Annotated in this window: 53 protein-coding genes, 1 tRNA gene and 1 other RNA gene (2 of these 55 cut by a window edge); 18 read left to right on the forward strand and 37 right to left on the reverse strand. The window is 66.7% G+C overall.

The features are described 5' to 3' along the window. Both ABZ720_RS10755 and ABZ720_RS10760 read left to right on the forward strand, forming a co-directional pair. Positions 1-383: the end of a PQQ-dependent sugar dehydrogenase gene (locus ABZ720_RS10755; protein WP_366555526.1), read on the forward strand. 790 nt of this gene lie to the left of the window's left edge; only the last 383 of its 1,173 coding nucleotides appear in the window; its start codon lies off the left edge, out of view; it ends in the stop codon at positions 381-383. Positions 384-394: 11 nt separating this feature from the next. Then, positions 395-964: a DUF2076 domain-containing protein gene (locus ABZ720_RS10760; RefSeq protein WP_366555527.1), complete on the forward strand. Its 570-nt coding sequence runs from the start codon at positions 395-397 to the stop codon at positions 962-964. A 54-nt stretch (positions 965-1,018) separates the two neighbouring features. On the opposite strand, the gene ABZ720_RS10765 is transcribed toward ABZ720_RS10760, so the two are convergent. Next, a complete protein-coding gene (locus ABZ720_RS10765) occupies positions 1,019-1,948 on the reverse strand; it encodes a bifunctional 5,10-methylenetetrahydrofolate dehydrogenase/5,10-methenyltetrahydrofolate cyclohydrolase (RefSeq protein ID WP_366555528.1) in 930 nt (309 codons plus the stop codon). A 250-nt stretch (positions 1,949-2,198) separates the two neighbouring features. Here ABZ720_RS10765 and ABZ720_RS10770 point away from each other — a divergent pair, with 250 nt between their 5' ends. Beyond that, positions 2,199-2,798, forward strand: coding sequence for a superoxide dismutase (locus ABZ720_RS10770; RefSeq protein WP_366555529.1), 600 nt, complete (start codon positions 2,199-2,201; stop codon positions 2,796-2,798). 69 nt (positions 2,799-2,867) lie between these two features. On the opposite strand, the gene ABZ720_RS10775 is transcribed toward ABZ720_RS10770, so the two are convergent. Together ABZ720_RS10775 and ABZ720_RS10780 are read right to left on the reverse strand one after the other, a co-directional pair. Next, on the reverse strand, positions 2,868-3,656 hold the full coding sequence (locus ABZ720_RS10775; protein ID WP_366555530.1) for a PhzF family phenazine biosynthesis protein: 789 nt from the start codon (positions 3,654-3,656) through the stop codon (positions 2,868-2,870). Positions 3,657-3,681: 25 nt separating this feature from the next. Next, on the reverse strand, positions 3,682-3,801 hold the full coding sequence (locus ABZ720_RS10780; protein ID WP_366555531.1) for a DUF1127 domain-containing protein: 120 nt from the start codon (positions 3,799-3,801) through the stop codon (positions 3,682-3,684). Between the two features lie 197 nt (positions 3,802-3,998). On the opposite strand from ABZ720_RS10780, the gene ABZ720_RS10785 reads away from it, so the two are divergent. Further along, the gene (locus ABZ720_RS10785; protein ID WP_366555532.1) at positions 3,999-5,405 is read left to right on the forward strand and encodes an aminotransferase-like domain-containing protein; all 1,407 of its coding nucleotides are present in this window, start codon (positions 3,999-4,001) and stop codon (positions 5,403-5,405) included. 38 nt (positions 5,406-5,443) lie between these two features. On the opposite strand, the gene thiD is transcribed toward ABZ720_RS10785, so the two are convergent. The 21 genes from thiD to ABZ720_RS10890 form a co-directional block, all read right to left on the reverse strand. Continuing rightward, on the reverse strand, positions 5,444-6,244 hold the full coding sequence (thiD, locus tag ABZ720_RS10790; RefSeq protein ID WP_366555533.1) for a bifunctional hydroxymethylpyrimidine kinase/phosphomethylpyrimidine kinase: 801 nt from the start codon (positions 6,242-6,244) through the stop codon (positions 5,444-5,446). 32 nt (positions 6,245-6,276) lie between these two features. Continuing rightward, complete coding sequence (glmM, locus tag ABZ720_RS10795; protein WP_366555534.1) at positions 6,277-7,632, reverse strand: phosphoglucosamine mutase; 1,356 nt, start codon at positions 7,630-7,632, stop codon at positions 6,277-6,279. Positions 7,633-7,651: 19 nt separating this feature from the next. Then, on the reverse strand, positions 7,652-8,695 hold the full coding sequence (gene folP, locus ABZ720_RS10800; protein ID WP_366555535.1) for a dihydropteroate synthase: 1,044 nt from the start codon (positions 8,693-8,695) through the stop codon (positions 7,652-7,654). A gap of 173 nt (positions 8,696-8,868) precedes the next feature. Further along, positions 8,869-10,791, reverse strand: a complete 1,923-nt coding sequence (gene ftsH, locus ABZ720_RS10805; RefSeq protein ID WP_366555536.1) for an ATP-dependent zinc metalloprotease FtsH — start codon at positions 10,789-10,791, stop codon at positions 8,869-8,871. Between the two features lie 42 nt (positions 10,792-10,833). Then, positions 10,834-12,216 (reverse strand): tRNA lysidine(34) synthetase TilS, encoded by a 1,383-nt coding sequence (gene tilS / locus ABZ720_RS10810; RefSeq protein WP_366555537.1) that lies wholly within the window; start codon positions 12,214-12,216, stop codon positions 10,834-10,836. Further along, the gene (ybgF, locus tag ABZ720_RS10815) at positions 12,197-13,129 is read right to left on the reverse strand and encodes a tol-pal system protein YbgF (protein WP_366555538.1); all 933 of its coding nucleotides are present in this window, start codon (positions 13,127-13,129) and stop codon (positions 12,197-12,199) included. The genes tilS and ybgF overlap by 20 nt, the downstream gene beginning before the upstream one ends. Positions 13,130-13,276: 147 nt before the next feature. Further along, positions 13,277-13,780, reverse strand: a complete 504-nt coding sequence (gene pal / locus ABZ720_RS10820; protein ID WP_366555539.1) for a peptidoglycan-associated lipoprotein Pal — start codon at positions 13,778-13,780, stop codon at positions 13,277-13,279. Positions 13,781-13,944: 164 nt separating this feature from the next. Then, positions 13,945-15,297: a Tol-Pal system beta propeller repeat protein TolB gene (gene tolB / locus ABZ720_RS10825; protein ID WP_366555540.1), complete on the reverse strand. Its 1,353-nt coding sequence runs from the start codon at positions 15,295-15,297 to the stop codon at positions 13,945-13,947. Then, positions 15,294-16,562 carry a cell envelope integrity protein TolA gene (tolA, locus tag ABZ720_RS10830; RefSeq protein ID WP_366555541.1) on the reverse strand — a complete coding sequence of 423 codons (1,269 nt, stop codon included), beginning with the start codon at positions 16,560-16,562 and terminating at the stop codon, positions 15,294-15,296. Before tolA ends, tolB begins: the two co-directional genes overlap by 4 nt. A 61-nt stretch (positions 16,563-16,623) precedes the next feature. After that, entirely contained in the window at positions 16,624-17,079 is a 456-nt protein-coding gene (gene tolR, locus ABZ720_RS10835; RefSeq protein WP_366555542.1) for a protein TolR, read from the reverse strand. Positions 17,080-17,082: 3 nt separating this feature from the next. Then, the gene (tolQ, locus tag ABZ720_RS10840) at positions 17,083-17,808 is read right to left on the reverse strand and encodes a protein TolQ (protein ID WP_366555543.1); all 726 of its coding nucleotides are present in this window, start codon (positions 17,806-17,808) and stop codon (positions 17,083-17,085) included. Beyond that, positions 17,789-18,283 carry a tol-pal system-associated acyl-CoA thioesterase gene (gene ybgC / locus ABZ720_RS10845; RefSeq protein ID WP_438264093.1) on the reverse strand — a complete coding sequence of 165 codons (495 nt, stop codon included), beginning with the start codon at positions 18,281-18,283 and terminating at the stop codon, positions 17,789-17,791. The genes tolQ and ybgC overlap by 20 nt, the downstream gene beginning before the upstream one ends. Then, positions 18,280-19,344 (reverse strand): Holliday junction branch migration DNA helicase RuvB, encoded by a 1,065-nt coding sequence (gene ruvB / locus ABZ720_RS10850; protein ID WP_366555544.1) that lies wholly within the window; start codon positions 19,342-19,344, stop codon positions 18,280-18,282. The genes ybgC and ruvB overlap by 4 nt, the downstream gene beginning before the upstream one ends. Continuing rightward, the gene (gene ruvA / locus ABZ720_RS10855) at positions 19,341-19,955 is read right to left on the reverse strand and encodes a Holliday junction branch migration protein RuvA (protein ID WP_366555545.1); all 615 of its coding nucleotides are present in this window, start codon (positions 19,953-19,955) and stop codon (positions 19,341-19,343) included. The genes ruvB and ruvA overlap by 4 nt, the downstream gene beginning before the upstream one ends. Beyond that, positions 19,952-20,458, reverse strand: a complete 507-nt coding sequence (gene ruvC / locus ABZ720_RS10860; RefSeq protein ID WP_366555546.1) for a crossover junction endodeoxyribonuclease RuvC — start codon at positions 20,456-20,458, stop codon at positions 19,952-19,954. The genes ruvA and ruvC overlap by 4 nt, the downstream gene beginning before the upstream one ends. A gap of 58 nt (positions 20,459-20,516) precedes the next feature. After that, positions 20,517-21,266, reverse strand: a complete 750-nt coding sequence (locus ABZ720_RS10865; protein WP_366555547.1) for a YebC/PmpR family DNA-binding transcriptional regulator — start codon at positions 21,264-21,266, stop codon at positions 20,517-20,519. A gap of 237 nt (positions 21,267-21,503) precedes the next feature. Next, on the reverse strand, positions 21,504-22,313 hold the full coding sequence (locus ABZ720_RS10870; RefSeq protein ID WP_366555548.1) for a TIGR00282 family metallophosphoesterase: 810 nt from the start codon (positions 22,311-22,313) through the stop codon (positions 21,504-21,506). 36 nt (positions 22,314-22,349) lie between these two features. Continuing rightward, the gene (locus ABZ720_RS10875; protein ID WP_366555549.1) at positions 22,350-22,940 is read right to left on the reverse strand and encodes a 5-formyltetrahydrofolate cyclo-ligase; all 591 of its coding nucleotides are present in this window, start codon (positions 22,938-22,940) and stop codon (positions 22,350-22,352) included. A 43-nt stretch (positions 22,941-22,983) separates the two neighbouring features. Continuing rightward, positions 22,984-23,143: non-coding RNA, 6S RNA (gene ssrS / locus ABZ720_RS10880), on the reverse strand. A gap of 31 nt (positions 23,144-23,174) precedes the next feature. Further along, a complete protein-coding gene (locus ABZ720_RS10885; protein ID WP_366555550.1) occupies positions 23,175-23,474 on the reverse strand; it encodes a cell division protein ZapA in 300 nt (99 codons plus the stop codon). Positions 23,475-23,479: 5 nt separating this feature from the next. After that, entirely contained in the window at positions 23,480-23,740 is a 261-nt protein-coding gene (locus ABZ720_RS10890; protein ID WP_366555551.1) for a hypothetical protein, read from the reverse strand. Positions 23,741-24,043: 303 nt separating this feature from the next. Here ABZ720_RS10890 and tkt point away from each other — a divergent pair, with 303 nt between their 5' ends. Both tkt and gap read left to right on the forward strand, forming a co-directional pair. Further along, on the forward strand, positions 24,044-26,056 hold the full coding sequence (tkt, locus tag ABZ720_RS10895; protein ID WP_366555552.1) for a transketolase: 2,013 nt from the start codon (positions 24,044-24,046) through the stop codon (positions 26,054-26,056). Between the two features lie 35 nt (positions 26,057-26,091). After that, positions 26,092-27,099, forward strand: a complete 1,008-nt coding sequence (gene gap, locus ABZ720_RS10900; RefSeq protein ID WP_366555553.1) for a type I glyceraldehyde-3-phosphate dehydrogenase — start codon at positions 26,092-26,094, stop codon at positions 27,097-27,099. A gap of 120 nt (positions 27,100-27,219) precedes the next feature. Here gap and ABZ720_RS10905 read toward each other — a convergent pair whose 3' ends face one another. From ABZ720_RS10905 to ABZ720_RS10920, 4 genes are read right to left on the reverse strand one after another with little or no spacing between them, the layout of a single operon-like run. Beyond that, on the reverse strand, positions 27,220-29,292 hold the full coding sequence (locus tag ABZ720_RS10905; protein WP_366555554.1) for a hypothetical protein: 2,073 nt from the start codon (positions 29,290-29,292) through the stop codon (positions 27,220-27,222). Between the two features lie 3 nt (positions 29,293-29,295). Continuing rightward, positions 29,296-32,094, reverse strand: a complete 2,799-nt coding sequence (locus ABZ720_RS10910; protein ID WP_366555555.1) for a DUF4159 domain-containing protein — start codon at positions 32,092-32,094, stop codon at positions 29,296-29,298. Further along, the gene (locus ABZ720_RS10915) at positions 32,094-33,032 is read right to left on the reverse strand and encodes a DUF58 domain-containing protein (protein WP_366555556.1); all 939 of its coding nucleotides are present in this window, start codon (positions 33,030-33,032) and stop codon (positions 32,094-32,096) included. Before ABZ720_RS10915 ends, ABZ720_RS10910 begins: the two co-directional genes overlap by 1 nt. A gap of 38 nt (positions 33,033-33,070) precedes the next feature. Then, positions 33,071-34,084, reverse strand: coding sequence for an AAA family ATPase (locus ABZ720_RS10920; RefSeq protein ID WP_366555557.1), 1,014 nt, complete (start codon positions 34,082-34,084; stop codon positions 33,071-33,073). 49 nt (positions 34,085-34,133) lie between these two features. Here ABZ720_RS10920 and ABZ720_RS10925 point away from each other — a divergent pair, with 49 nt between their 5' ends. Genes ABZ720_RS10925 through ABZ720_RS10935 form a run of 3 tightly spaced genes read left to right on the forward strand, consistent with a single transcriptional unit; the run spans position 34,134 to position 35,631 of the window. Continuing rightward, positions 34,134-34,715 carry a DUF1285 domain-containing protein gene (locus tag ABZ720_RS10925; RefSeq protein ID WP_366555558.1) on the forward strand — a complete coding sequence of 194 codons (582 nt, stop codon included), beginning with the start codon at positions 34,134-34,136 and terminating at the stop codon, positions 34,713-34,715. Next, positions 34,652-35,350: a CoA pyrophosphatase gene (locus tag ABZ720_RS10930; protein ID WP_366555559.1), complete on the forward strand. Its 699-nt coding sequence runs from the start codon at positions 34,652-34,654 to the stop codon at positions 35,348-35,350. The genes ABZ720_RS10925 and ABZ720_RS10930 overlap by 64 nt, the downstream gene beginning before the upstream one ends. Continuing rightward, on the forward strand, positions 35,344-35,631 hold the full coding sequence (locus ABZ720_RS10935; protein ID WP_366555560.1) for a hypothetical protein: 288 nt from the start codon (positions 35,344-35,346) through the stop codon (positions 35,629-35,631). The genes ABZ720_RS10930 and ABZ720_RS10935 overlap by 7 nt, the downstream gene beginning before the upstream one ends. 32 nt (positions 35,632-35,663) lie before the next feature. On the opposite strand, the gene pdxR is transcribed toward ABZ720_RS10935, so the two are convergent. Then, positions 35,664-37,196: a MocR-like pyridoxine biosynthesis transcription factor PdxR gene (gene pdxR, locus ABZ720_RS10940; protein WP_366555561.1), complete on the reverse strand. Its 1,533-nt coding sequence runs from the start codon at positions 37,194-37,196 to the stop codon at positions 35,664-35,666. Positions 37,197-37,685: 489 nt separating this feature from the next. Between pdxR and ABZ720_RS10945 the strand changes: the two genes are divergently transcribed. The 7 genes from ABZ720_RS10945 to ABZ720_RS10975 all read left to right on the forward strand — a co-directional run bounded on the left by ABZ720_RS10945 (position 37,686) and on the right by ABZ720_RS10975 (position 45,926). Continuing rightward, a complete protein-coding gene (locus tag ABZ720_RS10945) occupies positions 37,686-38,885 on the forward strand; it encodes a pyridoxal phosphate-dependent aminotransferase (RefSeq protein WP_366555562.1) in 1,200 nt (399 codons plus the stop codon). A 68-nt stretch (positions 38,886-38,953) separates the two neighbouring features. Further along, positions 38,954-40,291 (forward strand): aspartate aminotransferase family protein, encoded by a 1,338-nt coding sequence (locus ABZ720_RS10950; protein WP_366555563.1) that lies wholly within the window; start codon positions 38,954-38,956, stop codon positions 40,289-40,291. Further along, on the forward strand, positions 40,288-41,112 hold the full coding sequence (locus ABZ720_RS10955) for a beta-keto acid cleavage family enzyme (protein ID WP_366555564.1): 825 nt from the start codon (positions 40,288-40,290) through the stop codon (positions 41,110-41,112). Before ABZ720_RS10950 ends, ABZ720_RS10955 begins: the two co-directional genes overlap by 4 nt. A 305-nt stretch (positions 41,113-41,417) precedes the next feature. Then, the gene (locus ABZ720_RS10960; protein ID WP_366555565.1) at positions 41,418-42,395 is read left to right on the forward strand and encodes a TAXI family TRAP transporter solute-binding subunit; all 978 of its coding nucleotides are present in this window, start codon (positions 41,418-41,420) and stop codon (positions 42,393-42,395) included. A 100-nt stretch (positions 42,396-42,495) separates the two neighbouring features. Next, positions 42,496-45,270, forward strand: a complete 2,775-nt coding sequence (locus tag ABZ720_RS10965; RefSeq protein WP_366555566.1) for a TRAP transporter permease — start codon at positions 42,496-42,498, stop codon at positions 45,268-45,270. 18 nt (positions 45,271-45,288) lie between these two features. Continuing rightward, positions 45,289-45,717: a universal stress protein gene (locus ABZ720_RS10970; protein ID WP_366555567.1), complete on the forward strand. Its 429-nt coding sequence runs from the start codon at positions 45,289-45,291 to the stop codon at positions 45,715-45,717. 132 nt (positions 45,718-45,849) lie between these two features. Further along, positions 45,850-45,926: transfer RNA gene (locus ABZ720_RS10975), tRNA-Pro, on the forward strand. A gap of 78 nt (positions 45,927-46,004) precedes the next feature. On the opposite strand, the gene ABZ720_RS10980 is transcribed toward ABZ720_RS10975, so the two are convergent. The 7 genes from ABZ720_RS10980 to ABZ720_RS11010 form a co-directional block, all read right to left on the reverse strand. Then, positions 46,005-46,535, reverse strand: coding sequence for a gamma-glutamylcyclotransferase family protein (locus tag ABZ720_RS10980; RefSeq protein WP_366555568.1), 531 nt, complete (start codon positions 46,533-46,535; stop codon positions 46,005-46,007). Positions 46,536-46,629: 94 nt separating this feature from the next. Beyond that, entirely contained in the window at positions 46,630-48,009 is a 1,380-nt protein-coding gene (gene pgmG, locus ABZ720_RS10985) for a phosphoglucomutase/phosphomannomutase PgmG (RefSeq protein ID WP_366555569.1), read from the reverse strand. A 17-nt stretch (positions 48,010-48,026) separates the two neighbouring features. Beyond that, the gene (gene galU, locus ABZ720_RS10990; RefSeq protein ID WP_366555570.1) at positions 48,027-48,896 is read right to left on the reverse strand and encodes a UTP--glucose-1-phosphate uridylyltransferase GalU; all 870 of its coding nucleotides are present in this window, start codon (positions 48,894-48,896) and stop codon (positions 48,027-48,029) included. A 118-nt stretch (positions 48,897-49,014) separates the two neighbouring features. Beyond that, complete coding sequence (locus ABZ720_RS10995; protein WP_366555571.1) at positions 49,015-49,740, reverse strand: DnaJ domain-containing protein; 726 nt, start codon at positions 49,738-49,740, stop codon at positions 49,015-49,017. 18 nt (positions 49,741-49,758) lie between these two features. Continuing rightward, positions 49,759-50,502, reverse strand: coding sequence for a VWA domain-containing protein (locus ABZ720_RS11000; RefSeq protein WP_366555572.1), 744 nt, complete (start codon positions 50,500-50,502; stop codon positions 49,759-49,761). 86 nt (positions 50,503-50,588) lie between these two features. Continuing rightward, positions 50,589-51,473 carry a division plane positioning ATPase MipZ gene (locus ABZ720_RS11005; RefSeq protein WP_366555573.1) on the reverse strand — a complete coding sequence of 295 codons (885 nt, stop codon included), beginning with the start codon at positions 51,471-51,473 and terminating at the stop codon, positions 50,589-50,591. Positions 51,474-51,564: 91 nt separating this feature from the next. Continuing rightward, positions 51,565-53,523, reverse strand: coding sequence for an acetyl-CoA carboxylase biotin carboxylase subunit (locus ABZ720_RS11010; protein ID WP_366555574.1), 1,959 nt, complete (start codon positions 53,521-53,523; stop codon positions 51,565-51,567). Between the two features lie 383 nt (positions 53,524-53,906). On the opposite strand from ABZ720_RS11010, the gene plsY reads away from it, so the two are divergent. Then, the gene (gene plsY / locus ABZ720_RS11015; RefSeq protein ID WP_366555575.1) at positions 53,907-54,539 is read left to right on the forward strand and encodes a glycerol-3-phosphate 1-O-acyltransferase PlsY; all 633 of its coding nucleotides are present in this window, start codon (positions 53,907-53,909) and stop codon (positions 54,537-54,539) included. A gap of 36 nt (positions 54,540-54,575) precedes the next feature. Here plsY and ABZ720_RS11020 read toward each other — a convergent pair whose 3' ends face one another. Continuing rightward, positions 54,576-54,764, reverse strand: coding sequence for a DUF3008 family protein (locus ABZ720_RS11020; RefSeq protein WP_366555576.1), 189 nt, complete (start codon positions 54,762-54,764; stop codon positions 54,576-54,578). A gap of 90 nt (positions 54,765-54,854) precedes the next feature. Between ABZ720_RS11020 and ABZ720_RS11025 the strand changes: the two genes are divergently transcribed. Continuing rightward, positions 54,855-55,972, forward strand: the 5' portion of a protein-coding gene (locus tag ABZ720_RS11025) for an alkaline phosphatase D family protein (RefSeq protein WP_366555577.1). Its footprint extends 313 nt past the window's final position; 1,118 of the gene's 1,431 nt are visible here — the first part of the coding sequence; the start codon lies at positions 54,855-54,857; its stop codon lies off the right edge, out of view.

A 55,972-nucleotide genomic window follows, 5' to 3' on the forward strand; every position in this document is an offset into this window, starting at 1 on the left:
CGGAAGCCGGCCTGAACTTCGGCTGGCCGGTCACCACCCATGGCACAGCCTACTCGGGCCTGCCCATGGGCGTGGGGCCGGAGGCGCCGGGCATGGAGCCGCCGCTGCTGCACTGGACGCCCTCCATCGCGCCGTCCGGCATGGCCTTCTATACAGGGGAGGATTTCCCGGCCTGGCAGGGCGACATCTTCGTTGGCGCCTTGGCACTGCCGCAGTTGCGGCGTGTCATCATGGACGGAAGCGACATCACCGGCGAGGAGACGCTGCTGGGTGACTGGGGGCAACGGATCCGCGACGTGCGGATGGGCCCCGACGGCTATCTCTACCTTTTGACCGATGCATCACAAGGCGCGCTGCTGCGTCTGGAACCAATCGAAGAGTGAAGGAGACGAGAATGGATCAAACCGAACGTCAGGTTATCGAGGAGCTTTTCGGCAAGCTGGAACTGGCCGAACGCCAGGGCGGCCCCCGCGACGGGCAGGCCGAAGCCCTGATCCGGGAGCGCCTCGACCGCCAGCCGGCTGCGCCCTACTACATGGCCCAGGCCATCGTGTTCCAGGAGGAAGCCCTGAAACAGGCGCAGCAGCGCCTCCAGGACCTGGAGAACGAATTGTCCCAGCGGCCCGCCGGCGGCGGCTTCCTCGCCGGGCTGTTTGGCGGCAACAACGAGAGTGCCGGCCAGCGCAGCCAGGGCGGGCCTAACCGCAGCGCCAGCCCCCTGGCCAACTACCGTGACCGCCCCGGCTTCCTGGGCGGCGCCATGCAAACGGCGATGGGCGTTGCCGGCGGCCTGATGCTGGGCTCCTTCCTCGCCTCCATGGTCACGGGCGGAAGCGAAGCAGCGGCCGCCGATACCGCGCCCGGCGAAACCCAGCCGGAACCCGGTGCCGACCCGGGCGGCGATGCCGGTTTCGACAGTGGCTGGAACGGTGGCTTCGACGACGGCGGCGGCTTCGACTTCTGAGCCAAGAACGACAGGCAAGCGGGCTTCAGTCAGCACAAGCAGCTGGCTGGAGCCTCACACCGAGCTGGCAAAGGCCGATTCGTAGTGGCGCTTTTGCAGCTGCAGCGCCGTCAGGGTGTTGCGCATGAGGATGGAGACGGTGACCGGTCCCACGCCGCCGGGCACCGGGGTAATCCAGCCGGCCACATCGTAGCAGCTCTCGAAATCGGCATCGCCGACCACGCGGGTTTCCCCCTCGGGTGTGGTCTTCTGGTTGATGCCGATGTCGATCAGCGCACAGCCGGGCTTGATCATGTTGCCCGTCACCAGGCCTGCCTTGCCCACCGCGACGAAGACCGCGTCGGCCTTGCGTGAATGCATGGCCAGGTGGCGGGTCATGTGGTGGCAGACCGTGACCGTCGCCCCCTCGCTCATCAGCAGAAAGGCGATGGGCTTGCCGACGATCTCAGAGTGCCCGATCACCACCACCTCAAGCCCCTTCAGGTCGAGCCCCGTCGCCTTCAGCAACTCGACTGAGGCGACGGATGTGCAGGGGCCAAGCGTCAATTCGTTATAGACGATGTTGCCGATGGATGCCGGGTTCATGCCCTCGACGTCCTTCAGGGGATGAACCGCCGACTGCAGCTGCTTGATCGAGAGGTGCGCCGGCACCGGGCGCTGGATGATCACGCCGCTGACCCGCGGATCGGCGTTCAGCGCGTGGATCACCGCCAGCATCTCGGCCTGGGTCACGGAGTCCGGATAGACCCGCTCTTCGAAGGCTATTCCCAGCTTTTCGGCAACCCGCCGTTGATTGCGCACGTAGAGCACCGCGGCCTGAGCGTCGCCCACGCAGATCGACACCAGGCGCGGCTGCCATCCCTGCTCGGCCAGCGTGGCTACCGAGGTGGCGACCTCGGCCCGGATCCGCTCCGCCAAGGGCCGCCCGCGCAGCAGCTTGTGATCGTCGTTCGAAGCGGTCTTGAGCTGGGGCGATGCACTCATCTTCAGGTCGGCCTTTCCAGTTGTGCTGTGAGGTGCATACGCTGTCAGCGCCAGGGGAACCAGCCCGGGACCGGCATGCTTGCTCTCTCAACCGACCTCGGAGTGGCTCGGCCCGTGGAAGGGCTTGCGCAGAACCGGGCGGCCGGTTCACATTCGCTTTCAGTTTCCTATGTGAGTCCCGAACAGATCCTCTCAAAGAGGCACTCCGGCATCAGGCCGGCATCTGCGACAGAAAAGAAGGAGAGACCTCATGGCATTCGAGCTTCCGCAGCTCCCCTACGCCCAGGACGCGTTGGAGCCGCACGTCTCGGCGAAGACACTCAGCTTCCACTATGGCAAGCATCACCAGGCCTACGTCAGCAAGACCAACGAGCTGATCGCCGGCACGGACCTCGAAGGCAAGTCGGTCGAAGACGTGATCGCGGCGGCCCGTCAGGCCGGGAACAAGAGCCTCTTCAACCAGTCGGCCCAGATCTGGAACCACACCTTTTTCTGGAACTCCATGGCTCCCAACGCCGGCGGCCAGCCCAGCGGCGCCGTGACCGACGCCATCAGCCAGGCCTTCGGCTCCTATGACGACTTCGCCGCCAAGTTCAAGGCGTCTGCGGTCGGCAACTTCGGCAGCGGCTGGACCTGGCTGGTCAAGGGCGCCAACGGCCTCGAGATCGTCAACACCGACGACGCCGACACGCCGCTGGTGATTGACGGCAAGACGCCGCTGCTCACCGTCGATGTGTGGGAGCACGCCTACTATCTCGACTACCAGAACCGTCGTCCGGATTTCGTCCAGGCCTTCCTGGATCACCTGGTCAACTGGGACTTCGTGAACAAGAATCTGGCAGGGGCCTGATCGCCCCGACACGGGCTGATCAGAAGCGAAGGGGTCGCAAGCATGCGGCCCCTTCATCTTTTCGAGGGGTCAGATCGTGATGCTGCCTTCCAGGTAAGGCGCGGCCCGGCCCGAAAGGCAGACCCGGTCGCCCGCGACATGGCAGGCAACATCGCCACCGCGCCGCGATACCTGCCGCGCCTGCAGCGGATTGCGGCCCAGGCGTTCGGCCCAGAAGGGCGCCAGCACACAGTGCGCCGATCCGGTCACCGAATCCTCCGGGATCCCGGAAGCCGGCGCGAAGTAGCGCGACACGAAGTCGTGGACATCTCCCCCGGCTGTCACGATCAGGCCGTCGCCGGGCAGGGCCGCCACCAGAGCCAGATCGGGCGCCGCCGCACGCACGGCCGCTTCATCCGGCAGGAGGGCGAGAAACTTCTCGTCGCGCCAGACCTCCAAAGGCTCGCTGCCCAAGGCGGCGGCGACCGCTGCCACCTCCTCGCTTCCGGCCCGGCGCGGCGGCTGGGCGGGGAAGTCCATGGTCAGCACCTCACCTGCCCGCGTTACGGTCAGGGGGCCGCTGCGACTGTGGAAGCGAACGCTGTCTGCCTGTGGGCGCAGGTGGAAGAAGACCGCATAGGCGCTGGCCAGCGTGGCGTGACCGCAGAGATCGACCTCCAGCGTGGGCGTGAACCAACGCAGGTCGTAATCCCCGTCCGCCCGCGCCACCAGGAAGGCCGTCTCCGCCTGGTTGTTCTCGGCGGCGATGGCCTGCAGCGTCTCATCCGCGAGCCAAGTCGACAGCGGACAGACCGCTGCCGGGTTGCCGCCGAAAACCTGATCGGTGAAAGCGTCGATCTGATAGAGTGGCAGTTTCATGGCCATCTCCTCCTCCAAGCGCCGGTTACTCTTGCCAGGGTGCCTTGCGAATCTCCAACAGCACCTCCTCCCGCGAGACCCCGATATCCCGTAGCAGGCGCTCGTCGAGTTCGGACAGGGCACGTCGCTGCCTTGTCCGATCCACCCATTGTATCATTTGAACCACAAACCCCGAGGGCAAACGCACGACACGCTGCGCGATACGCGGCACGACAGAGAGGTTAACCCCGGAGGAGTGCAGGCGAAGTGTCGACATAGCCGGGCTCCATGACAATTGGGTCAATGACCGATCATTCCAGTATTGCTTGACTCAATTTCTCATTCAATGAGATCATTGACACCATGACAATATGGCTACCAGAGCTCGCACCCGAAGGTCCCCGCTACCGCGCCATCGCCGAGGCGATCACGAGCGATATCGCCTCGGGCCGACTTGCACCGGGGATGCGGCTTCCGCCTCAGCGCGAGCTGGCCTGGCGCCTGGGCGTAACGGTGGGCACCGTCAGCCGTGCCTATGCCGAAGTGGAGGCACAGGGCCTCATCGGTGGAGAGGTGGGGCGCGGCACCTATGTGAAAGAGATGCCGCAGCCACGTCGCACGCGACGGCTCGACAGGCCCGGTGAAGGCCCGGAGCGCATCTCCTTCAACCGGGCCCAACCGCCGGAAATGGTGGAGGAAAACGAGTGGAGCCAGGCCTTACGGGCGATGGCGAGCGAACCCGCCTGGCGGCGCCTGCTCGACTATCCGCCCTCGGCGGGCCTGCCGGCGCATCGAGAGGCCGGTGCGGCCTGGCTGTCGCGCTGCGGCCTCGAGATTTCCCCCGAGCGCTTGGTCCTGACGTCAGGGGCGCAGGCGGCGCTCTATGCTGTCTTCGCGACCCTGTCCCGCCCCGGCAGCCTCGTCTTCGCCGGCGAACTGAACTTCCCGGGCATGTACGGCATCGCCCGCGGTTTCGGGCTCACGCTGCAAGGCGTTGCCTGCGACGCTGAAGGGCTGATACCCGAAGCGCTTGAGGAGGCTTGCGGTAAGGCAGGGGCAGGCGAAAGCTCGGGGGGCCTGCTCTATATCGTGCCGAGCCTGCACAACCCCACCAGCATCACCTTGGGCCGCCGCCGCCGGGAGGCCATCGCGGAGATCGCGCGCCGCCACGGCCTGCAGGTCATTGAGGACGACATCTTCGCGCGCCTGGCAACGGACCCGCCGCCACCCATCTCCACCTTCGCCCCGGAGCGCAGCTTCTACATATCGAGCCTCTCCAAGACGACGTCACCAGGCCTCCGCTGCGGTTTCCTGGTCGCGCCCGAGACTGCGACGGCCGCCGTGCTTGCTGCGCTGGACACGGCCGGAAGCAGCCCCTCCCCCATTTCCGCCGAGGTGGCCTGCCGCTGGATCGAGGACGGAAGCGCCGAGCGCGTTCTTTCGGCCGTCCGCCAAGAAATGAGAGAGCGGCGCACGATCGTCGAAGAGACCCTGGGCAGGGATCGCTGTCTCTCGGGGGAGGGAAGCCTCTACACCTGGCTTCAGCTGCCGGATGACTGGTCCTCGGCCGACTTTGCCGCCGCAGCCCTGGAGCGCGGCGTTGCCGTCAACCAGTCCCGCCCCTTCGCACTGGATATGGCCCAGGAGACACGCGCGGTGCGGGTGTGTTTCGGCGCCCCAACCGACAGGGAGAGCCTGCGCCGGGGCCTGGAGGCGCTGGCACAACTGCTCCGGACGCCGGCGGCAGGCCGCTTCGGCCACGTCGTCTGAACGGGATGGATCGAGCCTACGAAATAGCGCAAGCCGGCTCAGCCGTCGAAACGGCCGACCGTATGACCGTGATTGACCGGCCCCTGCCCCCGCCCCAGTCCCGGCGCGGTGCGCAACGCTTCCTGCAGATAGGCCCGCGCGCGGCGGACGGCATCGGCGAGGGACAGGCCTTGTGCAAAACCGGTGGCTATGGCGGAAGCCAGGGTGCAACCGGTGCCGTGCGTCTGCTCGGTGTCGATCCGCGGCCCCTCGAAACGCTCCACACCCCCGGCGGTCACCAGCACGTCGATCAGCCAATCGCCGCTCAAATGACCGCCCTTGAGCAGTACGGCCTCCGGACCCATCGCCAGAATCTCCTGCGCCGCCGCTTCCATACCGGCAGCGCCATCGATGCTGCGCCCGATCAGCTTCTCGGCTTCCGGAAGATTGGGGGTCAGCAGCGTTGCCTGTGGCAGCAGATGCTGCTTCAGCGCCGCGACCGCGGCGTCCTGCAGGAGCGTGGCGCCCGACTGGGCCACCATCACCGGATCGACCACCAGGGGCAGGCCGGTACGCCGCGCCAGAGCGCCCGAAACCGCCTCGATGACCTCAGGTGAATGCAGCATGCCGGTCTTGACGGCGTCGGCGCCGAGGTCGTCCAGCACCACATCCATCTGTTGAACGACGAAATCCGGCTCCACCGGCATGACCCCGAAAACGCCCAGTGTGTTCTGCGCGGTCAAGGCCGTGATTGCGGTCATCCCGAAGCCACCCAACGCCGTGACCGTCTTGAGATCGGCCTGAATCCCTGCACCGCCGCCGGAATCAGAGCCGGCGACGATCAGCACTCGTCCCTGCATCTGCTCACCCCACTCCCACTAAGAAACAGCCTTCAGGCCGGCGCCCCGGCCGCTTCCTCGATGCAGCCGGCCAGTTCCTCGACCACTTTGCGCACGAGTTCGGCATCCTCGCCCTCGCCCATCACGCGGACCAGCGGCTCGGTGCCCGACTTGCGGATCAGCAGCCGCCCGCCCTCGCCGAGCGCCGACTTTGCCGCCTGGATCGCGGCGTCGACGGCCGGCTGCTCCAGCGGCTGGGTGCCGGCACGGAAGCGCACATTGCGCAGCAGTTGGGGAAAGGGCTCGAACACGGCCAGCACTTCGCTGGCCGGTCGGCCGCTGCCCACCAGCACCGCAAGCACCTGCAGCGCCGCGATCAGCCCGTCGCCCGTGGTGCTGTAATCGGAGAAGATCAGGTGACCGGACTGCTCGCCGCCGAGATTGCAGCCCTCGGCGCGCATGCGCTCGACGACGTAGCGGTCACCCACCGGCGTGCGCAGCAATTCAACCCCCAAGCCCTGCAAGTGACGCTCGAGGCCGAGGTTGGACATGACCGTGGCCACCACGCCGGGGCCGTGCAGGCGCTCTGCGCGGTGCCAGTAGCTGCCGATCAGCGCCATAACCTGGTCGCCATCGATGCGCTGGCCGCGCTCGTCGACCAGGATGACCCGGTCGGCATCGCCGTCCAGGGCAATGCCGAGGTCGGCACCCTCCGCCACCACCCGCTCCTGCAGGGCGGTTGTCGCCGTGGCGCCGCAGTCCTGATTGATGTTGAAGCCGTTGGGCTGCACGCCAAGCGCGATCACCTCGGCGCCCAGTTCGAACAACACCGTGGGCGCCACCTTGTAGGCTGCACCATGGGCGCAATCGACGACGATCTTGAGGCCGTCAAGCTGCAGGTTCCGCGGGAAGCTGCTCTTGATGAACTCCAGATAACGGCCATAGGCGTCATCGAGACGCCGGGCGCGGCCCAGGTTTTCTCCCGGCACCCGCAGGTCCGCCACCGTGTCCATCGCCACCTCGATGGCGGTTTCCTCCTCGTCGGACAGCTTGAAGCCGTCCGGGCCGAAGAGCTTGATGCCGTTGTCATCAAAGGGGTTGTGCGAGGCGGAGATCATGACACCGAGGTCGGCGCGCATGCTGCGGGTCAGCATGCCCACCGCAGGGGTCGGCAGCGGGCCGAGCAGCACCACGTCCATGCCAACGGAGAGGAACCCCGCCGTCATGGCCGGCTCCAGCATGTAGCCGGACAGCCGCGTGTCCTTGCCGATCACCGCAAGGCCATGCCGTCCCGGATGGCGGAAGCGCGCGCCGGCCGCCATGGCCAGGGCGAGCGCGGTGGCTGCCGTGATCGGTTCCTCGTTCGCCCTGCCGCGAACCCCGTCGGTGCCGAAGAACTTGCGGGTCATGCCCCTGCCTCACTGTCGGTTAGAATTTGGCTTCCAAGCGTACATCGTTTGCCGTCACCCCACCCACCGCTTGCCAAAGCGCCACGGCCTGCAGCGTTTCGGCGACATCGTGCACCCGGTGAATCTGCGCGCCACGGTCCAGTCCTGCGAGCGTGACCGCCAGAGTGCCCGGCAGCCGTTCCTTGGGCGCCTCGCCGCAGGAGACCTTGCCGATGAAAGACTTGCGGCTCGCGCCCAGAAGAACCGGACAGCCCAGGCCGTGGAAGAGGGCCAGGCGCGCAATGAGTTCCACATTGTGCTGCACTGTCTTGCCGAAGCCGATCCCCGGGTCGACACAGACACGGCTCAGCGGAATGCCCGCATCCAGGCAGGCCTGCACCCGCGACGCCAGATAGTCGTATATGTCGAGCGCGACGTCGTCATAGTGCGGCGCCTGCTGCATGGTGCGCGGCTGCCCCAGCATGTGCATGAGAATCACCGGCAGGCCGCTCTCGGCTGCGACGCGCAGGGCCTCGGGGTCACTGCTCAAGGCCGAGGTGTCGTTGATCACCGCAGCGCCGGCAGCGGCCGCCTCCGCCATCACCGCGGCCCGCCGTGTGTCGATGGACACACGCACGCCCTGATCGACCAGGGCACGCACCACCGGCATCACCCGCGCCAGTTCCTCGTCCAACGTGGGCGGGTCGGAGCCTGGACGGGTGGATTCTCCACCCACATCGACGAAGGCTGCCCCCGCCTCCCACATCGCCAGGCCGTCTGCTATCGCCCGCGCCTGATCGAAGCGGTCGCCACCGTCGGAGAAGGAGTCGGGGGTGACATTGACGATGCCCATCACGCTGGGCCGGTCCATAGACACGCCGGCAAAAGGCGGCCGCTCGGCGCTGAAGGTAGCCAGACGATCAGGCGGGATTTCATCCAGTGCGCAGACCCGGCGCTCGATGCTCCCGGCAGCCCGGTGCGCAAGCTGGGCCGAGGCGAAGCGGAGAGGCCCGCCCGCCAGGCGGACGCCATCGGGGGTCTCGCGCGAGGGGGTGAGGGGTTGGAAGTAAACTTGCTCGCTCATGCTCTGCTTTTAGCCCTGCTGCACGGCGGGGGAAAGCCGTGCTGCAGCTCCGAAGACGAAGGAGCCGTCCCATACCCATTCGGGCGGATTACTGCCTCCACCGGCGCCAGGCTCGACGCAAAACCGCCCGCAGTTGCCTGCGGGCGGTGATGATGCTTGAAGGCGCGTCCTCGTCAGCCTGCGGGTTCCGGCTCCGGGCCGATGCCTCCGCCTTCCTTGGTGGGCTTGCCACTGGTCGGCACGGAGGACTTCTTGCCCTTATTCGACTTCGGCTGCGGCTCGCGCTCCTGCTTGTCGATGGTCTCGCCGCGCAGGACGCGCTTCACCTCGTCAGAGGACAGCGTCTCGTACTCCAGCAGACCCTTCGCCAGACGGTGCAAGTCGTCCAAGTGCTCGGTGAGCACCTCACGCGCCTGCCCCTCGGCCTCATCAATGATCCGGCGCACCTCTTCGTCGATCATGCGTGCGGTGGCTTCCGAAATGCTCTGCTGTCGCGCCACGGAGTGGCCCAGGAAAACCTCATCCTGGTTCTCGTTGTAGCGCAGCGGCCCCAGCTTCTCGGACATGCCCCACTCGGTGACCATGCGGCGCGCCAGGTTGGTGGCCTGCTGGATGTCGTTGCCGGCACCGGTGGTGACGTTCTCGTCACCGTAGATCAACTCTTCCGCAACGCGGCCGCCGAACATCATGGCCAGCTTGCCGTGAATTTCCTTCTTCTTGAAGCCATAGCGGTCGCGCTCGGGCAGCGACATGGTCACACCCAAGGCCCGTCCACGCGGGATGATGGTGACCTTGTGCAACGGGTCGTTGCCCTCGATGAACATCCCGACCAGGGCGTGACCGGCCTCGTGGTAGGCGGTCAGTTCCTTCTCCTCGTCGGTCATGGCCATGGAACGCCGCTCCGCGCCCATCAGGACCTTGTCCTTGGCCATCTCGAAGTCGAGGTGCGTGACCACCCGCTTGCCGCTGCGCGCGGCGAGCAGGGCTGCCTCGTTCACCAGGTTGGCCAGATCGGCGCCCGAGAAGCCCGGAGTTCCGCGAGCGATGACGCGCGGGTCGACGTCGGGACCGAGCGGCACCTTGCGCATGTGCACACGCAGGATCTTCTCACGACCGTTCACGTCCGGGTTCGGCACGACGACCTGACGATCAAAGCGGCCTGGGCGCAGCAGCGCCGGGTCCAGCACGTCCGGCCGGTTGGTGGCAGCGATCAGGATGACGCCTTCGTTGGCCTCGAAGCCATCCATCTCCACCAGCAACTGGTTGAGAGTCTGCTCGCGCTCGTCGTTGCCGCCGCCCAGGCCGGCACCGCGGTGGCGGCCGACAGCGTCGATTTCGTCGATGAAGATGATGCAGGGAGCATGCTTCTTGCCCTGCTCGAACATGTCGCGCACGCGGCTGGCGCCGACGCCCACGAACATCTCCACGAAGTCCGAGCCGGAGATGGTGAAGAAGGGCACGTTGGCCTCGCCCGCGATGGAGCGAGCCAGCAGCGTCTTACCGGTACCCGGCGGCCCCACCAGCAGACAGCCCTTGGGGATCTTGCCGCCCAGGCGCTGGAACTTCTGCGGGTCGCGCAGGAACTCGACGATCTCCTCCAGCTCCTGCTTGGCCTCATCGATGCCCGCAACGTCGTCGAAGGTGACGCGGCCCGTCTTCTCGGTCAGCAGCTTGGCTTTCGACTTGCCAAAGCCCATGGCCTTGCCGCCGCCGCCCTGCATCTGGCGCATGAAGAAGATCCACACGCCGATGAGCAGCAGCATCGGGAACCAGGAGATCAGGATGGAGAGCAGCGGATTGACGCTTTCCTGCGGCTCGGCATTGATCTGCGTGCCGGACTCGCGCAGGCGATCGACCAGCGAGGGATCGTCCGGCGCGTAGGTCTGGAACGACCGTCCGTCGCTCAGGCGCCCGGTGATGTTCTCGCCCTGAATGGTGACTTCCTGAACCTGCCCGTTCTCGACGTTGTCCATGAACTGAGAATAGGGCAGCGTCGTCTGCGGCGCGCGCGACCCGCTTCCCTGGAACAGGTTGAACAGGGCAAAGAGCAGCAGGATGATGATGATCCAGAGCGCTGCGTTACGGCTAAAGTTCAAGTCGGTCGTTCCCTCAATACCTGCCGCGGCGGCTGCCGCCGATTACGAGCAGCCGAAGCCTGCTGCCTGCAGAATGCCTACCCGTCCGGATAAGGTAAAGTCCGACCGGGCCGCCGACTGCGGCGGGCAAGCGGAAATCCGCAAGAAGCCCGGCAAAAAACCCGGCTGATAGAGGTTCAAGTGGGGCACCGCCACGACAGCTTCAAGATACCGCAGGGCCGGAAGCGCTGCGCGGGCCGCGCCAGGAACCGCTTCGTTCCAGGTCTCGCCTGCAGGCGGCTGCAACCCGCTGCGATCCGCAGCACCCAGGGCGCCAACGTGAAAGGCTTGCGAATCGCATTCTGCGGCCGCTGCTGAATCGAGTTGGATCCTGTAGCGCCGGTCCCACACACAGGTCTCGCCCGGTGCCAGTTTCAGGCTTTCCACTCCGGCCGACTCGCGAACGACAAGCCAGTGCGCGGGGCGTTTGATCACCCTGCAGCCCGCCAGGGTCATTGCTTTCGGGCGTTGGCTCAAGCGCGCGAGGGCACGGCGCAACACAGCGCCGCGCGGCGGATAGGGACGCCCGCCAACGGCCTGAAGGACATGACTGAGAATTTGCAGCGCCAGCGGGTGAGGCAGTTCTTCGAAGGCTTCGACCGGCAAGGAGGCGCAGCCTCCCGGATGCAGGACGAGCTTCGCTCCCATCCAGGCAGCACAGCGTGCTTCCGCCCAGCCGCGCAAGCGGGCAAAGGCGTCTGCCGCAGCCTGCCATCGCTCGGGCGCCACGGCCGTGGCCGGAACCAGGCGGCGGATACGCACGCGCTCGTGACGAAGGTCATCGTTGCTGGGGTCTTCACACCAGCTCAGACCGGCTTCGCGCAGCGTGGCCTTTAGCCTGGTCTTCTCGATCGCCAGCAGCGGGCGGAGCAGCCGCAACCCCTCCACGCGGCGCTGCGGCGCCATCCCGGCAAGACCGTCGAGATCGCTGCCCTTCGCCAGGCGCAGCAGCAGCGTCTCGATCTGGTCGTCGCGATGATGGGCCAGGAGCAGATGCAGGCAGCCAGCATCGCGGCAGGCCTGTTGCATAAGGTCAAGCCGCGCCCTGCGGGCCGCTGCCTGGACCGGGCCGCTTTGTGGCGGGTCGCGCCACAGCAGCGTGCGGTGCCCTGCCCCCAGAGCCTCGGCACAGGCGGCAACCTGGCGCGCCTCAGCCGCAGCTTCAGGACGCAGGCCGTGATCCACCGTCAAGGCGATCACACTGCCCGAGCGCTCCCTTGCCCAGCGGCTGGCAAGGTACAGCAGGGCCAAGCTGTCCGCGCCGCCGGACACGGCGCAGGCGATCAGCGGTTCCGGCTCGAAAGGCTCCAGCGGCGCCATGAGAGCCGCGAAAGCCGCATCGTTCAGCGGCTCGGGTGCAGTGGCGTCAGCAGCCCAGCCGCTCACGTTCAGCCCGGGAGCGTTGCAGGATCTGCGCCGGCGCATTGGCGTAACGGCGTTCCAACTCTGCCAGCGTGCCACAGGCATCGTCCCGCCGGTCCAATGCCCCCAGCGACATGCCAAGTTTCAGCAGGTTGTCCGACGCCTTACCCGAATCCGGATACTGCTGGAACCCTTCGGCGAAGACCCGGGCAGCAGACACGTAATCGCCACGCACATAATGGGTCTCGCCCAGCCAATACTTGGCGTTGCCGGCCAGTTGGTGGTCGGGATGACGCTCGATGAAGGCCTCAAGAGCCCTCTCCGCTTCGTCCCAGCGCGCCTGACGCAGCAGGCCGAAGGCGGCGTCATACTGCTCAACCGCGTTGCCGCTGGGCAGGCTCGCCTGTGCGCTCTCGCCCGGCCGGTCATCGGGTTCGGGTTCGGCTTCGGCCGGCGGCTGTACGAGCGGCTGCGAGGCCGGGCTGTCCTGATCCTGTGGCGGCGCCTGGCCGTAACTCTCGCTAGCGGTTCCCAGCACCCTGGGGCCGGCGCCTTCAGTCTCGGATTCCGGCGGCTGATAGTAGGCGCCGGCGGAGGGATCGGGACGCGCGGGCGCCTGATCGCTTCGCGATTCGAGTCGATCCATGCGGTCCGAAAGCTGGCGCAGGCGATGTTCCATGGTTTCGACGCGGCCGGTCAGGTCGCGGACCACCCTTTCAAACGCATCGATGCGATCCCCGCTGTAGCCGCTGGCCTGAGCCAGTTGAAGATGGCCACCCAATTCCTGCAGCTCGCTGCGCACCTCAACGAGGTCGCTCTGCAAGGTGGGAGCTTCCGCAAATGCCGTACTAGCCAGCACGGCGCCCAGCAGGCCTCCAAGCAGGGAGACACGCATGCTTTTGGACCGGACGGACTGCAATTGACGAGAGGCGGTCATGCGACTCTCCTCCAGGGTCGTAGAAATGCGAGCTTGCGGCTGCTTGCCGCAGCTTCGTGGCACGATTAGGGCGCGCCTACGCCCAAAACACAACCGCCTGCGCTCCCAGGGAGGCAGGCGGTTGCGCAACGCATCCTAAAGAGCGTGTCAGCGCACGGAAAACACGGCTCGTCGGTTCTGCTCCCAGGCATACTCGTTCGACCCCGTAACTTCGGGGCGTTCCTTGCCATAGGAAATGGTGTTCAGACGCGATTGGGAAACGCCCTGGGAGACCAGCACGTCCCGCACGGAGCTGGCACGCCGATCACCCAGTGCCAGGTTGTACTCGCGAGTGCCACGCTCATCCGCATGGCCTTCGATGGTGAGCTGGACATTCTCGTGCTGGTTCATCCACTGGCCGACCTGCTCCACCGTCCGGCGCTGATCGCCACGCACGGAGTAGCTGTCGTAGTCGAAGAAGATCCGATCGCCAATGGTCTGGCGCAGCTCTTCCTGAGTGCCCGGTGCCGCCGAACCGAATTGCCCGCCCGCCTGGCCGGCATTGGCGCCGGCATTGGAACCGGCACTGGCGTCGGCGCTGTCCCGAGGGGTGGTTTCGCAAGCGGCGAGAAGCAGCGCCGCGGCCGCAATCGTCAAAAGCTTGTACTGCATTTTCGGGGTCCCCTGAAGGTCTCTCGGCGCATGGCCTGACGAGACTGAAGTGAACGTCGCACCGACGCTTGACACGTTCGCGGTCACCGCTGCCGCGTAGGCAGCCCGTTCCCTATCAAAAAACGCACGTGTGCGGTGCACAATAGAGTGTCGGGAGTCCACGATCAAGGGGCTCCCGGCAGGGTCTGGAGCGGCGACCAGGCCGGATCCGATGCATCCATCGGTGTCGGCAGTTCCCGCTCGTTGAAGCCGGTGACATCCACCGTCACCAACCGGCTGCGCACCTGACCGGCACTGTCCGCCGGCTCCTGCCGGAAGAAGGACAGCACTCGGCCATTGGGGGCCCAGGTGGGGCCTTCCACCAGGTAACCACGGCTGATCATGCGCTCACCCGAACCATCGGGGCGCATGACGCCGACATAGAAGTTACCCTGATGCATGCGCGTGAAGGCAATGAGATCGCCCCGCGGTGACCAGACGGGCGTGGCATAACGGCCATCGCCGAATGAAATCCGCTGGGCGTTGCTGCCGTTGGCATTCATCACATAGAGCTGCTGCCCCCCGCCGCGGTCCGAGTTGAAGACGATGCGCCGTCCATCCGGCGCGTAGGAGGGCGAGGTGTCGATGGAAGGATGGTTGGTCAGGCGCTCGGTGCTGCGGGTGCGCAGGTCCAGGGTATAGATGTCGGTGGTGCCACCCGAGGACATGGAGAAGATCACCCGGTCGCCATCGGGCGAGAAGTTGGGCGCAAAGGTCATGCCCGGGAACTCGCCCAGAACCTCCTGCTGCCCGGTGTTGAGATTGAAGAGATAGACCCGCGGCCGGTCGCCTTCATAGGACATGAAGGTGATCTCCTGGGTGGTCGGCGAGAAGCGCGGCGTGAGAACCAGGTTGCTGCCATCGGTGAGGTAGCGGTGGTTCTCGCCATCCTGGTCCATGATGGCCAGGCGCTTCACCCGCCGGTTCTGCGGGCCGCTTTCCGCCACATAGACGATCCGGGTGTCGAAATAGCCCTCCTCGCCCGTCAGCCGCTCATAGACCTCGTCGGAGATAATATGAGCGATACGTCGCCAGTTGGCCGGGGCGGTCGTATAGGCCAGACCGACCATCTGTTGCTCCGCGAGCACGTCCCAGAGCCGGAACTCCACCCGCAGCCGGCCATCGGCCTGCAGGTCGACGCTGCCACTGACCAGCGCTTCGGCGTTGATCAGCCGCCAGTCGGCAAAGCGCGGGCCGGCGTGGAGCGATTCCGGTTGCTGGATGAAGGCCCGCGGGTCGACCGACTCGAAGAGGCCGGACCGTTCGAGATTCGCCGTGATGACCTCGGCGATGTCCCGGCCGGTTTCGGCGGTCTCCCCATCCAAGGGGTGGAAGTTCACCACGGCGACGGGCATGGGCTCGACAAAGCCGCGGGTGATATCGACGGTAAGCTGGGCCTGTGCCCGCTGGTCCGCGGCAAAACCGCCAAACAGGACCAGCAGCAGGACACCGGCGAAGAGGCTGTAAATTCTGGTCATCCTCCGAACATCTCCCTGGGATCGAAGTTGAGGACGAGGTCGCGCCACAGGTCGTAGTCCTGCGGCGGCAGGTTGAACGGCGAGCAGTTAAGCACGGCACGCACGGCCGCGTCCGCTGCCGATCGATAGTAACCGTCGCTCGCGTAGCGGCCCGGCTCCTGGACGCTCGGCGAGCCGATGACGCTGCCATCCGAGGCCAGGCGGACGCGGATGCCTATCAGCAGGTCGCGCGCCTCTTGCCGCCCACCGTCGATGCGCCAGCAACTCGCCACCTGGTCGCGGATCATGTCGCCGAGTTCCGCGGCGCGGCGCTGGACCGCCAGGCTGTTGCGCGGTGCCGCGCTCTCCTCGGACGGTGTGGGTGCACTGGCCTGCTGCTCGCGCTGCGGCTCCAGTTCCTCCACGTTGCGCAGGATGGAGGCCAGCGGATCGGCCTCGCTTTCCGATTCCGCCTCGGTGACCGGAGGCTCCACCGGCGTCGACTCCTCCTGGGGCGTTTCCTCCGGAGACTCCTCTTCCGGTGCCTCGGCCTGCTGCAGAGTGCTTGGCGCTTCGGCCGGCCGCGGACGCGGCACCGGCGGCGCATCGATCGCCTCGGCCATTTCCGTCGTCTCTGCCGGCGCGCTCTCGGCAGTCTCCGTTTCCTGCGCCTCGGTGGAATCGGGCTCACTCGCCGTCAGGGCCGGCTCTTCCGACGCCTCTGTCTCTTCGCTCGGCGCGGCGAGTTCTGCCGTCGGACTCTCCGGTGCATCAGGCACCAGTACCGCACTCTGTTCCGGCGCCGACGTGCTCTGGGACGGCGGTTGGGGACTAGCCTCCGCCGGGGGCGCTTCGGCCACTTCGGCGGTTGCCGCTATCTCCGGCGCTGCCTCGACGTTGGCTGCAGTGTCAGCTTCCGGCGCCGGAGGCAGCGTCGGCGGCGTTGGCTGAGCCGTGGCCGCTGTCTCCGCTGGTGTTTCCTGCGTGGGCGCCGGCGCCTCGCTGGGGGCGGCGGCTTCAGACTGCTGCGTGTTGATGCTCTCCGCCTCACTCTCCGCAGTGGCCTCAGGCGATTCGGACTCCGCGGCGGCTTCCACCTCGGCCTCGTCTGCCGGCTCTATCGGGGTCTGCGTCAGGGCATCGTTGAGCAAATCGTCCTCGGTCAGCATTTCCACAGGGACCGACATGGACACCTGACGGTCGCGATTGAACTGCGGGATACCCACCAGCAGGATCGCCAACACTCCCAGATGCAACAGCACGGACGCCACCAGCGGGCGCTTCATGCCGCGCGGCTCCTCCCCCGGATAAGGGTTATAGGCTGACATGGGCGTGCGATTCCGCTCCTCAGCGCGCCTGAGTCTCGGGGCGGTCGACGATCAAGGCCACACGACTGAAGCCGGCCTGATTCAGCCGCCCCATCACCTGCATCACTGTCCCATAGGAAACCGACTGGTCGCCGCGCACATGCACACGCGCCTCGAAGTCATTCTCGGTAATGGCGATCAAACGGGGCACCAAGGCATCCAGCTCGACCGGGGTCTCCTGAAGATAGACCGACCCCTCGGCGTTGACGGTCAGTTCCAGCGGCTCGCCGCTATCGGTCACCGCCCGGGCGGACACCCTCGGCAGGTCCACCGGAACCCCCACCGTGAGCAGCGGCGCCGTCACCATGAATACGATCAGCAGCACGAGCATGACGTCCACGAAGGGCGTCACGTTGATCTCGCTCATGGGCTGCCAGCGCCGGCGCCGGAAGCCACCGTGACGCTCGCCGCGCCGACTCATGATGGGCCCGGACATGGCTCAGCGCGCCTCTTCCAGCTGACGGGACAGAATCGCAGAGAACTCGTTGGCGAAGGCTTCCAAGCGCTGGCCGTAGCGGCCGATGTCGTTGTTCAGCTTGTTGAAGCCAATGGTCGCCGGGATCGCCGCGACCAGCCCTAGGGCGGTGGCGAAGAGCGCCTCGGCGATACCAGGAGCCACCACCGCCAGGGAGGTGTTGGCCGTGGCCGCAATCGAGGCAAAGGAGTTCATGATGCCCCAGACGGTTCCGAACAGGCCGATGAAGGGCGCCGAGGACCCTACGGAGGCCAGAAAGATCATCTGCTTCTCCAGCAGATCCATCTCGCGACCGATGGTGATGCCCATGACCCGGTCCGCACGTTCGCGCAGGGAGAGCATCGACTCGTCATCAATGGTGCTGCTGCGCCGGGCGAAGCGGCGCCATTCGCGCATGGCCGCAGAAAAGACCGCTTCAAAGGGTCCCTGCGGCTCGGCGCCGATTTCATCGTAAAGCTCGTCCAGAGGCTGACCCGACCAGAAGGCCTCCTCGAACTGCTCTGCATGACGGCGCAGGCGACGCAGGCGCGCCGACTTCTCGAAGATGATGGTCCAACTCCAAATCGAAGCCCCGATCAGGATGAACATCACTGCCTTAACCACAAGATCGGCCTGGAGAAACAGACTCCAGATCGTCATTCCGCCGGCATCACCGGCCAGCTGAGCGGCATCAACCGCAGCCGTTTCCATTTTCCTGCTCACTCCCCCTTTCGGGTTGGCAAAACTCTTGGAGATGGCGCCTCACCTCGGCCGGCATCCGCACCGGGCGCCGGGTCGCCAACCGAATCATTGCAAGCTGCAAACCAATATCGACAAGAAGATGGCCGTCTCGCAGGACACGCTGATGCACGTCGATGCTGGCGGGACGCGCCCCTGTCACGCAGGTGTGTACCTCCAAAAGGTCGTCGAATCGGGCCGGCGAGCGATAATCCAGATTGACTCGCCGCACCGCGAACCCGAGACCTTCCTCGTCTTTCAGCCGCCTTTGGTCAATACTCAAAAGTCTTACCAATTCGCTGCGCGCCCGTTCGGCAAAGCGCAGATAATTGGCGTGATAGACTATTCCCTGGGCGTCTGTGTCTTCATAATAGACACGCAGTGGCATTACATGGACACAGCCGCGCAAATACCCAACGCTTCCGGTGGCGGGTCCACGAGCAGTCATTCACTCTCACCCTCTCCCTCACTGGAACCGAGAAGATCGAGCTGCTCCACAATGGTGCGCGGAGCCTCCAGGCCCATGTGCGCGTAGGCAGTGCGGGTGAGCAGACGCCCACGGGGGGTACGCTGGATGAAGCCCTGTTGCAGCAGGTAGGGCTCGATCACCTCCTCGATCACGTCGCGCTGTTCCGAAAGCGCTGCCGCGATGGTTTCGGCCCCCACCGGGCCGCCCCCATAGTGCTCTGCAATACAGGAGAGGTAGCGCCGATCCATGGCATCGAGTCCGCGTTCGTCGACCTCCAAACGGCGCAGGGCTCGATCGGCCACCGCCGCATCGACCACGCCGTTGCCGTCCACTGCGGCGAAATCACGCACCCGGCGCAGCAGGCGCGCGGCCACGCGCGGCGTGCCCCTGCTGCGGCGCGCCACCTCGGCGGCCCCTTCAGGAGTCATGTCGAACTTCAGGACCCGCGCCCCGCGACTGACGATCTCCTGCAGTTCATCGGGTTCGTAGAACTGCAGCCTTTGGGGGATGCCGAAACGCTCACGCAGGGGACGGGTGATGAGGCCACTGCGTGTGGTGGCGGCAACCAGCGTGAAGGGAGGCAGATCGATCTTGACCGAGCGTGCTGCCGGACCCTCGCCGATGATGATGTCGAGCTGAAAATCCTCCATGGCGGGATAGAGGATTTCCTCCACCGCCGGCGAGAGGCGATGAATCTCGTCGATGAAGAGCACGTCGCGCGGCTGCAGGTTGGTCAGGATCGCCGCAAGGTCGCCGGCACGGGCGATGACGGGGCCCGAGGTCGCCCGAAAACCGACACCCAGTTCCCGCGCCACGATCTGCGCCAGGGTGGTCTTGCCCAGCCCCGGCGGGCCGTGGAACAGCACGTGGTCGAGGTGTTCGTCGCGCGCCTTTGCCGCCTCGACGAAGACGCGCAGATTGGCGCGCAGCTGCCTTTGCCCGATGAAGTCGTCCAGGATGAGCGGCCGCAAGCCCAGCTCCGCATCCTCCGCGGAAAGCTCCGGCGCCACCACCCGCTCTTCGGAACCTGCCTGGCTCATCGTGCCAGCTCCTGCAATCCGGACTTGATGAGGGCCTCGACGCCGGCCGCCTCACCCAGTTCGGCCGCCGCCTTGCCGACGGCCGTGAAGGCCTCGCTGCGGCGATAGCCCAGGGCCACCAGGGCGTCGACCGCATCGCCGGTCGCCGCCGGAGCCAGCTCGGCGCCGCCGCCTGTCGCAGCCGGGCTGAACTCGGCCGTGACAGCCAGGCGTCCTGCCTTCTCCTTCAACTCATGCACCACGCGCTGCGCCAGCTTCGGCCCCACGCCGTTGGCCCGGCTCACCGCGGCCTTGTCCTGGGCCATGATGGCGGTGGAGAGTTCGGCGGGATCCAGCACGGACAGAATGGCCAGGGCATGGCGGGCCCCCACCCCCTGCACGGTCAGCAGCAGGCGGAACCACTCACGCTCCGCGCGCTCGAGAAAACCGTAGAGATGGATGTGGTCCTCGCGCACATGCGTGTCGATCAGCAGTGCGAAGGCCTCTCCCTTCCCCGGCAGGCGCCCCAGCGTGCGCGCTGATGCGAAGACGAGATAGCCGACGCCACCGACGTCAATGAGCAGGTGATCCTCGGCAACCTCCTCCAACAAGCCCTTCAACTTGCCGATCATCGCGCCCTGCCCGCCGTCGGCGCCCAACTGCGCAGGCTGCCCATGTGATGGGCGTGGCAGATCGCCACCGCCAGGGCATCGGCCGCATCGGCCGAGGCGAGCTCGCAGCCCGGCAGCAAACGCTCCACCATCATCTGTACTTGCTCCTTGCCGGCATGTCCGGTTCCCACCACCGACTTCTTGACGATCATCGGCAAATACTCGCTGACAGGCAAACCGGCCGAGGCCGGCACCAGCAGCGCAACGCCCCGTGCCATCCCGAGCTTGAGCGTCGAGGAGGGATTGCGATTGGCAAGGGTCTCTTCCACCGCCGCCGTTTCCGGCCGATGTTCCTCCAGGACCTTTTCCAAGGCACGGGCGAGCTGCATCAGGCGCTCGGCAAGGCTCAGGCTGCTGTCGCTCAACAGCGTGCCATTGGCGACATGGCTCAGGCGGCTGCCCTGCTGATCGATGATGCCCCAGCCAGTTCGCCGCAAGCCGGGATCGAGCCCGAGCACGCGCATCAGACGCAACTCGCCTGCGCGCTCCGGGCGGGGAGCAGCGCGGACATGGAGAAGATCCTCAGGCGGTCAGACGCGCCAGCACGTCGTCGGCAATGTCGTAGTTGGCCGAGACCTGCTGCACATCATCGTTGTCGTCGAGCGCATCGATCAGCTTGAACAGGGTCTGCGCCTGCTCCTCGTTGACCGGGGCGGTGTTGAGCGGCCGCCAGACGAGTGAGGCGCTGCGCGGGTCGCCGAAGCGCTCGCTGATTCGGTCGCGCACGTCGGAGAAGTCGTCCGCCGCACAGGTGATGACATGCTCCTCCTCACTCGACTGCACGTCTTGCGCCCCGGCTTCCGCCGCTGCCTCGAACAGACTGTCCGCATCCCCCGCCTCGGCTGGCAGAACGATCTCGCCCACGCGCTCAAACTGGAAGGAGACGGAGTTGGTCTCACCCAGCGAGCCGCCGTTCTTGGAAAAAATCGTGCGGACCTCCGCCGCGGTGCGGTTGCGGTTGTCGGTCAGCGCCTCGACCATCACCGCCACACCGCCGGGGCCATAGCCCTCGTAGCGGATTTCCTCGTAGTTGACGTCGGCCCCTTCGCCGGTGGCGCGCTTGATCGCGCGCTCCACGTTGTCCTTCGGCATGTTGGCGGCGCGAGCCGCCTGGATGGCCGCGCGCAGGCGAGGATTGGCCTCCGGATCTCCCCCGCCGCTCTTGGCCGCCACGATGATCTCGCGACCGAGCTTGGCAAACTGCTGGGCGCGCTTCTTATCCTGCGCCCCCTTGCGATACATGATGTTCTTGAATTGGCTATGACCCGCCATGGTTCATTCGATCCCGATTGTTCGGCTACCCGGTTAAAGCCCAACGGCGCACAGCGCCCGGTCCCTTGGTGCAGGCCCGAAGCAAATGCGTCCGGCAAGAAGGCTCGCGTTTCGTCCCCGGCCGCACAGCGCGGCGAGGCAGCGATGATGCCTTCTATCAGGTTTCACCGGCTGGCGAAAAGCGCCACGCGATCTGCGGTCTGAAGCGACCCCGGACGGTTCGGGGCTTTGCCGGGACTACTCCGGGCGCTGTTCGCGCAGGCGGCCACCGAGTCGTAGGGGCTCGACGCGCTGCGCCAAGCCGGTGCGGTCGTCCGTCTCGACAAAGACCGCACAGAGTGTACCCGGTCCCTGAGCCGCCGCCATCCGCTCGGTGGGCAGCTTGCGGGTGAAGCGCTCAAGGGGCACGCGCTTGTCCATGCCGATGACCGAGTCGTAGTCGCCGCACATGCCGGCGTCGGTCTGGTAGGCCGTTCCGCCGGGAAGCACCTGCGCATCCGCCGTGGGAATATGCGTATGCGTGCCGACCACAAGGCTCACGCGTCCGTCGAGGAAATGCCCCATGGCCATCTTCTCGCTGCTGGCTTCCGCATGAACATCGACGATGATCGCGTCCACCGTCGACCCGAGCCGGTGGCGGGACAGCTCCTGCTCCACGGCGCGAAAGGGATCGTCAAGCGGGTCCATGAAGACCCGCCCCATCACATTGATCACCAGCACCTTGCGCCCGCCGGCGGAGAAGACCCCCGCGCCGCGGCCCGGCGTGCCCGGCGGATAGTTGAGCGGCCGCAGCAGACGCGGCTCAGCATCGATGAAAGTGAGCGCCTCACGCTGATCCCAGGAGTGATTGCCTCCGCTGATCACATTGGCACCGGCGGCAAAGACATCGTCGCAGATCTTTCGGGTGATGCCGAAACCCGCCGCGGCATTCTCGCCGTTCACCACAATGAAATCGAGGTTCAGGGAGCGTCTCAGCTCGGGAAGATGCTGCAGCACCACCTCGCGACCCGATCGACCGACGAGATCACCGCAGAATAGCAGTCGCATGGAAAATCCTTGTCCTGCCCGCGCGGCAAGCCCGCGTCATTCGGGCGTGATGGCCCCGGTTTCGGTCACGATCAGATCGACCTTCTGATCCAGTTCGTCATGCGGCACCTCCGGCACCTCCTGGCCGGCAAAGCCGATGCCGACCGCCAGGATCGCCTTGCGGGCACGCATTGCCACCAGGGTGCGATCATAGAAGCCACCGCCGTAACCGAGGCGATAGCCGCGCCGATCGAAGGCCAGCAGCGGCACCAGCAGCAGGTCCGGTTCCATTTCCGGCGACTCGGCAGGCGGCTCTCGCGTGCCAAAGGCCGCGGGCTCCAGTGGATTACCCGGCTTCCAGGCGCGGAACACCAGCGGCTGGTTGTTCCCGATGACCACCGGCAGGCAGATGGGATGCCCCTGTGCCGCCAGCGCCTTTACGGCCGGAATGGGGTCCAGTTCATCCCCCATGGGCCAATAGGCCGAGACCACGGCACCGGGCCAGGTGGTGATCCTCTGCAGCAGAGAATCCATCATGCGCTTGGCCGCATCCTGGGGTGCAGCAGCCGCAGCAGCAGCGCGTGCGGCCTGCGCTTCCTTGCGCAAGGCCTGCTTCACCGCCGCGAGATCGTCTTTTGGCGCACTCACGGCGCACCCCCGAAACACGGTTGCAGAGCAGAGAGGAACAAAAAAGGGTGCCGCCTGAGCCGTTGGTTGCGATTCATCCTCTGTGGCCTGTCATGGACAGGTGGGCACCGCATAACGAGGCCAGGACCCCGACAGAGGCAGCTCCCTAGAGATGTGCATTGGCCCCAGGGATCGAAAAAACCTGACGCACTCCGCAGCAGCCCCTCGGCGGCTCGCAAGCCGCCGCGGCCAGACTTAGGCTTCCTCAAGGCGCGCTGCAAGGGTATCGACCCTCTGCGCGGCGCTTTGCAGCAGCTCCAGCGTGGCACCATCCTCGGCACCCGAGGCCCCGTTGCGCAGCGCCTCGGCCTCATTGGCGATCAACAATGCGCCCAGGAGCAGCAGGCGCGCCTCTCCCACCTGCCCCAGCCGCGAAACAAGTTCGGAAATGCGCTGATCGAGATCGGCGCCCAGGCGCTCCAACTGCTCTTCCTGACCGTCGGCACAGGCCACTTCATAGGAGCGGCCGTTTACGGAGAGATTGACACGCGCCAAAGCCCCTACTCCTCCAGTACCTCTTCCAGCCGGCTGACCGCTGCGTCGACCCGCCCGGCCAGAGTCTGCAGCAGTTCGCGAAGCTGCGCATTCTCGTCACGCGCCTCGCGCAAGGCCGACTGCAACTCGCCCTCTCGGGCCGCTCGTTTTTCCACCAGCGCTTCCAGCCGCCCCAAGGCGTCATCCAGTCGATGCGCAGCCGCGGCCACCGGATTGCCGTCCTGCGCCCCTGCCATTGCGTGGCCGGTCGGCTCGGATATGCTCATGAAAAAGGCCTTTCCAGGTATCTGACAAGTACGAGCAGGCGCCACCTGAACCCCAACAGGGCCGCACCGCTCTCAAGGCCAGAATAGGGATGCGCGGGAGTCGGGGTCAACGACCCCTTTGCCCTACGCACAAGTGACGGTTAGGCTGGCCCGGTTCGTCTCCCGGTTCGTCGCCCGGTTCGTTGGTTGACCCCCGCCCCCTGTCTCGGCATTGTGCAGCGCAATGCTGCAACGGGCGGAGCCTTTCGCGCGTTCTCCCCACAGCGCTTCGACCGAGCCTGAACCAAGATTAGTGAGTGCCAGATGAACGCTTCGCCGGCGACACCCGCGGCCGGAACCGATGTGAGCCGCAAGGATCTCGCCAACGCGATCCGTGCCCTGTCCATGGATGCCGTCCAGAAAGCCAAGTCCGGGCATCCGGGCATGCCCATGGGCATGGCCGATGTTGCGACCGTGCTGTTCGGCCGTTTCCTGAAGTTCGATCCCCAGCGCCCCGACTGGCCTGACCGCGATCGCTTCGTGCTCTCGGCGGGGCACGGCTCCATGCTGCTCTACTCCCTGCTGCATCTGACCGGCTACCCGGACATGACGCTGGAGGAGCTCAAGAACTTCCGCCAACTCGGCAGCCGCACCGCCGGCCATCCCGAGTACGGCCACGCCAAGGGCATTGAGACCACCACCGGTCCGCTGGGCCAGGGCCTGGGCAACGCCGTCGGCATGGCGCTGGCCGAGCGCATCATGGAAGCGCGCTTCGGCAAGGATCTGGTGGACCACTGCACCTACGCGATCGCCGGCGACGGCTGCCTGATGGAAGGCATCAGTCACGAGGTTGGCTCCCTGGCCGGGCACCTCAAGCTTGGCAAGCTGATCGTCCTCTTCGACGACAACGGCATCTCCATCGACGGCGCCACCAGTCTCTCCTGCTCCGACGACCAACTGCGCCGCTTCGAGTCCTACGGCTGGCAGACCTTTCAGGTGGACGGTCACGACCCTGAGGCCGTTGCCGCAGCGATCGCCGCCGCGCAGGTCGACACCACGAAGCCGGCACTGATCGCCTGCCGCACGGTGATCGGCTTCGGTTCGCCGAACAAGCAGGGCACCGCGGCGACGCATGGCGCCCCGCTGGGCGACGACGAGATCGCCGCGACGCGCGAGGCCCTGGGCTGGCCGCATGCGCCCTTCGAGATTCCCGATGCGGTGCTGGAAGCCTGGCGCGCCATCGGCCGCCGCGGCGGCGCCACCGCCGATGCCTGGGAAGCCCGCCTGCAGGCCGCGCCGGCAGAGCTGCGTGAGGAGTTTCAGCGGCGCATGGCCGGCGATCTCCCCGAGGGCTTCGACCAGGCCATCCTGGACTTCAAGCGGAAGGTGCAAAGCGAGCAGCCGAAGGTGGCAACGCGCCAGGCCTCGGGCAACGTCATCGAAACCCTGGCGGGGATCCTGCCGGAGTTGGTGGGCGGCTCAGCCGACCTGACCGGCTCCAACAACACCAAGGCCAAGGCGCAGCAGCCGATCACCGCCGACGACTACTCCGGACAGTACGTCTACTACGGCATCCGCGAGCACGGCATGGCCGCGGCGATGAACGGCCTCGCCCTGCACGGCGGTGTCGTTCCCTATGGCGGCACCTTCCTGGTCTTTTCCGACTATTGCCGGCCTTCGATCCGGCTGTCGGCCCTGATGGGCAAGCGCGTGGTCTATGTCATGACCCACGACTCCATAGGCCTGGGCGAGGATGGGCCGACCCACCAGCCGGTCGAGCATCTGGCGGCCTTGCGCGCCATGCCCAATCTCAATGTATTCCGCCCGGCAGACGCCATCGAGACCGCCGAGTGCTGGCAGGTGGCGCTGCAGTCCCAGGACCGGCCGTCGGTGCTGGCCCTGACGCGTCAGGGTCTGCCGACAATTCGCCAGGAAGCCGGGGAAGACAACTGGTCGGCGCTGGGCGCCTACATCCTCTCGCCTGCCGCCGGTGCGCGCCAGGCAACGCTCTTCGCCAGCGGCTCGGAAGTGCATCTGGCGATCGAGGCGCAGGCGCAGCTGCGCGAGGAAGGCATCTCGGCGGCCGTGGTGTCGATGCCGTCTTGGGAACTCTTCCTGGAGCAGCCGCCTCACTACCGCGACGAAGTGATGGGGCCGGGTGCCCTGCCCGTGGCCATCGAGGCAGCCGGACCCTTCGGTTGGCCGCGCTGGCTCGGGCCGGACGGGATCTACATCGGCATGCAGGGTTTCGGTGCCTCGGGACCCGCAGAACAGCTTTATGAGCACTTCGGCATCACGGTGGACGCGATCGTAAAGGCCGTACGCAACGGCCTGTGATGGCGGGCACTCTCAACCTGGTGGAGGACTAAGGGATGGCAGTTCGTGTCGGTATCAACGGCTTCGGCCGTATCGGTCGCCTGGTGTTGCGGGCAGCCGCGGAATCCAAGCGCGACGATATCGAGTTCGTGGCGATCAACGATCTGGGCACGGCGGAAGCCAACGCCCACCTCTTGAAGTACGACTCGGTGCACGGTCGCTATCCCGGCCAGGTCGAATCCCGGGAAGCGGCGCTGCTGGTCGACGGCAAGGAGATCAAGGTCCTCGCCGAGCGTGACCCGACGAAGCTGCCCTGGGGCGACCTGGGCGTCGACATCGTGCTGGAGTGCACAGGCCTCTTTGCCAGCCGCGACAAGGCAGCGGCCCACCTGCAGGGTGGCGCCAAGAAGGTCATCATCTCCGCTCCGGCGGGCGATGCCGACCTCACCGTGGTCTACGGCGTCAACCACGACAAGCTGACCGCGGCCCATGAGGTGATCTCCAACGCGTCCTGCACCACCAACTGCCTGGCGCCGGTTGCCGCGGTGCTGCACGAGGCCGTGGGCATCCAGCGCGGCTTCATGACCACCATCCACGCCTACACCGGCGACCAGCGCACGGTGGACACGCTGCACAAGGACCTGCACCGCGCCCGCGCGGCGGCCCTGTCGCAGATCCCCACCTCCACCGGCGCCGCCCGGGCCGTGGGTCTGGTGCTGCCGGAGCTGAAGGGCCTGCTCGACGGCGTGGCCATCCGCGTGCCCACGCCGAACGTGAGCCTGGTGGACCTGAAGTTCGACGCCGGCCGCAGCACCACCCGCGAAGAGATCAACGACGCCATCCGCGCCGCGGCCAGTGGGCCGCTTAAGGGCGTGCTGGACGTGAACGACGAACCGCTGGTCTCCATCGACTTCAACCACCACCCGGCCAGCTCAATCTTCGACCTCTCGGGCACCCAGGTCATCGACGGCACTCTGGTGCGTGTCATGTCCTGGTACGACAACGAGTGGGGCTTCTCGAACCGCATGAGCGACACGGCGGTTGTGATGGGAAAGCTGCTCTGATTCCTCGCTGACGGTGTAGCGGGAGAGACCTCCTGCCCACAGCAGACTCAAGAAAGGCCGCTGGGGGGACCAGCGGCCTTTCCTCTTTTCTGTCACCGGATGGCGGATACGTCCGCGCCGCTATCTCCCTTCACGGCGCCAAGCCGAGAGAAGCAGGCCCAGAGTCAGCAACAGGGCGATGAACCCCGGGAAGAGCGCAACCCGCTCGATCCCCGTCACCAGATAGGCCCCATGCCCCACCACGCCCAGCCAGCCGCGGCCTTCGCGATCACGGCCGGGCGACACCTTGCGCAGCTCCGGCAGACCCTCTTCCATCGCTCTGGCGCCGCCGCCGGTCTGCGCGATCACCGGCTGCAGGATCTCCGTGGTCGCGCGCGGATCCTCGAACTCGCGTGGATTGGCCGGGCCGGCCGGCGCCAGAGCCACATTCTCGCCGTCCGTGACCCGGTATAGGCCGGCCTGAGAGGCCGGCAGGCGCGCCTGGGCGAGCCCGGGAGCCTGCGCCTCGAGTGTCACCTCCCGCTCCTCGCCGTCGGGCAGCGTCACCGTCACCGCGGCATCACCCTCCTCCAAGCTGCGGCGGCTGATCTGCAGTTCGCCGTCATCCACACGGGCACGCAGGACCTCCTCCTCCAGATCGGGCTCCTTCATCAACCAGTGTGCCGTGCGGCGAAGCAGTTCGGTTTGCGGCCCCCCGCCCTCGAAGCCACGGCTCCACAGCCAGATCTGGTCACTGTTCAACTGGGCCACGCGGCCCTCTCCGACCCGGTCGAGAATCAGCAGCGGCAGTTCTTCTGCGCCGCTCATCACCACCTCTCCCCTGCGCTCAACCGTTTCCAGCAGCCGGAACCAACGTCCCCAGGCCGGGGTATCCGCCTGGCCATTGCGGGCTGAGCCGTTGAGTTCAGCGGTCACGGGATGGCGCTGCCCGCGCTCGGTAACGCGCGGCTGGAAGGCCTGCTCGACAATCCGCCCGCTAGGCTCCCCGGGCAGCACCTGGCGCAGGGGCGTGCGGTGCACCGAAAGCGGCGTAGCGGTCACCGGCCCCACGGCCTCCAGCAGCGCCCCGCCCTCTTCCACATAGCGCACGATGTTCTCGTAGTAGCTGGTCGGCAGAATGCCGCGCCGCTGATAGCGGTCGAAGATCACCAGGTCGAATTCCTGGAGCTTCAGCTCGAAGAGTTCGCGCGTGGGAAAGGCGATCAGGGCCAACTCGCTGATCGGCGTGCCGTCCTGCTTCTCCGGCGGCCGCAGGATGGTGAAGTGAACCAGATCGACGGAGGGGTCCGACTTCAAGATGTTGCGCCAGGCCCGCTCCCCCACATGCGGTTCGCCCGAGACCAGCAGGACACGCAGTCGGTCGCGCACGCCGTTCACGATGGCACCGGCGCGGTTGTTGATCAGCGTCAGTTCCTCGGGACCGGCCTCGACCTCCAGTTCGATTACGGCAGGTCCGCGGCGATCCAGACGGAAGCTCAGGCTCTGCTCCTGGCCGAGGCGCACCACTTGCCGATCCACGGCCTCGCCGTCGACCGAAAGCTGGACCTCTGCCAAGCCTTCCTCCGCTTGCGGCAGATCATCGACCTGGAAGCTCACCTCGAGCGGCTGTCCGACCAGGCCGTAGCTGGGAGCGTTGATCAACGTGAGGCGGCGGTCGCCTTCGCCATCACGGCCGCTGCGCAGCAGATGGATCGGCGCATCGATCCCCAGCGCGGCCACATCCTCCGGCACGTCATGCACGCGGCCGTCGCTCAGCAGGAAGATGGCGCCCACCTGCTCGCGGTTGACCTCGGCCAGGACCCGGCCGATCTCGCGGAAGAGCCGCGTGCCATCATCCTGCTCGGCCCCGCCCGGCCGGCTCTCCACCACGCGCACATCCGTTACCGGCAGATCCGAGAGGCGTTCACGCAGGCCGGCCAGGGCGGCGTTCGTTTGCGCCTGACGCTCCTCGATCCCCTGGCTGGGGCTGCGGTCGACCACGACCAGGGCAAGATCGTCCAGCGGTTCGCGCTGTTCACGGACCAGCGCCGGATTGGCCAGCAGGAGCAGCAGCAGCGCGGCCGAGGCCAGTCGCAGCCAAGCGCCGCGCGCACGCCGCAGGATAGCGAGCAGCCCGAGGAGCAAAACGCCCAGCCCCAGCACAAGCAGCGCCCAGGTCGGCAGGAAGGGGGAGAAGGCCAGATCCAGCGCCATCGCCTACTGCCCCAGACGCTCGAGGATGTAGGGCACGTGTACCTGGTCGGCCTTGTAGTTGCCGGTCAGGGCGTACATCACGAGATTGATCCCAAAGCGGTAGGCGATCTCGCGCTGGCGTTCCCCGCCGGGCACAACCGCGGCCATCGGCCGGCCTCGGGCATCCACGGCCCAGGCCGAAGCCCAGTCGCCGGCGCCGAGAATCACGGTGGCGACCCCGTCGTGGCGCCGCTCATCGGTCTCCTCCACCCAGAGGCCGGCGCCGCTGTAGCGCCCCGGGAACTCCTGAATGAGATAGAAGGCGCGGGTCAGAACGTGATCCGGGGGAAGCGGCTGCAGGGGGGGAATGCCGAGGCCGTCCGTGGCCTGCTGCAGCCTGCTGTTTGTGCCGCCCATGACGTTGCGCAGGGCGTCGGGACGCAGCAAATCGATCAGCAATGTGCCCCCATGCTCCAGAAAGCGGTTGAGCGCATCCTGGCCCGCCTGATCCAGACCGCCCTGGCCCGCGGTGATGGGCCAGTACACCAGCGGGAAGAAGGCCAGTTCGTCGCGCCCGGGACGCACACCCATCGGCTCGCCCGGCTCGATGGTCGTGCGCCGCGTGAGCATCTGGCTCAGCCCGAGCAGTCCGGCGCGGCTCATCTCGTCGACCTCGGCCTGGCCGGTGACCACGTAGGCCAGGCGGGTCTCCTCCAGTGCCGCGAAGGCATAGCTCTCATCGGTGCCGGCTGCCCCATCCTGTGCCCGCGCTGTACCCGCCGTGACAAGGCCGCTAATCGCCAGCGCGCAGACGAAGCCCGCTGCACCGGCGCCCCGGCGCGGGCTCCTGCCCCGGCGGCCCAGGCGGCCCAGGCGGCCCAAGCGGCGGTGCGGCCGTCCGGGCAGGAGCCCGCGCAAGGCCAGGCCAAGGAACTGATCCAGCAGGGCGAGCAGCAAGGCAGCAGTCAGCAGCCACGGCATCAGGGACTGCTCGCGCTCTGCCCGATAGGGTGCCATGGCCACGTCCCCAATCGCCTCGGGCAGCGGCTCCAGCGCCGGCACCGCCTCGGCCAGGTTCAAGGCCCGGCGAGACAAGGCCGAACCATAGAGCCCCGGCGGATGCTCCGGCCCGGGCACCACTGCCGAATCGGCAGGCAGGGACTGCACGCCGGGCGACGGCCGGACCAGGCGACCGAAGCCGTCGAGCAGGCGGAGCGGCGGCAGCGCCTCCTCCCCGGCCGTCTCGACACCCTCGCTTAGCGCGACGACCCGCTGCAGCAATTCCACGAACAGACCGGAAAGCGCCAGGTTCGACCACTCGGCGTTCGCAGTCGTGTGCACCAGAACGCTCCACCCCGCCTCCCAGCGTTCGGCGGTGATCAAGGGGGTGCCGTCCTCCAGGCGCGCCCAGGTCTTTTCCGCCAGGTCCAGCGCCGGTTCGGCCAACACCTGGCGGCGCACCACCACATCATCAGGCACGGCCAAGCCGCTCAATGGCCCCTCTTCGGGAAAGGCCGCGAGACCGGCCGGTCGATCCCAGGCAAGGGCGCCTCCCAGCGTGCGGCTTCCATCGCGCAGTTCCACCGGCAGAAGCGACGAGTCGGGCGCATCGAGCAACCGCGGGCCGGCGAAACGCAGCAACAGGCCACCATCCTCGACCCACTCGCGCAGGGAGGCTGCTTCGGAGGGGCTGCCGGGCCGGCTGTCCGCCAGGACCATGACCGCTGGGCGGCGCTCCAGAAGCTGCTCCAGACTGCCGCGATAGATCTCGGTGAAGGGATCGAGCGCGCGCTCCAGGTAGTAAAGCTCGTCGAGGAGCGGCTGGGAGCCCGCGCCGGCACTGACGGTCACGAGCCCAACCGGACGCCGGCGCCAGCGCTCGTCCAGCAGGACCACCGCGCCGGCCCCCTGCTCACGTTCGAGCCGCAGGCGGTCGATCCGGTTGCGCAGTTCCAGTGGCAGATCGAGTGGCTGCCGCGCTTCGGCACTGCCCGGCTCGAAGGTCAGGTCGGTCGACGCGACGGCGTAGCCTTCGGCGTCGACCGCGCGCAGTGTGACCGTTTCACCGAAGTCCGCCGGGACACGGGCTGCCCGGACAAGCATTTCCGCCTCTTCGCTTTCCGGCGGCAGCAGCAGCTTGGGCGCCTCATCCGCAGCACCGCGCAGCATCGTGACGGCCCCCAGACGCCGCAGGCGCTGCACCATGGCTGTCGTGCCGGGGGCGTCCAGACCATCGGCCAGCCAGTAGACCTGCGCCGGCCCCGGCAGCCTCGTGTCCTCCAGCGCGTAGACCACGCCTTGACGATCGACCGGCCAGGGTTTGGGCGCCAAGGTGCGCAGCTGTCGGCGCACCGCCTCGGCTTCCTGCAAGACGGCCCGGCGCTGCGCATCCTGCGCGCTTCCAATTCGATCCGGCGCGGTCGTGAGCAGCAGCACGGAGCGTTCCCGGCGCTCCGCCTGATCGACGAGTGCATTGGCGGCTTCCAGCCGCGCCTCCCAGTCGAGGGCCGCCGACCAGCCGTTGTCCACCACCAGCACCAGCGGCCCCTCCCCGCCCCAGGGCGCCGTCGGATTGAGGATGGGCCGGGCCAGTGCCAGGATCACCAGCGCAGCGATCAACAGCCGGAGCAGCAGAAGCCACCAGGGCGTGCGAGCCGGGGTTTCTTCCGGTGGACGCAGGCCCATGAGCAGGCGCACGGCGGGAAAAAACTGCCGGCGCGGCGAGGGGGGCGTGACCCGCAGCAGGAACCAGAGCACCGGCAGCGCCAGCAACGCCAGCAGCAACCAGGGACTGGCGAAGGCAAGCGGACCGAAACCGAGCATCAGTGCCCTCCCCCCCGAACCGTCGGCAGAATGCCGATGGTCTGATAGAGGCTGAGCAGTGCGCTTTCCGCCGAGCGATCCGTGCGGTGCAACTGATAGCGCCAGCCGAGCCGGCGCGCGAGATCGGCCAGGGCCTGGCGCTGTCGCTCCATTCGCTTCAGGTAGTCGCCGCGCACCGCCTCGCTGCGGCTGAGCAACCAGGAATTCTCGGACTCCAGGCCGACAAAGTTGAGCCGGCCGTTGAAGGGAAAGGAAAGCTCGGCCGGGTCCAGGATCTGAACGAGATGCCCGCCCACCCCGCGCTCGGCAAAGCCGCGCAGACGGGCCTCGATCGCGTCGACGGGCGCCAGGAAATCGCTGAAGAGGATCACACGGGAATGGCGTGGCAGCGTATCGCGCGGCGGCAATCCCTCATCCTCCTGTCCCTCATCCTCCTGCTCCGCGCCCTGATTGCGCTCCAGAGCGAGAGCCAGTCGCTGCAAGGCATCGCGCCCGCTATGGGGCCGCCGGCCACTGCCGAGCAGGGCCACGCGCTCGCCGCCGCGCACCAGCAGCGACGCCAGGGCGAGCAGCAGGACGTCCGCCCGTCGCTTTTTTTGCTCTGCCGCCTCGACCGAACGCCAGTTCATCGAACCGCTGCCATCCGACCAGAGCCAGAGCGACTGCGCCGCTTCCCACTCCAGGTCGCGCACATAGACGCGGTCGCTCTTTGCCGTCTGCCGCCAATCGATCAGCTGCGGCGGATCGCCCGGTTCATAGGTACGGAACTGCCAGAAGGTCTCGCCCAGGCCCACGCGTCGGCGACCATGCACCCCCTGGACCACCGTCGCAGCCACCCGCTCCGCCGCCACGAGCAGCGGCGGCAGGGCCGCGGCCAGCGCTTCCCCGCGCCGCTGTGCGTCGAGGGGCCGGCTGCGTTGCTTGGAAGCAGGTGCCATGAGCGGGCGCGACTCTCCTCAGGCGATGGTGAGATAACTCACAGATAGGGCTCGGCCAGACGGGTGATTACATCGTCGAGCGAGACGCCGTCGGCGCGGGCAGCGAAGTTGAGCGCCATGCGATGACGCAGCACCGGCGGCGCCATGGTGATCACGTCCTCGACCGAGGGTGCCAGCCGGCCTTCCAACATGGCACGGGCGCGCACCGCCAGCATGAGCGCCTGGCTGGCGCGCGGTCCCGGCCCCCAGGCCACGTGCGCGCGCACCTCGGCCAGCTCGCTTTCTTCCGGTCGCCCCCGCCGCACCAGGCCCAGGATGGCGTCGACCACCGTCTCGCCCACCGGCATGCGTCGCACCAACTGCTGGGCGGCGAGCAGATCGGCCGCCGTGAGCACGGCATCTGGGGTGCTGTCGTGAACCCCCGTGGTGACCAGCAGCATCTCGCGCTCGGCTTCGTAGTCGGGGTAGCCCACGTCGACCTGCATGAAGAAACGATCGAGTTGGGCTTCCGGCAGGGGATAGGTGCCCTCTTGCTCCAGCGGGTTCTGCGTCGCCAGAACATGGAAGGGGGTTGGCAGCTCATGCGGCTTGCCGGCAACCGTCACGCGGCGTTCCTGCATGGCCTGGAGCAGCGCCGACTGGGTGCGCGGGCTGGCGCGGTTGATCTCGTCGGCCATGAGCACCTGGGCAAAGACCGGCCCCGGAATGAAGCGGAAACTGCGCCGACCGCCCTCGCCCTCCTCCAGCACCTCGGAGCCGAGAATGTCGGCCGGCATCAAATCGGGCGTGCACTGAATACGCCGTTCATCGAGCCCGAAAACCCGCCCCAGGGTGTCCACGAGCCGCGTCTTGGCCAGCCCGGGCACCCCCACCAGCAGGGCATGCCCGCCGGCCAGCATGGTGATCAGGGTTTGATCGATGACCTCCGACTGCCCAAATATCACCTTGCCGATTGCCGAACGGAGGTCGGAAAGGCGCAGGCCGAAGCTCTCGATTTCTCCAACCAGGCGTTCGGCTTCGGCTCGATGGTCGGCTGTGTCGGTGCTAGTCACGGCCTCTCCTTACTTCCCTCGCGTGCAATACAGCAGCACAGTGTGAGCGATGACGGATCCGAACGACACTCAAGCATCCCCGAAGACGGGCGCCAAGGCCAGCACCCTCACGGACCTGCCGGACCGGCTGCTCGACGGCGGTGAGCTGGACATGCGCATCGCGGCAGACGGAACCTGGTTCTACCAGGGCAGCCCGATCCGCAGGCAACCTCTCGTGAAACTCTTTTCCACGGTTTTGCGACGAGAAGATGACGGCAGTTACTGGCTTGTCACGCCCGCGGAGCGCGGGCGCGTCGTCGTGGAGGACGCGCCTTTTCTTGCCGTGGAACTCGCCCAGGAGGGCAGCGGCCGCAACCGGTGCCTGCGCCTGCGCACCAATGTGGACGACTGGGTCGAGCTGGACCGCAATCATCCGCTTCGTGTCGAAGAACGGGGCGACAGCGACGAACCGCGTCCCTATATCCTGGTAAGGCCAGGACTTGAGGCACGGCTCGTGCGATCCGTGTATTATCATCTGGCCGATCTGGCTGAAACGGAAAGCGTGGGAAAGGAGGAACGACTGGGCGTATGGAGCAACGGACACTTCTTTCCTCTGACCGCGTCCAGTCCGAGTCCAGCCGCACGCTCGTGACGCCCGACCTTCTGGCGGCCGTCCTGCGCGAGGGTCGCAGCAAGAACGCGGCGCCAGAGGAGCCAACGGCCGTTTTGCGCGGCGACCACGACCTCAACCCCGATCTGCGCTGCCCCGGGGGCACCGAACGGCCAGCGGCCGTGCTGGTGCCACTGTTCGGGCGGCGGCGTGAACCGCACGTGCTGCTCACCCGTCGCAGCAGCGCGCTGACGAACCATGCCGGCCAGATCGCCTTTCCGGGCGGCTGTTCCGAACCCGAGGATGCCGATGCCCGCGCGACAGCGCTGCGCGAGACGCAGGAAGAGATCGGGTTGGGGCCGGAGCGCATCCAGCCTCTGGGCCAACTGGATCTCTATGTGACTCGCACCGGCTTTGCAGTGACCCCGATCGTGGGCTGGATCCAAGACGAAATCGCTCTGGATCAGCTCATCCTCGACCCGCGCGAGGTGGATGAGGTCTTCGAGGTGCCGCTGGGTTTCTTCCTCGATCCGGCAAACAGGCAACGCCATGCCCGAACCTATGAGGGCCGCGCGCGCTACTTCTACGCCTATCCCTATCGCAACTACTACATCTGGGGCGCGACAGCAGGGATGCTGAACAATCTGGCAGAACGACTCCTGGGCCGGGAATGCTGAAAAAGCTTCTGACCGTCGTACTGCCGCTGATTGCGCCTTTCCTGGTCTGGTGGCTCTACCTGCTCCTGGCACGCTACGGGGCGCGCAAGGCCAATGAGCCCGACCCGCCCGGCTGGACGCGCGCGCCCTGGCTGGCGATGCTCATCTCGGCCGTGGTGCTGCTGGCCGCATCGCTCTTCTGGTTCCACGCCCACCGGGGCGGGGAGGCCTGGAGCGACTATCAGGCACCACGCCTGGAAGACGGCGAGATCGTGCCTTCTCACATCGAACCGCAGGGCTGACGCGACAGAGGCCCGTCCAGCTAACCGTCCTGCTATGCGCGGGCAGAGCGTTCGGCGCGTTCCAGGGCCTGCGCCAGCTTCGCCACCTGACCATCCATCACCTCTTCGGGCACGGCGGAAAAGCCGAGCAGCAAGGCATCGCTGCTGCCGCCCGGCGGCCCGTCGTAGAAGTAGGCGGAAAGCGGCGGCGCGATCAGGCCTTCTGCCGATGCCGCGGCACTGGCCTGGTGATCGGTGATCGGGCGCTGCAGGCGGGCCAGCAGATGCAGCCCCGCCTCGCTGCCGGAGAGCTGCACCATGCCGCCAAGGTGGCGTTGCGCCGCCTCCAGCATCGCATCCTGCCGGCCCTGGTAGAGCGCGCGCATGCGCCGCAGGTGCGCGGCGAAGTGCCCCTCCTGTATGAAGGCCGCCAGGGCAGGCTGCAGCGCCAGGGCGGGATAGTCCTCCAGCACGGCGCGCGCCCGGGTGACCGGCTCGACCAGCGCCGGCGGCACCACGAGATAGCCCAGCCGGATCGAGGGAAAGAGCACCTTGGACAGGCTGCCGATATAGACCACCCGCCCAGCGCCCTCATCCAGGGACTGCAGCGGCGCCAAGGGCCGTCCCGCGTAGCGGTACTCGCTGTCGTAGTCGTCCTCCACCACCCAGGCCGAGACCTGCTGTGCCCAGGACAGAAGCTCCAGCCGCCGCGCCAGGGTCATGGCCAGCCCCAACGGGTACTGTCTCGCCGGGGTGACCACCGCCATGCGCGCATCGGGCGCCCGCCGCTGCCCCTCGGTAACCACGATCCCCTCCTGGTCCACCGGCAAGGGCACCACTTCGGCGCCAGCCGCCAGGAGCGGGCCGCGCAAGCCGGCATAGCCGGGGTCCTCGATCCACACCCGTTCACCGGGATCGAGCAGCAGCCGCGCCACCAGATCGAGCGCCTGCTGAGCGCCTGAGGTGACAAAGACCTGCTCGGGCTCCACCGGCAGGGCACGCACGGCCCGAAGATAGGCAGCAATGGCTTCGCGCAGCGGGCGGAAACCGCCCGGCTCCCCGGGGCGCAGCAGTTCGCGCGGCGGCACCCGCCAGAAGCGCCCCACCAGGCGCCCCCAGACTGAGAAGGGGAAGAAAGCCGTCTCCGGCATGCCGGGCACGAAAGCGCGCCGGCCGTCGCCGCGCCGCGCCGGTGCGCCGGGCGGCTCCAGACGTGCCAGACGATGGCCGCGCTTGCCCAGTGTCGGCGGCGCGCTCTCCGTCGGCTTGGTTGCGGCCGGGCGATCCGGACGAACGGCAAGCAGTTCATCAGGCAGGACCCGGGACACATAGGTGCCTGAGCCCACATGCCCTTCGAGATAGCCCTCGGCCAGGAGCTGTTCGAAGGCGCCCACCACGGTGTTGCGCGAGCAGCGCAGCTCGTCGGCCAGAATCCGACTCGATGGCAGGCGCGTGCCCGGCGGCAGACGCCCCTCCAGCACGGCCAACCGCACCTGATCATAGACCTGGCGGTAAAGCGGCGGGGCCTTGGCGCCTCGTTCCAAAGTGAGGGTGAAGAGTGGCGCGGTGGACGCGCGGCGCAGCATGGTGAAACTCTCTTAGCCAATGGTCCGGTCGTTTCGACCGGAATCAGCAAGAATAATGCAACCAATTGCGCGGCAAGGCGAGATCAATCGGCCCCATCCAGACAAGACAGAAGCCGATGAGGCGCACAGCAGCCGACAGGCCTACCAGGGGGAGTGTCCTGGGGCCTGTCGCTGCAACGAGAGGAGGAGAGTCTGCTGCCAGTCGTCGCGGCGGCGACAAGACGGATACACGGGGGGATGGGGGATGGGCATACCCGTCTGCCGCCGCCGGACGATCGAGCCATGGCCTTACGCCATGGCCTCGAAACACACTTTAGTCGAAGCATGAGAGGAGAGGTGTGACATTCCTGGGATTCACGCCCACAGCTTGTGACCAAGAAAGGGCAGAGCTGCTCTGCACGGAGGAGGCGCTGCTTGCCAGGACGGCGTTGCTTCTGGCAGGTAAAGTCACAATCCCTGCTTCCAGCCAGCGTCCAGAAGGTCCAATCCATGTCTGTCAGCAAAGTCCAAGCTCGACCTGCCTCCCACTCGACGCCATTGCCGATTCGCGCGCAGGTGGCGGAGCTTCCAGTTTCGGGCATCCAACAGGTCTGGGAGATGGGCTTTCAGCGTAACGACGTGATCGGACTCTGGGTCGGGGAAGGCGACGTCCCGACGCCCGACTTCATTTGCGAGCCGGCCATCGCCTCGCTGCGCGCCGGCAACACCTACTACACCCATAAGCGTGGCATTCCGCCCCTGCGCGCGGCCCTTGCCGACTACCATGCGAAGCACCTGGGCATCGCCCCGGATCAGGAGCGCATTTCCGTCACCTCCTCGGGCATGTCGGCGCTGGCGCTGGTGTTCCAGGCGATCTTGGAGCCGGAGGATGAGGTGATTCTGGTCTCGCCCATCTGGCCCAATGCCATGGCAGCCGTGAGCATCGCCGGCGGCCGTCCGGTGGAGGTCGCGCTGACGCCCCGCTCGGACGGAGGCTTCCTGCTCGACCTCGATCGGATCAAGGCGGCCATCGGCCCGCGCACCCGCGCGCTCTTCATCGCCTCACCCGGCAATCCCACCGGCTGGATGATGGAGCGCGAACAGCAACAGGAGGTCCTGGCCCTGGCGCGGGAGAAGGGTCTCTGGATCATCGCCGACGAGGTCTATCACCGCTTCACCTATGACCGGCCGCTGGCCCCCTCCTTCGCCAGCATTGCCGATCCGGAGGACGCGCTGATCTGCGTCCACTCCTTCTCCAAGGCCTGGGCGATGACGGGCTGGCGGCTGGGCTGGCTGCTGCATCCGCCCTCCATGGCCGAGACCTTCGGCAAGCTGATCGAATACTCCAGTTCCGGCGCCCAGCATTTCCTGCAGGACGGGGCGGTCGCCGCAATCCGCGAGGGTGAGCCCTTCGTCAAGGAGATGGTGGACCGCTGCCGCCAGGGTGGCGAGATTGTCTTCGAGGCGCTGTCGCAATGTCCACGGGTGACCATCGCCAAGCCCCAGGCGGCCTTCTATGCTTTTTTCGGTGTCGAGGGCGTGACCGACAGCCTGGCCTTCGCCAAGCAGCTTGTGCTCGACTGTGGCGTCGGGCTTGCGCCAGGCTCGGCCTTCGGCGCGGCCGGGGAAGGCTATCTGCGCCTGTGCTTCGCCTCTTCGCCTGCGCGCATCGCCCAGGCCATGGAGCGGCTGGCCCCGGCACTGAAGTAGGGCTCGGCGCGCTCCACCTACGCTCCCCCGCGCCGTTCTCGCAGTAGAGCGGTCAACAGGACAGCAGCATGACACGCATCCTTCATCGCGACCCGAAGCAGACCCTGCCCACCGCCGTTGCCGGTTCTGGCCCCCACATCATCGACGCGGAAGGCAAGCGCTACCTGGACGCCTCGGGCGGCGCCGCGGTCTCCTGCCTGGGGCACAGCTACAAGCCGGTGATCGAGGCGATCAAGGCTCAGCTCGACCGCCTGCCCTATGCCCACACGGGCTTCTTCACCAACGAGCCCTCCGAGCAACTGGCCGAGCACCTGATAGCGCGTGCCCCTGAGGGCCTCGAGAAGGTCTACTTCCTCTCCGGCGGCTCGGAAGCCAACGAAACGGCCCTGAAACTGGCGCGCCAGTACTTCCATGAGAAGGGCGAGACCCAGCGCCGCTGGTTCATCTCTCGCCGGCAGAGCTACCACGGCAACACCCTGGGAGCGCTTTCCATCGGCGGCAATCCTGGGCGCCGGGCCGTCTACGAACCGATCCTTATGCCAGCGCACCACATCGCGCCCTGCTACGCCTATCGCGAGCGCCAGGATGCGGAGAGCGAGGAGGCCTATGGCCTGCGGGTGGCGAACGAGCTGGAAGCCATGCTGCAGCAGCTGGGCCCGGACACGGTGATTGGCTTCGTCGCGGAAACGGTGGTGGGCGCGACACTGGGGGCGGTGCCGGCGGTGCCGGGCTACTTCAAGCGCGTGCGCGAGATCTGCGACCAGTACGGCATCCTGCTGATCCTCGACGAGGTGATGAGCGGCATGGGCCGGACGGGCACGCTCTTCGCTTGCGACCAGGAAGGCATCGCCCCGGACCTGTTGACCTGCGCCAAGGGTCTCGGCGCCGGCTACCAGCCCATCGGCGCCTGCCTGATTTCAGGCAAGATCCACGACACCATCGTGGGCGGCAGCGGCGCCTTCCAGCACGGCTTTACCTACATCGGCCATGCCACCGCCTGCGCCGGTGCCCTGGCCGTGCAGCAGGCCATCGAGCGCGAATCGCTTCTGGACCAGGTGGGCCAGCGCGGCGGCGCGCTCACGGCCGCGCTGATTGAGCGCTTCGGCAACCATCCCAACATCGGCGACATCCGCGGTCGCGGGCTCTTCCTGGGTGTGGAACTGGTGGCCGACAGGGCCAGCAAGCTGCCCTTCGATCCGGCCCTGAAGCTGCATGCGCGCATCAAGCGCAACGCCATGCAGGAGGGCTTGATGTGCTATCCGGGCGGCGGGACCGTGGACGGCCGCGCCGGTGACCATGTCCTGCTGGCGCCGCCCTATATCATCGAGGAGGAGCAGGTGGCGGAGATCGTCGACAAGCTCGGCCGCGCCATCGACGGCTCCCTCGCCGAGGTACGAGAGCCATGAGCAAGGCTGCCTGGGATCCGCTGTTCCTCGCTGTCGCCCCCAACGGGGCCCGCAAGACCAAGGCAGACCATCCGGCCCTGCCGATCACGCCGGAAGAGCTGGCTGCGACGGCCCGATCCTGCGTCGACGCCGGCGCGGCCATGATCCACCTGCATGTGCGCGACGAGACGGGCGCGCACAGCCTCGATGTGGGCCGCTATCGGGAAGCGATGGCGGCCGTGCGGGAAAGCTGCGACGATTCGATCGTCATTCAGGTCACCACCGAGGCGGTTGGCCGCTACACACCAGACGAGCAGATGGACTGCATCCGCGCGCTCGAACCCGAAGCGGCGAGCTTTGCGGTGCGCGAGCTGATTCCCGATGCGGCATCCGAAGCGGAAGCCAAGGCCTTCTTCGCCTGGGTGCGAGAAGCCGGCATCCAGGCACAGTTCATCCTCTACAGCCCGGAAGACGTAGAACGCTTCGAGGCTTTGGTGGCGCGCGGTGTCCTGCCGGCCGGGCGACAGCTCCTGCTCTTCGTCCTGGGGCGCTACGCCAAGGATCAAACCTCGGAACCGCATGAGCTGCTGCCCTTCATCCAGGCCAATCAAAGCGACCACCCATGGGCGGTCTGCGCCTTCGGGCCGAAGGAGGCAGCCTGCGCCCTGACCGCCGCAGCGCTGGGCGGCCACGCACGGGTCGGATTCGAGAACAACCTCTTCCTGCCGGATGGGCAGGTTGCACCGGACAACGCCGCCCTGGTGGCCAGCGTCGCCCAGGGCGCCGCGCATTTCGGGCGGCCGATCGGCACGGCCAGAGAGCTCCGGCAACTGCCAGACTGAGCCGGCGCGATCGTGGCACGCAAAGATAGCGCACGACTCGCCAATTTCTGCTAAACCCTGGGCAGGAGAAATTGGAGTAGCCTTCCCGAGACGAAGGATGCTTTAGTTTCTCGACAAACGGCAAAGGAGCAAGCCGTGAACAGGGTGCCGTTCGGGCTGCGACCCCGGCATGGGAGTCCTTCCAGGATCGAAATCGGCCATAGGGCCGGAATCTGCGAATCTTCCAGCGGCGCTGCTCCCGACGAAGTGGCGAAATCGCGACGGCGCACCCTGCCCCAAAGTCAAAGATACGGAAGGATGACGAGATGAAGAGGATCGCACTCACGGCCGCAGCTACGGCCCTCGCCGCAGGCGCCTACGGCCTGCTCGGCGCCGGCGACGCGCAGGCGCAGCAGCAGTTCGTGACCATCGGCACCGGTGGCGTCACCGGCGTGTACTATCCGGCGGGCGGCGCCATCTGCCGCCTGGTCAACCAGGGTCGCGCCGAGCATGGCATTCGCTGCTCGGCCGAGAGCACCGGCGGTTCCGTGTTCAACGTCAACACGATCCGCCAGGGTGAGCTCGACATGGGCATCGTCCAGTCGGACGTGCAGTATAACGCCATGCACGGCCTCGAGAACTTCGCCGATGCCGGCGAGGACGAGGAACTCCGCTCGCTCTTCTCCCTGCACCCCGAGCCGCTCACTGCGGTCGTGCGTGCCGACGCCGGCATCGAGAGCCTGGAAGACCTCAAGGGCAAGCGCGTCAACATCGGCAACCCGGGCTCGGGTCAGCGCGCGGCGGTCGAGATCCTGATGGAGAAGCTCGGCTGGACCACGGACGACTTCGAACTAGCCTCCGAGTTGCCCTCGCGTGAGCAGTCTCAGGCCCTGTGCGACAATCGGGTCGACGCCTTCCTCTTCACCGTCGGCCACCCCTCCGGCTCAATTGCCGAGCCGGTCGCCACCTGCGGCGCGCAGCTCCTCTCTCTTGAGGGTGACGAGGTCGACGAACTGGTCGAGGACAACCCCTACTACTTCTCCGCGACCATTCCGGCGGGCACCTACAACAACGAGGAAGACATCCACACCTACGGCGTGGGCGCCACCTTCGTATCCTCCACCCGCACCTCGGCCGACGTGGTCTATGAGGTGGTGAAGGCGGTCTTCGAGAACTTCGACTCCTTCACGGAGCTGCACCCGGCCTTCGCCGTGCTGGAGAAGGAATCGATGATCTCCCAGGGTAACTCCGCCCCGATGCACGAGGGCGCGACCCGTTACTTCGAGGAAGCCGGTCTGCTCTGATCGGACGGCGGGACAGCGCCATCCGGGCGCTGTCCCGCTCCTGCCTGCGGGCCACAAAACAAGAAAGATCACCTGGACGTTCTGAACGGGGGCAAGGCTCATGAGCGAGCAGCGGCGCGGAGACGAGTCAGAGAGAAGCGCGGAAGATCTGGTCGCGACGGCCGATACCGGTGCCCGCTCCCCCACAGGCTTCCAGGCACGCCTGCTCTACGCCGTGGCGCTGTGCTGGTCGCTGTTCCAGCTCTGGTACGCTTCGCCGCTGCCCTTCATGCTGGGCTTCCTGATCTTCAACGACACCCACGCCCGGGCCATCCACCTGTCCTTTGCGCTCTTCCTGGCTTTCACGGCCTTCCCCGGGATCGTCGCCAGCGGCAAGCGCTTTCCCATCTTCGGCGTCATCTTCGCGCTCGGCGGCCTGGGGGCCGCCTATGCCGCCATGCAGCAGGCCCTGGCCGGCAACACCAATGGCCTGATGATCTTCGGCCTGTCCGCGGCCACGGCCTTCGTGGTCGCCTGGTCCGCCAGCCGCCCGACACCGCTCAATCGCATCCCCAAGCTCGACTGGCTGATGGCTTTCGGCGGGGCGGTCAGTGCCGGCTATCTTTTCGTATTCTATGAAGGGCTGGCGATGCGCCCCGGCGCCCCGATCCCGGCCGATCTCATGATCGCCGGCATGGGCATGGTGCTGCTGCTGGAAGCGACCCGGCGCGCCCTCGGCCCGGCGCTGACCATCATCGCCTCGATCTTCCTCTTCTACACCTTCGCCGGGCCCTACATGCCCGACCTGATCGCGCACCGCGGCGCCTCCTTCTCGCGCGTCATGTCGCAGCAGTGGTTGACCGCCGAGGGCGTCTTCGGCATCGCGCTGGGGGTTTCCACCTCCTTCGTGTTCCTCTTCGTGCTGTTCGGCTCGATGCTCGATCGTGCCGGCGCGGGCAACTACTTCATCCAGGTGGCCTTCGCCCTGCTCGGCCATCTGCGCGGCGGGCCGGCCAAGGCTGCCGTGGTGGCATCGGGCCTCACGGGTCTCATTTCCGGCTCCTCCATCGCCAACACCGTCACCACCGGCACCTTCACCATTCCCTTGATGAAGCGGGTCGGCTTCTCTTCGGAGAAGGCCGGTGCCGTGGAGGTGGCCAGTTCGGTCAACGGCCAGATCATGCCCCCGGTGATGGGCGCGGCCGCCTTCCTGATGGTGGAGTACGTCGGCATTCCCTACGTCGACGTCATCAAGCACGCCTTCCTGCCGGCGATCATTTCCTACATCGCCCTGCTTTACATCGTGCACCTGGAGGCGCTGAAGGCGAACATGCAGGGGATGGAGCGGCCCAATCCGAAGCCGATCTATCAGAGCCTGATCAACTTCGGCATCACGGTCAGCAGCATCATCATCCTGGCCGGGCTGGTCTATTACGGCATCGGCTGGACCCGGGATGTCTTCGGCGAAGCGGCCACCTGGTTCGTCGGCATGGGTGTCGTGGTCGCCTACGTCGGCCTGGTATGGTACGCCGCCCGGGTTCCCGCGCTGAAGCTGGACGATCCCGACGCCCCGGTGCTGCATCTCCCCGAGGTGGCGCCTACGGTCAAGAGCGGCCTCTACTACATCCTGCCGGTGGTCATTCTCATCTGGTGCCTGATCGTCGAGCGGCTGTCGCCGGGGCTCTCGGCCTTCTACGCCGTGGTCTTCATGATCTTCATCATGCTGACCCAGCGGCCGCTGCTGACCCTCTTCCGCAAGCATGAAAGCAACCTCGGCGCGGCGCTGGTGCAGGGTTTTCGCGACCTCATCGACGGGCTGGTCACCGGCGCCCGCAACATGGTCGGCATCGGCGTGGCCACGGCGGCGGCGGGCATCATCGTGGGCGTGGTGGCCCAGACGGGCGTGGGGCAAGTGCTCACCCAGGTGATTGAGCAGGTCTCCGGCGGCAATCTCATCTTGATCCTGGTGCTCACCGCCATGCTCAGTCTGGTGCTCGGCCTGGGCCTGCCGACGACGGCCAACTACATCATCGTCGCCTCGCTGATGGCGCCGGTGATCGCCGAGTTGGGTTCCCAGCAGGGGCTGGTGGTCCCGCTGATCGCCGTTCACCTCTTCGTCTTCTACTTCGGCATCATGGCCGATGTGACACCTCCGGTGGGCCTGGCCTCCTTCGCCGCTGCCGCGATCTCGCGCGGCGACCCCCTGCAAACTGGCGTGCAGGCCTTCCACTACTCCCTGCGCACCGTCGCCCTGCCCTTCATCTTCATTTTCAACTATCAGCTTCTGCTGATCGGCATCGAAGGGCCGTTCCAGCTCGCGCTCATTGTGATCAGCGCACTCGCCGCCATGCTGGTCTTTGCGGCGGCCACGCAGGGGTTCTTCTACACCCGCAGCCGCATCTACGAGAGCATCGCCCTGCTGCTGGTCGCTTTCACCCTCTTCCGGCCCGGATTCTGGATGGACATGATCGAGCCGGACTATGTGGCACGACCAGCCAGCGAGATCTTCGAGATCGTGGAGGAGATCCCCAACAACGGCTTCGTGAGATTGCGCGTGGCCGGTTACAATCCTGCGAGCTTCGACGATATCGAAAAGACGGTGATGCTGAACGTCGGCCCCAGGGCCGACGCACAGCAGCGCCTGATGCATGCCGGCCTGATGGTGGCGCCGATGGGCGATGCCGTGTCGATCACCCAGGTGATCGAGCGTGGCGATGCCGGGCGCTACGGCGTCGGCATGGGTTGGGACATCAATCAGGTTCTGGTGCCCAACCCCGACCGGCCGCCGAAGGAGCTCATGTTCATTCCCGCCTTGCTGCTGCTGGGTCTGGTCTATCTGCTGCAGAAACGTCGGGCCGGCACGACCAGCGGCTCCAGCCGCCGCGCCGAGGCCTGAGCTTCAAGGGAGGGTGCCATGTATCGTGACATACTGCTGGCTGTCGATCTCTCGAACCCGGAGACCCAGGAGAAGGCCGTGGCCACCGCCATCTCCTGTGCACGCTCTTTCGGCGCAAGGTTGCACGTGATCTCGGTCGTGCCGGACTTCGGCATGTCCATGGTGGCCGGTTTCTTCCCCAAGAACTACGAGCGCGACGCTTTGGCCCAGGCCAACAGCGCTTTGCACGCCTATGTCTCGGAGAAGATCCCCGACGATATCTCCGTGCAGCACATCGTCGGCCACGGGACCATCTACCGCGAGATCCTGCACTACGCGGGCCAGACCGGATGCGACCTCATCGTGATGGCCTCGCACCGCCCGGAACTGGAGGACTATCTCCTGGGCCCCAACGCCGCCCGCGTGGTGCGCCACGCCAAAGCCTCGGTGATCGTGGTGCGGGATTAAGGCTGACCGACCCCAGGCACAGGCGGCTCGGAAATCAATCGTTCGGTGGCTGCGCTTCATCGTTGCAAGCCCCCCTGGGAGGGGCTATACAGCCGCCCGGATCGCACGCATCAGCGGCGCGCTCCGCTTTGCCGGGGAGTAGCTCAGCCTGGTAGAGCACTACGTTCGGGACGTAGGGGCCGGAGGTTCGAATCCTCTCTCCCCGACCAACCGGCAAAGCCACAGAACGCCCGCCTGAAATGGCGGGCGTTTTGCTTTCCGCCTGTGTGAAACCGGCACCACCGGAGTCAGGCGGCCTCCTGCCAGGAAAGCGCGTTTTCGCGCACTTCCAGATCGGCTGCGAGCGCGCGGATCGTGCGGCGGAAAGGCCAGTTCATGTCGTGAGCCTGGCCGCTATCGACACCGAACTCGCGCATCCAGCGGCTGGTGTCGGCCAGGAGCCGGCGTTTGTGCTGCATGCGCCAGCGCTGCAGGCTCCAGCTGCGCTGGGCCGCAAGCCCGGGATGCACTGCCATGAAGATCCAGGCCTGGGCGGCCGCTCCATTGGTTGTACGCACCCTGCGCTGCTGCGGCAGGTAGAGATCGCCCTCGAAGTGGGCCATGCGGTAGAGCGCGCGAGCGTCCAAGCCAGAGACCAACAGCCCGTCTACCCGGCTGCGCGCATCGGAGACCAGAACCGGGTAGGTGCCATGCCGGGCGCGGACCCGGCGATAGCCGCGCAGGCGCGCCGACTGCAGCTCCAGCGACTCGGCGATGTGCGGCATGACCGCCGCGCGCACTTCGGGATCGAGAAGGGTCCCGTAGAAAAAGAACTGCATCGGCCCAGCCCCAGATTTGCAAAGGGCCGATGCCTAGCGAATCCCGTGACGCGGCGCAATGGCCTGGGTCGGGATTCGACGCCGATATCGAGGGTCAGTTTTCCTGCGCCTCGATGCCACTGGCGGCAAGCTGCTCGTTGAGGGTCCGGCGCAGCCGCTCCAGGGCCGCTTCGTCCTGGGCTTCACAGCGTGCCACCAGCACATCCTGCGTGTTGGAGGCCCGCAGCAGCCACCAGCCGCTGCCATCGCGCACCCGCACGCCATCGGTGGCGTCCACCTCCGCACCGGCCTCCTGCAGGCGCGCACGCACCTCCTCGATCACCGGCTTCTTGCGCTCCTCGGGACAGGGAAAGCGCAGCTCCGGCGTGTTCATCACCTGCGGCAGGCTGTCCCGGAATTCGGCCAAAGACTTGCCCCAGCTGCCCAGGGCGTTGATCAGGCGCACCGCGGCGTAGAGGCCGTCATCATGGCCATAGAAGTGGTCGGCGAAGAAGAGGTGGGCGCTCATCTCCCCGGCAAAGGGCGAGTCGACCTCCTGCATCTTGGCCTTGATCAGGGAATGCCCCGTCTTCCACATCAGGGGCGTCCCGCCCAGCGCGGCGATGCCGTCGAAGAGGATTTGGCTCGCCTTGACGTCGGCGATGATGGTGGCGCCGGGGCGTTCCTTGAGCACATCGCGCGCCAGCAGCAGCATCATCTGGTCGCCCCAGAGCGGTCGCCCCTGCCCGTCCAGCGCACCGATGCGGTCACCGTCGCCGTCGAAAGCGATGCCCAGATCGCAGCCCTCGCGCAGCACCGTCTCCTTGAGGGTTTCGAGGTAGCGCGGCACCGTCGGGTCGGGATGGTGGTTGGGGAAAGTGCCGTCCACATCATCGAACAGCAGGATATGCTCGCCCGGCAAGCGCTCGGTCAGGCGGCGCATGGCCGGACCGGCAGCACCGTTGCCGGCGTCCCAGGCGATCTTCAGGTTCTCCGGCCCATCGAAGTCCTGCACCAGACGATCCACATAGGCCTCGAAGATGTCGTGGTTCTCAGCTTCGGCCGAACCGCTTTCATAGTCGCCGGCCGCTGCCATCCGCCCCAGGGCCTGGATATCCTCCCCGAAGACCGCCTTCTTGCCCAAAACCAGCTTGAAGCCGTTGTACTCTGGCGGATTGTGCGAGCCGGTGATCATGATGCCGCCGTCGGCATTCAGATGATGCACCGCGAAATAAAGCTGCGGCGTCGGCCCAAGCCCGACCCTGAGGGCGGTCACGCCGGCAGCCGACAGACCCTCGACCACCGCCGCTTCCATGTCCGGCGAGGACAGGCGACCGTCATAGCAGACGGCGACGCGCGACCCGCCACGCCGTCGAACGGTGGTTCCCACGGCGCGGCCCAAGGCCCGGGCGTCGGCTTCGTGCAGGGTCGTTCCAACCACCCCGCGCACATCGTACTCGCGCAGCAGGGTCGGGTCGAAGGTATGGGCTGTCATCGTGGAGCCTCCTCGAATCACGCGTAGGTTTTCAGAATACCCTGCATCGCTTCGCGCAGATCGTCGCGTGCGAGTGCATAGGCCACGTTGGCTTCGAGGAAGCCTTCCTTGCTGCCGCAATCGAAGCGGGTGCCCTCGAACCGCAGTCCATGGAAGGGCACATCGGTGATCGTGCGAGCCATGGCATCGGTGAGTTGGATCTCGCCGCCCGCCCCCGTCTCCTTGCGGTCCAGCGCGCGCAGCACCTGTGGGTCCAGGATGTAGCGGCCGATGATGGACAGGGTCGAGGGCGCTTGTGTCGGGTCCGGCTTTTCCACCAGTCCCTTGGCCTTGGCCACCCGACCGTCGTCCTCCACGACATCGAGGATGCCGTAACGTTTGGTGTGCTCGCGGGGTACGTCCATGACGGCGACAACATTGCCGCCCACGCTGCCATGCACCTCCACCATCTGCGCCAGGCAGGGGGTCTGGGCCAACACCAGATCATCGGGCAGCAGGACCGCGAAGGGCTCGTCCCCGATGAGATGCCGTGCGCACCAGACCGCGTGCCCCAGGCCCAGGGGCTGCTGCTGGCGGACGTAGGCGATCTGCCCGGCCTCGAACACGGTATCGGAAAGGCTCGCCAGCGCGTCCTGCTTGCCGCGCTGCTCCAGCGTGGCTTCCAACTCGAAGGCGTGGTCGAAATGGTCCTCCATCGCGCTCTTGCCGCGGCCGGTGACCAGGATGAACTCCTCGATCCCGGCGGCCTTGGCCTCTTCCAGTGCGTACTGGATCAGAGGCTTGTCGACGACCGGCAGCATCTCCTTCGGCATCGACTTGGTGGCCGGGAGAAACCTCGTGCCCAGCCCCGCTACGGGAAAGACTGCCTTCCGGATGGCTTTGCTCATGTTCGTTCCCTGTTCACTTTGACCCGAATTAGCCGGCATTCGATCTATCTATAGGCGCCAGCGGCGAGCGCAGCAACCAAGGCCTCTGCGCGGCCGCGAAAGGTTTCAGGCCGCCGCATCATCGACCCAGAAGCACCTGCTTGGCCTGGTTGATCTTGGCGGCCAGATAGTCGCTGCCGCCGAGATCGGGATGAAGCTGCTGCATCAAGCGTCGGTGCGCCGCCTTGATCGCAGCTTCGTCGGCGTCCGGTCCAATGCCCAGTACGGCGCGCGCCTCATCCGCGCTCATTGCGCCGCCCATCGCAGCCCCGGAACCGCGGCTTCTCTGGTCGCCCGTCGTCTCTTCATCCCCTGAGCCGCGCCAGTCCGCGCCCTGGGTGCGGTCCAGATAGGCTTCCAGCACCGATGCCGACTCCTCGTCCTCGGCACGGCAATCGCGCAGCAGTGCCATGAGTTCCGCCGCCGTCAGTTCAGACAGGTGACGCCCGCGGAAGGGGCCTTCGAGCACCGTTCCCTCCATGTCGCCGCTGTCGTGATCGAGGCGCATGCGCAGAAAGCGGGTGACGATCTCCGAGACCTGCCCACTGTCACTGCCGGACGGCGGGCTCCAGCTGCGCAAGCGTCCGAATGCCTGGGCCAGGAGCGGCAGCAGGAGTGGCAGTGCCACAGCGAGAAGCTGGCGTGCTGCACCAAAGACGACCAGCAGCAGCAGAGCGCCACCGGCCACAGCGGCTACCCAGCGCAGCGCCCGCAGGACCTCTCCCGGCTGCGCATTGGCAAACCAGCGCAGTCCGCCAACCACGACCACAAGCAGCGCAAGGCCAACCAGAAGCCAGGGGAGCATCGGCGCGCGGTCCCTGTGTCAGCGCAGCTGGTGGGTCAGCTGCAAGGCGGCACCGCCACGCTGCTGCGAAAAATCGGCCAGCGCCTTCTTGCCCCCTGCGGCAAAAACGGCCACGGCGGCGAGCAGATCGCGCAGTTCCTGCACCGAGGTCCCATCGAAGCGGCAGCAGGCTCCACCGCTCAGGCGCGCAATCTGCTGAAAGGCCTGGCGCGCCGCGGGATCGTTGCCTTCGTGGAACAGGAAGCAGGGCACGCCCAGCAATCCAAGTTCACCGGCAAGATGACCCAGTTCGTCGACGTTTTCCTCGACACTGTCGCCGACGAATACCAAAGCGTTGACCTTCCGCTTGCGGCTTTCCTTGGCGGCATGTCGCAGCACTCGGGCGATCTGGGTGCGCCCGGCAAGACAGTTCACTGCCGTCATGGCACGCAGCAGGCCGCCCGCATCGGCGTGCCACTTGCTGGCCTTGCACTCACCGAAGCCGCGATAGAAGAGGAGTTGGATATCGAGACCGCCCAACCCGGCCGCCGCCTCGAACATCTCCGCCTGGGTGTTCATCGCCCGGTCCCAGGTGGGCTGGCGGCTGGCGGTGGCGTCCAGGGCGAAGATCAGGCGTCCGCGTCCGGTGCCCTGCTTGGGCGGTGGCGGCGTGGCCGCGACCTGACGCAGAAAGGCATCCACCTCGCTGCGTTGCCCATTGCTGCGGTCCGGCTGCGACGGCGCCGTCCCGGTCTTGTTTGGAAGTTTGCTGTCCCTGCTCATCACAAGGCTTAAGGTAGGCACGTCAGCGCCCGGGCGCCAGACTTGAGCCGATGCGGCGGTAACGAAAGGCCAGGGACGTCAGCGGATCAGAGCACCGCAGCCCGGGCAAAGGCCTCCTCGGCACCGGTTTCCTCGCTGCCCAACCCGATGGCGCGCAGCAGCTCGCGCACTTCCTGGCGGGCGGCGATGTGGCTCATCGTCAGGCCCTCCCCGCTCTCCTTCAAGTCGAGCAGCGTCAGCCCCTTGGGGAAGAGCTCGCGGAAAATCACCCGCTCGCCGAAGCCGGGCGCAAGCCGGAAGTTGATGCGCTTGGCCAGTTGGGTGAGCAGCGCGCCGACACGCTGCTTGTTGCGGGCGTCCAGGTGCGAGAGACGGTTGCGCATCACCACCCAGTCGATGGGCCGGCCACCGGCCTTGGCGCGCCTCAGCCGCTGCTCCCAGACCATCTGGGCGTAGACGCTGGGCCCGAGGATCTTCTGGCCGTCGGGATCGATCCGGGCCAGGAGGTCGAGATCGACAAAGGAATCGTTCATCGGGCTGATCAGGATATCGGCCAGCGTGTGCCCGAGGCGCGAGAGATGAGAGTCCGAGCCGGGCGTATCGATGACCAGGTAGTCGCAGTCCGCCAGGTCCATGCGCGCCTGCTCGAGCGCCCCAGCCTCCTCGGCCTCGGCGCCGTCGCGGTCAGCGGCCTGAGAGCGCTCCACCTTGCGCAGTACGGGTTGCGGCAGCGACAGACCTTCGCGCTCACAGAAGCTGCGCCGGTTCTCCACGTAGCGCGAGAGCGTGCCCTGGCGGGCGTCGAGGTCGATCACGCCGACGCTGCGCCCCGTGCGCAGCAGGGCCACGACCAGGTGCATCGCGGTGGTCGACTTGCCCGACCCGCCCTTCTCGTTACCGAGCACGATCACGCGGGCCGGCGGCTGGGAACGCCCGGCCGGGGCAATCGATGGATTTGGCGCAATCGACACGACTCGGGCCTCACGCAGTGGACGACTGCTCAGGCTTTAGCGGATGCGCCGGTCCCGGAAAAGACACAGCAGACGACAGGCCCGCGCGCGACTACTCGAACTCGACGATCTTCTGGTCCACCGAGAGGCTGTCGCCGGGCTGGGCGTGGATATCCTTGACCGTGCCATCGGCCAGGGCGCGCAGCACGTTCTCCATCTTCATGGCCTCGACCACGGCCACCTCCTCGCCGGCCTTCACGCTCATGCCCACCTCGACTTTGAGGGTGACCAGCAGGCCCGGCATCGGAGACAGCACGAACTTGGAGAGGTCCGGCGGCTCCTTCACCGGCATCAGCGCCGCCAGCTTTCCCACCGAGCGACGCAGGACCAGGGCGGAGACCATCGTGCCATCGTGACGCAGGAGCAGCCGCGGTCCCAGAGCATCCACCTGCAGCGTCATGGGGCGACCATCGACCCGGCAGCGCAGCAGCGGCTGCCCCGGCCACCAGTCGTCGCCCTCGACGCGGATGGCCCGCTCGCCACTGTGTGCCAGGATGCCGCCCTCGCTGGGCTCGACGCGAAGCAGCTTCTGCTCGCGGTCCATCTCCACCACCAGTTCACGGGCCTTCAAGGGCTCCCCGCGTGCCTGGCGCAGCAGTTCCAGATAGGCCGCCACCGCCGAGAGCTCGTCGCGCTCGGCCTCCGACAGCGCCCGGCCGGTGAAGCCATCGGGAAACTCCTCGCCGATGAAATCGGTGGAAAGCCGGCCTTCGCGAAAGCGCGGGTGCGCCATCACTGCCGAGAGGAAGGCCATGTTGTGGTCGACACCGCGGACGTAGTAGGCGTCCAGCGCCGCGCGATGGCGGTCGATCGCCGCCTCACGGTCCGGGCCCCAGGTCACCAGCTTGGCAATCATGGGGTCGTAGTACATGGAGATCTCGGCGCCTTCCTCGACACCGCTGTCCACGCGCACACCCTCTTCCGCATTGGGCTCCTGATAGCGGCGCAAGCGGCCGATGGAGGGCAGAAAGCCGCGGGCCGGATCTTCCGCGTACACTCGGGTCTCCACGGCCCAGCCGTCGCGTCGGACCTCGTCCTGGCCGAAGCTTAAACGCTCACCGGCTGCGACCCGGATCATCCACTCCACCAGATCGAGGCCGGTGATCATCTCGGTCACGGGATGCTCGACCTGCAATCGGGTGTTCATCTCCAGGAAGAAGAAGTTGCGGTTCTGGTCGACGATGAACTCTACCGTCCCCGCCGAGCGGTAGTCGACAGCCTCCGACAGGGCCACGGCCTGTTCGCCCATGGCCTTGCGCGTTTCCTCGTCGAGAAAAGGAGAAGGCGCTTCCTCCACCACTTTCTGATGCCGGCGCTGGATGGAGCATTCACGCTCCCAGAGGTAGAGGCAGCGCCCCTGCCCGTCGGCCAGGACCTGGATCTCGATATGGCGCGGCTGCTCCACATAGCGTTCGATGAAGACCCGTTCGTCACCGAAACTGCCGCGCGCCTCGTACTGCGCGGAACGGAAGCCGTCGCGCACCTCTTCGGCGCTGCGCGCGATGCGCATGCCCTTACCGCCGCCGCCGGCCGAGGCCTTGATCATGACCGGCAGGCCGACCTCCTCGGCGATGCGCACGGCGTCCTCGGCGTTCTCGATCTCGCCGATGTAGCCGGGCACGGTGTTGACGCCCGCCTTGTCGGCCAGGCGCTTGGACTCGATCTTGTCGCCCATGGCGGCGATGGCGTTGGCCGGCGGTCCGATGAACACCAGTCCGGCCGCCTCCACCGCTTCCACGAAGCTGGCGCGCTCGGACAGAAAGCCGAAGCCCGGGTGGATGGCCTGGGCGCCGGTGCGCTTTGCCGCCTCGATGATGCGATCAGCCTGCAGATAACTCTCGGAGGCCGCTGCACCTCCGATGTGCACGGCTTCGTCGGCCTGGCGCACATGCAGCGTCTCGGCGTCGGCGTCGGAATAGACCGCCACCGTCTTGATCCCGAGCCGGCGGCAGGTCTTGATGATACGGCAGGCGATCTCGCCTCGGTTGGCAATCAGTATCTTGTCGAACACTCTCGCCCCTCCTGGAAACGGCCCTAAGGGTTAGAACGGAGGGCGCTGGACCTGTCAACGTCCAGGCAAGGCCTGCCAGGAGTCCCATTCACCAGCATCGAGAGCCCGCACAGTCCCCTGGCCCACACACAGTGGCGATACGTATGGGCGCGACACTTGTCAGGGTTGTGTCGCTTCTAGATATACGGAATGATGGCGCCTCCTGTTCGTCTCTTGAACGAATCACGCACCGGAGCGGACCCGTGCGCCGCGATCCGCGAAGTGATGGTCCGGAACTGACAGTCGTCTGCCGCCACAGCAGAGGAGAATCGCTGCAGCGCCTTGACGCCGAGGGCCGGCAAGCGCCATCACGATCTTAACAAAAGGCTGCAAAGCGACGCGTGATGCCGGACCCGATTTCCTGGGCCTTCTCCTGGCCCTATCTCCTGACCGCCGCCGTGGCCGGCTATCTGCTTGGCGCCATCCCCTTCGGGCTGCTGCTGACCCGCCTCAGCGGCGCGGGCGATCTGCGGCGCATCGGTTCGGGCAACATCGGCGCCACCAACGTCCTGCGCACCGGCCGCAAGGATTTGGCGGCCGCCACCCTGCTGCTCGACGGTGGCAAGGGGGCGCTGGCGGTGCTGGTCGCCGGCTGCTGGGGCCCAGACATGGCCCTGAGCGCCGGTCTGGCGGCCGTGGTGGGTCACCTCTTTCCGATCTGGCTGCGCTTCAAGGGGGGAAAGGGCGTCGCCACGACGCTCGGCACCCTGCTCGCCATCGCCTGGCCGCTGGGCTTGGCCACCTGCGGTGGCTGGCTGCTCGTGGCCGCGGTGACGCGCTACTCCTCGCTCGCCGCCCTGCTTTCTTTGGCTGCGGCCCCGGCCTTGGCCTGGTGGCTGCTGGGCGATCTGCAGTTGGTGGAGTTCGCAGGCATACTGGCGCTGCTCGCCTGGCTGCGCCATGCCGACAACATCCGCCGGCTCCTGCGCGGCGAGGAGACCCGCATCGGGCAAAGAAAGACGGATCAGCCGTCCTGAGGCTGCCTCCCCTGCACCCGTTTCTGTCCGAAAAAGTCACTCTTTCGACGCGTGCTCCGGCTTGCCCTTGCGCTTGGCGGACGCCATGTCGTCGAGTTCTTTCTCGGTCATAGAGTCATACATCTCTTTGGAAGCGCCTTGCAGGTCCTTTGGGTCTTGTTCCCCCCGCTTCGCCGCCAGGGCCGCACCGGCCGCCTTCTGTTGAGCCTTTGATTTTGCCGGCATGAACACTCACCTCCTTTCGAAGCTTTCCCAGTCCAATTCTCCTGGCCTAGCTCAAGTTCCCCCGCCCCTTCACCGCACAAGGCTTGCCGAATGACGCAGGAAATCGTCGGTCCCATTCTGCTGGCCCGCGGCTTCGACCAGGACAGGCATCGCTTGGCCGCGCTGCTGATCACCGAGCGCGATCAGGCTCCACCGCCACTGACCACTGCCAACGGCCACGCGGTGGAGCCGGTTCGTCTCTCAGACACCCGGCAGCGCTCGATCTGGCGCTACGATTTCGCACTGTCGCCGCAGCAATCGCACTATCAGCTGGGATCCGAGACCTTTGACGTGGCCGTGGCGGACTCGCCGCAAACGCGGGTGGCGTTCGTGTCCTGCAACGGGCAGGAGGACGGCGACCTGCTGCGCCCCGAGGCTGAGAGAAACGCACTCTGGTATCGCCTGCGCGAAGAGCACGAAGTCGCGCCCTTCCATCTCATGCTGCACGGTGGTGATCAGCTTTACGCCGACCCTGTGTGGGAGGCGCATACGGCGCTCAAGCGCTGGACGGAAGCGGTCCGGCGCGAACAGCTCGGCATGGACTTCACCGACGAAATGCGTGCGGCCGCCTTCGAGTTCTACATTGAGCGCTATTGCCAGGTCTACGCGCAGCCGCCCACCGCCTGGTTGCTGGCGCGGGTGCCCTCGCTGATGATCTGGGACGATCACGACATCTTCGACGGCTGGGGCAGCCATCCCGAGGAGGTGCTGGACTGCCCCGTGGGCGCCGGCATTTTCCAGGAGGCAAGGCGGGCCTATTGCCTGCTGCAGCTGGGCATGAGGCCCGAGGCCGAACCGCCGGGCGCCCTCGACCCCAGTGGCGGTTCCCTGGGGTGGGTTTTCCGCTACCCGGATTTTACGGTCATTGCGCCCGACCTGCGCTCTGAACGGCGCCCCAATCAGGTGATGGGCGCGCCCGGATGGCAGGGGTTCCGCAACGCCCTGGAAGCCGAGCCCGACGGTCGGCGCATTCTTATGCTTTCCAGCGTCCCTGCCCTGGGACCGCGGCTTTCCTGGGTCGAGGCCTGCATCGGTTTCGTTCCCAAGCTGCGCGAGTACGAGGACGATCTGCGCGACCAGTGGCAAAGCCGCCATCATCGCAGCGAATGGATCCGTTTCCTCTCCTTTCTGGAGCAGCAGATCAACCTGCGCCGACAGCACATCACCCT

Origin of the sequence: Aquibaculum sediminis (genome assembly GCF_040712085.1) — a bacterium.
Lineage (GTDB): Bacteria > Pseudomonadota > Alphaproteobacteria > Kiloniellales > DSM-21159 > Aquibaculum > Aquibaculum sediminis.

Coding starts and splice junctions, on each gene's coding strand:
- ABZ720_RS10890 (WP_366555551.1), bottom strand. CDS start 23,740: ATGAGCATATCCGAGCCGACCGGCCACGCAATGGCAGGGGCGCAGGAC.
- ABZ720_RS10775 (WP_366555530.1), bottom strand. CDS start 3,656: ATGAAACTGCCACTCTATCAGATCGACGCTTTCACCGATCAGGTTTTC.
- ruvA (WP_366555545.1), bottom strand. CDS start 19,955: ATGATCGGCAAGTTGAAGGGCTTGTTGGAGGAGGTTGCCGAGGATCAC.
- ybgC (WP_438264093.1), bottom strand. CDS start 18,283: ATGACTGCTCGTGGACCCGCCACCGGAAGCGTTGGGTATTTGCGCGGC.
- ABZ720_RS10945 (WP_366555562.1), top strand. CDS start 37,686: ATGTCTGTCAGCAAAGTCCAAGCTCGACCTGCCTCCCACTCGACGCCA.
- ABZ720_RS10910 (WP_366555555.1), bottom strand. CDS start 32,094: ATGCTCGGTTTCGGTCCGCTTGCCTTCGCCAGTCCCTGGTTGCTGCTG.
- pal (WP_366555539.1), bottom strand. CDS start 13,780: ATGCAGTACAAGCTTTTGACGATTGCGGCCGCGGCGCTGCTTCTCGCC.
- ABZ720_RS11020 (WP_366555576.1), bottom strand. CDS start 54,764: ATGCCGGCAAAATCAAAGGCTCAACAGAAGGCGGCCGGTGCGGCCCTG.
- ABZ720_RS10925 (WP_366555558.1), top strand. CDS start 34,134: ATGACGGATCCGAACGACACTCAAGCATCCCCGAAGACGGGCGCCAAG.
- ABZ720_RS10760 (WP_366555527.1), top strand. CDS start 395: ATGGATCAAACCGAACGTCAGGTTATCGAGGAGCTTTTCGGCAAGCTG.
- ABZ720_RS10965 (WP_366555566.1), top strand. CDS start 42,496: ATGAGCGAGCAGCGGCGCGGAGACGAGTCAGAGAGAAGCGCGGAAGAT.
- folP (WP_366555535.1), bottom strand. CDS start 8,695: ATGAGCGAGCAAGTTTACTTCCAACCCCTCACCCCCTCGCGCGAGACC.
- ABZ720_RS10865 (WP_366555547.1), bottom strand. CDS start 21,266: ATGGCGGGTCATAGCCAATTCAAGAACATCATGTATCGCAAGGGGGCG.
- ABZ720_RS10930 (WP_366555559.1), top strand. CDS start 34,652: ATGGAGCAACGGACACTTCTTTCCTCTGACCGCGTCCAGTCCGAGTCC.
- ABZ720_RS10950 (WP_366555563.1), top strand. CDS start 38,954: ATGACACGCATCCTTCATCGCGACCCGAAGCAGACCCTGCCCACCGCC.
- ABZ720_RS10980 (WP_366555568.1), bottom strand. CDS start 46,535: ATGCAGTTCTTTTTCTACGGGACCCTTCTCGATCCCGAAGTGCGCGCG.
- pgmG (WP_366555569.1), bottom strand. CDS start 48,009: ATGACAGCCCATACCTTCGACCCGACCCTGCTGCGCGAGTACGATGTG.
- tkt (WP_366555552.1), top strand. CDS start 24,044: ATGAACGCTTCGCCGGCGACACCCGCGGCCGGAACCGATGTGAGCCGC.
- ABZ720_RS10935 (WP_366555560.1), top strand. CDS start 35,344: ATGCTGAAAAAGCTTCTGACCGTCGTACTGCCGCTGATTGCGCCTTTC.
- plsY (WP_366555575.1), top strand. CDS start 53,907: ATGCCGGACCCGATTTCCTGGGCCTTCTCCTGGCCCTATCTCCTGACC.
- tolB (WP_366555540.1), bottom strand. CDS start 15,297: ATGACCAGAATTTACAGCCTCTTCGCCGGTGTCCTGCTGCTGGTCCTG.
- glmM (WP_366555534.1), bottom strand. CDS start 7,632: ATGACCCGCAAGTTCTTCGGCACCGACGGGGTTCGCGGCAGGGCGAAC.
- ABZ720_RS10960 (WP_366555565.1), top strand. CDS start 41,418: ATGAAGAGGATCGCACTCACGGCCGCAGCTACGGCCCTCGCCGCAGGC.
- gap (WP_366555553.1), top strand. CDS start 26,092: ATGGCAGTTCGTGTCGGTATCAACGGCTTCGGCCGTATCGGTCGCCTG.
- ABZ720_RS10915 (WP_366555556.1), bottom strand. CDS start 33,032: ATGGCACCTGCTTCCAAGCAACGCAGCCGGCCCCTCGACGCACAGCGG.
- tolQ (WP_366555543.1), bottom strand. CDS start 17,808: ATGGAAACGGCTGCGGTTGATGCCGCTCAGCTGGCCGGTGATGCCGGC.
- ABZ720_RS10955 (WP_366555564.1), top strand. CDS start 40,288: ATGAGCAAGGCTGCCTGGGATCCGCTGTTCCTCGCTGTCGCCCCCAAC.
- ABZ720_RS10785 (WP_366555532.1), top strand. CDS start 3,999: ATGACAATATGGCTACCAGAGCTCGCACCCGAAGGTCCCCGCTACCGC.
- tolA (WP_366555541.1), bottom strand. CDS start 16,562: ATGAAGCGCCCGCTGGTGGCGTCCGTGCTGTTGCATCTGGGAGTGTTG.
- ABZ720_RS10995 (WP_366555571.1), bottom strand. CDS start 49,740: ATGCTCCCCTGGCTTCTGGTTGGCCTTGCGCTGCTTGTGGTCGTGGTT.
- ABZ720_RS10870 (WP_366555548.1), bottom strand. CDS start 22,313: ATGCGACTGCTATTCTGCGGTGATCTCGTCGGTCGATCGGGTCGCGAG.
- galU (WP_366555570.1), bottom strand. CDS start 48,896: ATGAGCAAAGCCATCCGGAAGGCAGTCTTTCCCGTAGCGGGGCTGGGC.
- ruvC (WP_366555546.1), bottom strand. CDS start 20,458: ATGCGCGTGCTCGGGCTCGATCCCGGCTTGCGGCGAACTGGCTGGGGC.
- tolR (WP_366555542.1), bottom strand. CDS start 17,079: ATGTCCGGGCCCATCATGAGTCGGCGCGGCGAGCGTCACGGTGGCTTC.
- ABZ720_RS11000 (WP_366555572.1), bottom strand. CDS start 50,502: ATGAGCAGGGACAGCAAACTTCCAAACAAGACCGGGACGGCGCCGTCG.
- ABZ720_RS10970 (WP_366555567.1), top strand. CDS start 45,289: ATGTATCGTGACATACTGCTGGCTGTCGATCTCTCGAACCCGGAGACC.
- ybgF (WP_366555538.1), bottom strand. CDS start 13,129: ATGACCGCCTCTCGTCAATTGCAGTCCGTCCGGTCCAAAAGCATGCGT.
- thiD (WP_366555533.1), bottom strand. CDS start 6,244: ATGCAGGGACGAGTGCTGATCGTCGCCGGCTCTGATTCCGGCGGCGGT.
- ABZ720_RS10905 (WP_366555554.1), bottom strand. CDS start 29,292: ATGGCGCTGGATCTGGCCTTCTCCCCCTTCCTGCCGACCTGGGCGCTG.
- pdxR (WP_366555561.1), bottom strand. CDS start 37,196: ATGCTGCGCCGCGCGTCCACCGCGCCACTCTTCACCCTCACTTTGGAA.
- ruvB (WP_366555544.1), bottom strand. CDS start 19,344: ATGAGCCAGGCAGGTTCCGAAGAGCGGGTGGTGGCGCCGGAGCTTTCC.
- ABZ720_RS10770 (WP_366555529.1), top strand. CDS start 2,199: ATGGCATTCGAGCTTCCGCAGCTCCCCTACGCCCAGGACGCGTTGGAG.
- ABZ720_RS10765 (WP_366555528.1), bottom strand. CDS start 1,948: ATGAGTGCATCGCCCCAGCTCAAGACCGCTTCGAACGACGATCACAAG.